Source organism: Limnohabitans sp. 2KL-27 (assembly GCF_001269345.1).
Classification (GTDB): Bacteria; Pseudomonadota; Gammaproteobacteria; order Burkholderiales; family Burkholderiaceae_C; genus Limnohabitans_A.
In genome coordinates, this window is record NZ_CXOP01000002.1 from 456680 (window position 1) to 511859 (window position 55180).

At 62.0% G+C, this 55180-nt stretch carries 53 protein-coding genes, 1 tRNA gene and 1 riboswitch (2 of these 55 cut by a window edge); of the genes, 36 read left to right on the top strand and 18 right to left on the bottom strand.

The features are described from left to right. Positions 1 to 355 carry the 3' portion of a homocysteine S-methyltransferase family protein gene (locus tag LHAB_RS04785; RefSeq protein ID WP_090044216.1) on the top strand. The gene continues 692 nt to the left of window position 1, outside the view, so the window shows 355 of its 1047 coding nt (coding positions 693-1047); its start codon lies beyond the left edge, outside the window; the stop codon is at positions 353 to 355. Between the two features lie 42 nt (positions 356 to 397). On the opposite strand, the gene LHAB_RS04790 is transcribed toward LHAB_RS04785, so the two are convergent. Then, a complete protein-coding gene (locus tag LHAB_RS04790; RefSeq protein ID WP_090044217.1) occupies positions 398 to 1144 on the bottom strand; it encodes a tyrosine-protein phosphatase in 747 nt (248 codons plus the stop codon). A 113-nt stretch (positions 1145 to 1257) separates the two neighbouring features. Further along, positions 1258 to 1358, top strand: a riboswitch (S-adenosyl-L-homocysteine riboswitch). A 55-nt stretch (positions 1359 to 1413) separates the two neighbouring features. Here LHAB_RS04790 and metH point away from each other — a divergent pair. From metH to LHAB_RS04835, 9 genes are all read left to right on the top strand, one after another. Beyond that, positions 1414 to 4125, top strand: coding sequence for a methionine synthase (gene metH, locus LHAB_RS04795; RefSeq protein ID WP_090044218.1), 2712 nt, complete (start codon positions 1414 to 1416; stop codon positions 4123 to 4125). Positions 4126 to 4130: 5 nt separating this feature from the next. Next, entirely contained in the window at positions 4131 to 5201 is a 1071-nt protein-coding gene (locus tag LHAB_RS04800; RefSeq protein WP_090044219.1) for a DUF6352 family protein, read from the top strand. 45 nt (positions 5202 to 5246) lie between these two features. Continuing rightward, positions 5247 to 5693 carry an FKBP-type peptidyl-prolyl cis-trans isomerase gene (locus LHAB_RS04805; RefSeq protein WP_090047683.1) on the top strand — a complete coding sequence of 149 codons (447 nt, stop codon included), beginning with the start codon at positions 5247 to 5249 and terminating at the stop codon, positions 5691 to 5693. Positions 5694 to 5749: 56 nt separating this feature from the next. Beyond that, complete coding sequence (locus tag LHAB_RS04810; RefSeq protein ID WP_090044220.1) at positions 5750 to 7012, top strand: ABC transporter substrate-binding protein; 1263 nt, start codon at positions 5750 to 5752, stop codon at positions 7010 to 7012. After that, on the top strand, positions 7009 to 8640 hold the full coding sequence (locus tag LHAB_RS04815) for an ABC transporter permease (RefSeq protein WP_369814101.1): 1632 nt from the start codon (positions 7009 to 7011) through the stop codon (positions 8638 to 8640). The genes LHAB_RS04810 and LHAB_RS04815 overlap by 4 nt, the downstream gene beginning before the upstream one ends. After that, positions 8637 to 9314: an ATP-binding cassette domain-containing protein gene (locus LHAB_RS04820; RefSeq protein ID WP_090044221.1), complete on the top strand. Its 678-nt coding sequence runs from the start codon at positions 8637 to 8639 to the stop codon at positions 9312 to 9314. The genes LHAB_RS04815 and LHAB_RS04820 overlap by 4 nt, the downstream gene beginning before the upstream one ends. Beyond that, on the top strand, positions 9307 to 9912 hold the full coding sequence (locus LHAB_RS04825; protein WP_090044222.1) for a CDP-alcohol phosphatidyltransferase family protein: 606 nt from the start codon (positions 9307 to 9309) through the stop codon (positions 9910 to 9912). Before LHAB_RS04820 ends, LHAB_RS04825 begins: the two co-directional genes overlap by 8 nt. A 116-nt stretch (positions 9913 to 10028) precedes the next feature. Then, a complete protein-coding gene (locus LHAB_RS04830; RefSeq protein WP_090044223.1) occupies positions 10029 to 12257 on the top strand; it encodes an FAD-dependent oxidoreductase in 2229 nt (742 codons plus the stop codon). Next, positions 12254 to 13009 (top strand): DUF3047 domain-containing protein, encoded by a 756-nt coding sequence (locus LHAB_RS04835; RefSeq protein WP_090044224.1) that lies wholly within the window; start codon positions 12254 to 12256, stop codon positions 13007 to 13009. Before LHAB_RS04830 ends, LHAB_RS04835 begins: the two co-directional genes overlap by 4 nt. 25 nt (positions 13010 to 13034) lie before the next feature. Here LHAB_RS04835 and LHAB_RS04840 read toward each other — a convergent pair. The 5 genes from LHAB_RS04840 to senB all read right to left on the bottom strand — a co-directional run bounded on the left by LHAB_RS04840 (position 13035) and on the right by senB (position 18379). Then, positions 13035 to 13108, bottom strand: a tRNA-Pro gene (locus LHAB_RS04840). A gap of 18 nt (positions 13109 to 13126) precedes the next feature. Continuing rightward, entirely contained in the window at positions 13127 to 14323 is a 1197-nt protein-coding gene (locus LHAB_RS04845; protein WP_090044225.1) for a CaiB/BaiF CoA transferase family protein, read from the bottom strand. 29 nt (positions 14324 to 14352) lie between these two features. Next, complete coding sequence (locus LHAB_RS04850) at positions 14353 to 15033, bottom strand: cupin domain-containing protein (RefSeq protein ID WP_228763350.1); 681 nt, start codon at positions 15031 to 15033, stop codon at positions 14353 to 14355. A gap of 6 nt (positions 15034 to 15039) precedes the next feature. After that, positions 15040 to 17406, bottom strand: coding sequence for a selenide, water dikinase SelD (gene selD, locus LHAB_RS04855; RefSeq protein WP_090044226.1), 2367 nt, complete (start codon positions 17404 to 17406; stop codon positions 15040 to 15042). Further along, entirely contained in the window at positions 17393 to 18379 is a 987-nt protein-coding gene (senB, locus tag LHAB_RS04860) for a selenoneine biosynthesis selenosugar synthase SenB (RefSeq protein WP_090044227.1), read from the bottom strand. The genes selD and senB overlap by 14 nt, the downstream gene beginning before the upstream one ends. Positions 18380 to 18392: 13 nt before the next feature. Between senB and senA the strand changes: the two genes are divergently transcribed. Beyond that, positions 18393 to 19667, top strand: coding sequence for a selenoneine synthase SenA (gene senA, locus LHAB_RS04865; RefSeq protein ID WP_090044228.1), 1275 nt, complete (start codon positions 18393 to 18395; stop codon positions 19665 to 19667). A gap of 5 nt (positions 19668 to 19672) precedes the next feature. On the opposite strand, the gene LHAB_RS04870 is transcribed toward senA, so the two are convergent. Next, positions 19673 to 20686: a Gfo/Idh/MocA family protein gene (locus LHAB_RS04870; protein WP_090044229.1), complete on the bottom strand. Its 1014-nt coding sequence runs from the start codon at positions 20684 to 20686 to the stop codon at positions 19673 to 19675. Continuing rightward, positions 20683 to 21582: an NAD(P)-dependent oxidoreductase gene (locus LHAB_RS04875; RefSeq protein WP_090044230.1), complete on the bottom strand. Its 900-nt coding sequence runs from the start codon at positions 21580 to 21582 to the stop codon at positions 20683 to 20685. Before LHAB_RS04875 ends, LHAB_RS04870 begins: the two co-directional genes overlap by 4 nt. Before the next feature lie 264 nt (positions 21583 to 21846). Between LHAB_RS04875 and LHAB_RS04880 the strand changes: the two genes are divergently transcribed. The 4 genes from LHAB_RS04880 to LHAB_RS04895 all read left to right on the top strand — a co-directional run bounded on the left by LHAB_RS04880 (position 21847) and on the right by LHAB_RS04895 (position 25568). Next, positions 21847 to 22836 (top strand): TRAP transporter substrate-binding protein, encoded by a 990-nt coding sequence (locus LHAB_RS04880; RefSeq protein ID WP_090044231.1) that lies wholly within the window; start codon positions 21847 to 21849, stop codon positions 22834 to 22836. 61 nt (positions 22837 to 22897) lie between these two features. Further along, the gene (locus LHAB_RS04885; RefSeq protein ID WP_090047688.1) at positions 22898 to 23389 is read left to right on the top strand and encodes a TRAP transporter small permease; all 492 of its coding nucleotides are present in this window, start codon (positions 22898 to 22900) and stop codon (positions 23387 to 23389) included. Between the two features lie 23 nt (positions 23390 to 23412). Further along, a complete protein-coding gene (locus LHAB_RS04890; protein WP_228763351.1) occupies positions 23413 to 24705 on the top strand; it encodes a TRAP transporter large permease in 1293 nt (430 codons plus the stop codon). A gap of 14 nt (positions 24706 to 24719) precedes the next feature. Beyond that, on the top strand, positions 24720 to 25568 hold the full coding sequence (locus LHAB_RS04895) for a TauD/TfdA dioxygenase family protein (RefSeq protein WP_090044233.1): 849 nt from the start codon (positions 24720 to 24722) through the stop codon (positions 25566 to 25568). Positions 25569 to 25571: 3 nt separating this feature from the next. On the opposite strand, the gene LHAB_RS04900 is transcribed toward LHAB_RS04895, so the two are convergent. Beyond that, entirely contained in the window at positions 25572 to 26336 is a 765-nt protein-coding gene (locus LHAB_RS04900) for an SDR family NAD(P)-dependent oxidoreductase (protein ID WP_090047691.1), read from the bottom strand. Positions 26337 to 26438: 102 nt separating this feature from the next. After that, a complete protein-coding gene (egtD, locus tag LHAB_RS04905) occupies positions 26439 to 27407 on the bottom strand; it encodes an L-histidine N(alpha)-methyltransferase (RefSeq protein WP_090044234.1) in 969 nt (322 codons plus the stop codon). A gap of 116 nt (positions 27408 to 27523) precedes the next feature. Between egtD and LHAB_RS04910 the strand changes: the two genes are divergently transcribed. Genes LHAB_RS04910 through LHAB_RS04935 form a run of 6 tightly spaced genes read left to right on the top strand, consistent with a single transcriptional unit; the run spans position 27524 to position 32420 of the window. Then, entirely contained in the window at positions 27524 to 28393 is an 870-nt protein-coding gene (locus tag LHAB_RS04910; RefSeq protein ID WP_194943101.1) for a putative selenate ABC transporter substrate-binding protein, read from the top strand. Between the two features lie 18 nt (positions 28394 to 28411). After that, entirely contained in the window at positions 28412 to 29251 is an 840-nt protein-coding gene (locus LHAB_RS04915; RefSeq protein WP_090044235.1) for a phosphonate ABC transporter ATP-binding protein, read from the top strand. 34 nt (positions 29252 to 29285) lie between these two features. Continuing rightward, positions 29286 to 30146 (top strand): PhnE/PtxC family ABC transporter permease, encoded by an 861-nt coding sequence (locus LHAB_RS04920; protein ID WP_090044236.1) that lies wholly within the window; start codon positions 29286 to 29288, stop codon positions 30144 to 30146. Then, the gene (gene phnE / locus LHAB_RS04925) at positions 30143 to 30976 is read left to right on the top strand and encodes a phosphonate ABC transporter, permease protein PhnE (protein WP_090044237.1); all 834 of its coding nucleotides are present in this window, start codon (positions 30143 to 30145) and stop codon (positions 30974 to 30976) included. Before LHAB_RS04920 ends, phnE begins: the two co-directional genes overlap by 4 nt. Before the next feature lie 32 nt (positions 30977 to 31008). Continuing rightward, complete coding sequence (locus tag LHAB_RS04930; RefSeq protein ID WP_090044238.1) at positions 31009 to 31707, top strand: glutathione S-transferase N-terminal domain-containing protein; 699 nt, start codon at positions 31009 to 31011, stop codon at positions 31705 to 31707. Positions 31708 to 31730: 23 nt separating this feature from the next. After that, a complete protein-coding gene (locus LHAB_RS04935) occupies positions 31731 to 32420 on the top strand; it encodes a haloacid dehalogenase type II (protein ID WP_090044239.1) in 690 nt (229 codons plus the stop codon). A gap of 84 nt (positions 32421 to 32504) precedes the next feature. Here LHAB_RS04935 and LHAB_RS14630 read toward each other — a convergent pair whose 3' ends face one another. The 4 genes from LHAB_RS14630 to LHAB_RS04950 form a co-directional block, all read right to left on the bottom strand. Next, positions 32505 to 32672, bottom strand: a complete 168-nt coding sequence (locus LHAB_RS14630; protein WP_194943102.1) for a hypothetical protein — start codon at positions 32670 to 32672, stop codon at positions 32505 to 32507. A 10-nt stretch (positions 32673 to 32682) separates the two neighbouring features. Continuing rightward, the gene (locus LHAB_RS04940; RefSeq protein ID WP_090044240.1) at positions 32683 to 33756 is read right to left on the bottom strand and encodes a YeeE/YedE thiosulfate transporter family protein; all 1074 of its coding nucleotides are present in this window, start codon (positions 33754 to 33756) and stop codon (positions 32683 to 32685) included. A 9-nt stretch (positions 33757 to 33765) separates the two neighbouring features. Beyond that, positions 33766 to 34716 (bottom strand): sulfurtransferase, encoded by a 951-nt coding sequence (locus tag LHAB_RS04945; RefSeq protein ID WP_090044241.1) that lies wholly within the window; start codon positions 34714 to 34716, stop codon positions 33766 to 33768. 125 nt (positions 34717 to 34841) lie between these two features. After that, positions 34842 to 36104 (bottom strand): MFS transporter, encoded by a 1263-nt coding sequence (locus tag LHAB_RS04950; RefSeq protein WP_228763352.1) that lies wholly within the window; start codon positions 36102 to 36104, stop codon positions 34842 to 34844. 127 nt (positions 36105 to 36231) lie between these two features. On the opposite strand from LHAB_RS04950, the gene LHAB_RS04955 reads away from it, so the two are divergent. The 3 genes from LHAB_RS04955 to LHAB_RS04965 are packed head-to-tail and all read left to right on the top strand — an operon-like array spanning position 36232 to position 39302. Next, positions 36232 to 37539, top strand: a complete 1308-nt coding sequence (locus LHAB_RS04955) for an MmgE/PrpD family protein (protein WP_090044243.1) — start codon at positions 36232 to 36234, stop codon at positions 37537 to 37539. A gap of 11 nt (positions 37540 to 37550) precedes the next feature. Beyond that, positions 37551 to 38528, top strand: a complete 978-nt coding sequence (locus LHAB_RS04960; protein ID WP_090044244.1) for a Bug family tripartite tricarboxylate transporter substrate binding protein — start codon at positions 37551 to 37553, stop codon at positions 38526 to 38528. Between the two features lie 3 nt (positions 38529 to 38531). Continuing rightward, positions 38532 to 39302, top strand: a complete 771-nt coding sequence (locus tag LHAB_RS04965) for an SDR family NAD(P)-dependent oxidoreductase (protein WP_090044245.1) — start codon at positions 38532 to 38534, stop codon at positions 39300 to 39302. A 47-nt stretch (positions 39303 to 39349) separates the two neighbouring features. Here LHAB_RS04965 and LHAB_RS04970 read toward each other — a convergent pair whose 3' ends face one another. Beyond that, positions 39350 to 40882 carry a YifB family Mg chelatase-like AAA ATPase gene (locus LHAB_RS04970; RefSeq protein ID WP_090044246.1) on the bottom strand — a complete coding sequence of 511 codons (1533 nt, stop codon included), beginning with the start codon at positions 40880 to 40882 and terminating at the stop codon, positions 39350 to 39352. A 198-nt stretch (positions 40883 to 41080) separates the two neighbouring features. On the opposite strand from LHAB_RS04970, the gene LHAB_RS04975 reads away from it, so the two are divergent. The 7 genes from LHAB_RS04975 (at position 41081) to LHAB_RS05005 (ending at position 47917) form a co-directional block, all read left to right on the top strand. Then, positions 41081 to 41830, top strand: a complete 750-nt coding sequence (locus tag LHAB_RS04975) for a TorF family putative porin (RefSeq protein ID WP_090044247.1) — start codon at positions 41081 to 41083, stop codon at positions 41828 to 41830. A gap of 28 nt (positions 41831 to 41858) precedes the next feature. Beyond that, a complete protein-coding gene (glnK, locus tag LHAB_RS04980) occupies positions 41859 to 42197 on the top strand; it encodes a P-II family nitrogen regulator (protein ID WP_062406859.1) in 339 nt (112 codons plus the stop codon). A 22-nt stretch (positions 42198 to 42219) separates the two neighbouring features. Continuing rightward, positions 42220 to 43755 (top strand): ammonium transporter, encoded by a 1536-nt coding sequence (locus LHAB_RS04985; RefSeq protein WP_090044248.1) that lies wholly within the window; start codon positions 42220 to 42222, stop codon positions 43753 to 43755. A gap of 189 nt (positions 43756 to 43944) precedes the next feature. Beyond that, the gene (locus LHAB_RS04990; RefSeq protein ID WP_090044249.1) at positions 43945 to 44919 is read left to right on the top strand and encodes an SMP-30/gluconolactonase/LRE family protein; all 975 of its coding nucleotides are present in this window, start codon (positions 43945 to 43947) and stop codon (positions 44917 to 44919) included. Between the two features lie 77 nt (positions 44920 to 44996). Continuing rightward, the gene (gene glcE / locus LHAB_RS04995; protein ID WP_090044250.1) at positions 44997 to 46142 is read left to right on the top strand and encodes a glycolate oxidase subunit GlcE; all 1146 of its coding nucleotides are present in this window, start codon (positions 44997 to 44999) and stop codon (positions 46140 to 46142) included. Between the two features lie 15 nt (positions 46143 to 46157). Next, entirely contained in the window at positions 46158 to 47402 is a 1245-nt protein-coding gene (gene glcF / locus LHAB_RS05000; RefSeq protein WP_090044251.1) for a glycolate oxidase subunit GlcF, read from the top strand. A 128-nt stretch (positions 47403 to 47530) separates the two neighbouring features. After that, on the top strand, positions 47531 to 47917 hold the full coding sequence (locus LHAB_RS05005) for a hypothetical protein (protein WP_228763353.1): 387 nt from the start codon (positions 47531 to 47533) through the stop codon (positions 47915 to 47917). Between the two features lie 45 nt (positions 47918 to 47962). Here the strand turns inward: LHAB_RS05005 and LHAB_RS05010 are convergent, their stop codons facing one another. The 3 genes from LHAB_RS05010 to LHAB_RS05020 are packed head-to-tail and all read right to left on the bottom strand — an operon-like array spanning position 47963 to position 50045. After that, complete coding sequence (locus LHAB_RS05010) at positions 47963 to 48445, bottom strand: glutathione peroxidase (protein WP_090047694.1); 483 nt, start codon at positions 48443 to 48445, stop codon at positions 47963 to 47965. Between the two features lie 56 nt (positions 48446 to 48501). Further along, the gene (locus tag LHAB_RS05015) at positions 48502 to 49398 is read right to left on the bottom strand and encodes a DMT family transporter (protein WP_090044253.1); all 897 of its coding nucleotides are present in this window, start codon (positions 49396 to 49398) and stop codon (positions 48502 to 48504) included. 11 nt (positions 49399 to 49409) lie between these two features. Beyond that, a complete protein-coding gene (locus LHAB_RS05020; RefSeq protein ID WP_090044254.1) occupies positions 49410 to 50045 on the bottom strand; it encodes a DedA family protein in 636 nt (211 codons plus the stop codon). Positions 50046 to 50234: 189 nt separating this feature from the next. Between LHAB_RS05020 and alr the strand changes: the two genes are divergently transcribed. The 5 genes from alr to LHAB_RS05045 all read left to right on the top strand — a co-directional run. Next, positions 50235 to 51329 (top strand): alanine racemase, encoded by a 1095-nt coding sequence (gene alr / locus LHAB_RS05025; RefSeq protein ID WP_090047696.1) that lies wholly within the window; start codon positions 50235 to 50237, stop codon positions 51327 to 51329. A 173-nt stretch (positions 51330 to 51502) separates the two neighbouring features. After that, a complete protein-coding gene (locus tag LHAB_RS05030; RefSeq protein ID WP_194943205.1) occupies positions 51503 to 52474 on the top strand; it encodes a thiamine pyrophosphate-dependent dehydrogenase E1 component subunit alpha in 972 nt (323 codons plus the stop codon). Beyond that, positions 52465 to 53439, top strand: a complete 975-nt coding sequence (locus LHAB_RS05035) for an alpha-ketoacid dehydrogenase subunit beta (protein WP_090044255.1) — start codon at positions 52465 to 52467, stop codon at positions 53437 to 53439. Before LHAB_RS05030 ends, LHAB_RS05035 begins: the two co-directional genes overlap by 10 nt. Before the next feature lie 79 nt (positions 53440 to 53518). Next, positions 53519 to 54037 carry a TRAP transporter small permease gene (locus LHAB_RS05040; protein WP_090044256.1) on the top strand — a complete coding sequence of 173 codons (519 nt, stop codon included), beginning with the start codon at positions 53519 to 53521 and terminating at the stop codon, positions 54035 to 54037. Continuing rightward, positions 54034 to 55180 carry the 5' portion of a TRAP transporter large permease gene (locus LHAB_RS05045; protein ID WP_090044257.1) on the top strand. It continues 152 nt past the right edge of the window, so the window shows 1147 of its 1299 coding nt (coding positions 1-1147); its start codon is at positions 54034 to 54036; its stop codon lies off the right edge, out of view. The genes LHAB_RS05040 and LHAB_RS05045 overlap by 4 nt, the downstream gene beginning before the upstream one ends.

A 55180-nucleotide genomic window follows, 5' to 3' on the forward strand; every position in this document is an offset into this window, starting at 1 on the left:
CGCTTTTTGGCACAGCGTGCGCCACGCCCAGCCCCTGGCCATTGGCCTGAACTGCGCCTTGGGCGCGACGCTGATGCGCCCTTACATCCAGGAGCTGAACAAGGTGGCGGGTGATACGTTCATCAGCTGCTACCCCAACGCGGGCTTGCCCAACCCGATGAGCGACACCGGCTTTGACGAAACGCCCGAGGTGACCAGCCGCCTGCTGCACGAATTTGCCGCCGAGGGCTTGGTCAACATTGTGGGCGGCTGCTGCGGCACCACACCCGAGCACATCGGCGCGATTGGCAAAGCCGTTGCACCCTTGGCCCCGCGCAATGTGCACGGTGGGTTTTTCTACAAAGAAGCGGCCTGAGTTTTCAGGCCATGTCGGGGCTTGCGCCCCGACATGTCGGGTTCAAGGCTCTAACAGCATCCGCTTCAACTCGCCCAGATCTTGGGGGCTGAGGCCAATCGCGCCGTGCAAATAGTCCTGCATGCCGCCGTGTTGGGTGTCTACCGCGTCAAAAGCCGCCTGCAAAAACTCTGGCTGCACTTGCCACAGCACCTTCATCACATGGGGGTGGCCTTGGCCCTCCAGTCGGGCATCGCGCTTGTAGAGTTGGTTGGTCAGCAAATAGTCGTGCTCGATGGTGGCGCGGTTCACGCCCAACGCTGAGAGCAGCAGCGCCGCCGCAAAACCGGTGCGGTCTTTGCCAGCGGTGCAGTGGAACACCTGGGGTGTGGGCTGCTCCAGCAAATGCTTCAGGAACCGCCCATATGTGTCCGCGTTGCGGTTCACAAAATCGCGGTAGGTCTCGCGCATCAAATCCACTGTCTCTTCGGTGGTGGGCACGATGCCCTGCGCCACCAGCGCCTGCATGCGCGCGATCACGGTAGGCTCAATCGTCAGTGCCACGCGCTCAACGCCGGCAATCGCATAAGGCGTTGCGGTGTATTCGACCACGCCGCGAAAGTCCAGGCTGTGCCGCACACCCAGCGACTGCAAACGCGCCACATCTGCATCGGTCAGCCCCGCCAGATGGTCCGAGCGAAACACATGGCCACGCTTGACGCGCTGGCCCCCAGCCGTGGGGTAGCCGCCCACATCGCGGAAGTTGGACGCGCCTTGCAGGGATGTGAGAGGGTTGGATTCGAGGGTCATGTGCGTCTCAAAGGTGATGGCCCCATTGTGCGGCGTTCAAACCGTCAAACCTGTCATCTTGGTGCAAAGTGGGTGTCAGTTTCTCAGGTCAGGCCTGCGGTTAAAATCACCCCTTCCCCAAGGAGCGTTGCAGCCCGCCGCCGTCAAGGCGCATCCGGTCAGGCTTGGGGCCGTTCAATGTCTGAATGATCTTGCACAACGACGCTCACCTGTTGCCCCAAGGTGAGCCCGTGTCTGTTGTCGCGTCTGAAATTCTGTCTGTTTCCCCCATGAAGTTGTCCGGTCTGGAGCCTGTCTCCATCGGCACGGGGTCGCTGTTTGTCAACGTGGGTGAGCGCACCAACGTGACCGGCTCCAAGGCCTTTGCCCGCATGATTTTGAACGGCGAATACGAGCAAGCGCTGGCCGTGGCGCGCCAGCAGGTTGAAAACGGTGCGCAGATCATCGACGTGAACATGGACGAAGCCATGCTCGACAGCCAGGCGGCCATGGTGCGGTTTTTGAACCTGATGGCCGGCGAGCCCGACATCGCCCGCGTGCCGGTGATGGTGGATTCGTCCAAATGGACCGTGATCGAAGCCGGTTTGCGCTGCATCCAGGGTAAGGGCATCGTGAACTCGATCAGCATGAAAGAAGGCGTGGAAGAGTTCAAGCGCCAGGCCAAGCTGGTCAAACGTTACGGCGCGGCTGCCGTGGTCATGGCGTTTGATGAAAAAGGCCAGGCCGACACTTACGAACGCAAGATCGAGATTTGCGAGCGCGCTTACCGCGTGCTGGTCGACGAGGTGAACTTTCCGCCGGAAGACATCATTTTTGACCCCAACATTTTTGCCATCGCCACCGGCATCGAAGAGCACAACAACTACGCGGTGGACTTCATCAACGCCACGCGTTGGATCAAGCAACACCTGCCGGGCGCCAAGGTCTCGGGCGGTGTGTCCAACGTGTCCTTCAGCTTCCGGGGCAACGACCCGGTGCGCGAGGCCATCCACACCGTGTTCCTGTACCACGCCATCCAGGCGGGCATGGACATGGGCATCGTCAACGCGGGCATGGTCGGCGTCTACGACGACCTGGAGCCCACGCTGCGCGAGCGGGTGGAAGACGTGGTGCTGAACCGCCGCCCTGATGCGGGCGAGCGTTTGGTGGAAGTGGCCGACAGCGCCAAGGGCGCAGCCAAAGACGAGACCACCAAGCTGGCCTGGCGCGGCACGCCCGATGCACCGGTGCGTGTGGCGCAGCGCTTGAGTCACTCGCTGGTGCATGGCATCACCGACTTCATCAGCGACGACACCGAAGAGGCTTACCAAGAAATTCTGGCCAAGGGCGGTCGTCCGCTGCATGTGATCGAAGGCCCGCTGATGGACGGCATGAACGTGGTCGGCGACCTGTTCGGCCAGGGCAAGATGTTCTTGCCGCAGGTGGTGAAAAGCGCCCGCGTGATGAAACAGGCTGTGGCGCATTTGCTGCCTTACATCGAAGCCGAAAAGCTCGCGCAAGAAGCCGCTGGCGAAGACGTGAAAGCCAAGGGCAAGATCGTGATCGCCACCGTCAAGGGCGATGTGCACGACATTGGCAAGAACATCGTCACCGTGGTTTTGCAGTGCAACAACTTTGAAGTGGTCAACATGGGCGTGATGGTGCCCTGTCACGAAATTTTGGCCAAGGCCAAAGCAGAAAACGCCGACATCATTGGCCTTTCGGGCCTGATCACGCCCAGCCTCGAAGAGATGCAGTACGTGGCGGCCGAGATGGAAAAAGACCCGTATTTCCGCGAACGCCAGATGCCGCTGCTCATTGGCGGGGCCACTTGCAGCCGCGTGCACACCGCCGTGAAGATCGCGCCCAACTACAGTGGCCCCGTGGTTTATGTGCCCGATGCTTCGCGCAGCGTGGGTGTGGCGCAGGGCTTGTTGTCCGAGCAAGCGGCCAAATTCATCGCCGACCTGAACACCGATTACGCCAAAGTGCGCGAGCAACACGCGGGCAAAAAGCAAACTCCGATGTGGACGCTGGCCCAAGCCCGCGCCAACAAGACACCGATCGACTGGTCGCAAGGCGTGCCCGCCGCGCCCAAGTTCATTGGCCGGCGCGTGTTCAAGAACTACGACCTGGCCGAGATCGCGCAGTACATCGATTGGGGTCCGTTCTTCCAGACTTGGGATTTGGCGGGGCCTTTCCCCGCGATCCTCGATGACGAGGTGGTGGGCGAGCAGGCGCGCAAGGTGTATGCCGACGCGCAAGCCATGCTGCAAAAAATCATCGATGGCCGCTGGGTCACCGCCAACGCGGTGCTGGGCCTGTACCCCGCGAACAGCGTGAATGACGACGACATCGCGCTCTACACCGATGCGTCTCGCCAGCAGGTCGCCATGACCTGGCGCGGCTTGCGACAGCAAACCGAAAAACAGCGCATCGATGGCGTCATGCGCCCCAGCCGCTGCTTGGCCGACTTCGTCGCGCCGCAGGGCACAGCGCCAGACCATGTGGGCCTGTTCGCGGTCACCGCCGGCATCGGTGCCGACAAACGAGCTGCCGCTTTTGAAGCCGCACACGACGACTACAGCGCCATCATGCTCAAGTCATTGGCTGACCGCTTGGCCGAAGCTTTGGCCGAATGTCTGCACAAAAAAGTGCGTACCGACCTGTGGGGTTATGCCGTGGGCGAGGCGCTGAGCAACGAAGCGTTGATTGCCGAAAAGTACCAAGGCATTCGCCCCGCACCCGGCTACCCGGCCTGCCCCGACCACAGTGCCAAGCAAGCGATGTTCGACTTGCTGCAATGCGAAGACATCGGCATGGGCCTGACCGAGAGCCTGGCCATGACGCCTGCAGCCAGCGTGAGTGGTTTCTACATCGCCCACCCCGAGGCCCAGTACTTCAACGTGGGCAAAGTGGGTGACGACCAGGTGAGCGATCTGGCACAGCGCAGCGGTGTCGAGGTCAAAGACCTGCAACGCTTGCTGGCCCCCAACCTGTAAACGCCATGCACACCTTCTGGACCGCCTGCGGCCACCAACACCTGACACCCAACGAGCGCGGTTGGTTGGTGCCCAGTCCAGACTACTGGCGAATGTGGCTGCAACGCCCCGAAATGGCGCTGGTGCCCGAATCGTGCAAGGCCGAAAAGCGCTTGCATGCCGCGCTGACCGAGGCGCCCAACAGGCTGGTCACCCCTGCAGACTACAAACATTTCAAGGACGACGATGTCCGTGAAAATTACAAACTGTTTTTGCGTTTTCGCGATGAAGTGAACAGCGCGGGTTCTCTGGAAGCGGCCTACATGGGCTGGATCCAGAGTGGCAACATCCAGCTCCCGCCCCTGTTCATCGACCTGGTGGTGCAGGCCATCGTGTGCAATGTGTTGACCGGTGAGAACGATGCTTGGGTCTGGCGTGCGGCAGAACTGCTGTTCAGACGCCAACGCATCACCGTGCGCGATGGCCGCGTGCTGTCGGGCGACAGCGACACGCTGGACACTTTGCAAGCCACCGGTGGCCTCGGTGAGATGGGCCGCTTGTTGATGGAGGGCGGTGCGGCGCTCAAAGCAGTCGATGTGAAAGTGCTGCACAAGGACAACGAAGAGCGTTACCTGGCGCAGCGCGAAGGCTTGGGCCGCTACGCTTTTTTGCTGGACATGACGCACGAGATCCAGAACGAGTTGCCGCACGGCTTGATCCTCAAAATGGTCAATGCCCGCTCGGGCCTCAAAGCCTTGTCGGTGGTGCTGGCGCGTTGGGTTCAACACTTCTTGGGGGTCTCGGTGCAAATCGAGCCGGTGCAAAAAGTGGACGACCCCGCTTGGCGTTGGCATGTGGGCCTGGACGTCACGTCCACCGCTTTGCTCAATGACTTGTACCAAGGCATGGAGCTGGAAGCTGCGCGGCAACAACAACTCATCAGCCTGTTCAAGCTGCGCTTTGACCACCCGCAAGACATGCGCGCCGATGTGCAAGGCAAGCCGGTTTATTTGGGCTTGGCCATGAACGAGCAGGGACTGCTCAAACTCAAACCGCAAAATCTGCTGCTCAATTTGCCCTTGACCCTTTCTGCCTGAAATTTTTCGCTCAGGTTTTGTTATCTTTAACTACCCCCGTAAATGATGAAAACCATACTCCGCTTCTCGTGTCTCGCCCTCACCCTCGCCCTGTTGGCCCCATCGGCCATGGCGCAAAACGCGGTGATCACAGCTGCCGCCAAAGAAGATGGCGCTGTGGTGACCCCCAGTGGACTGGTCTACAGAAGCCTGAAAGACGGCAGCGGTGCCAGCCCCACGGCCAGCGACAAAGTGACGGTGCACTACAAAGGGACCTTCCCGGACGGACGCGAATTTGACAGTTCTTACAAACGCGGCCAGCCCATCGACTTTCCCCTCAACCGCGTGATTGCGTGTTGGACCGAAGGCGTGCAGCGCATGAAGGTGGGTGGCAAAGCCAAGTTGACCTGCCCGCCTGAAATCGCTTACGGTGCGCGAGGCGCGGGCAACGCGGTGCCGCCCAACGCCACACTGTTGTTTGAGGTGGAGTTGCTGGGCATCCAAGGCAAGTGATGCCTTTGGCGCCATTCACTGGACCACCGCACCCAGGCTCACGCGATAGGCTTGACATGACACACGCTACTTCTTGCCCCACCGAAACCCCGCAGCGCTGGTGGAACCGCCGGCAAACCTTGGCTGCATTGGGGGCGGTTTCGGTGTTGCCCGCCGTTTTGGCTGTGCGCCCGGCGGCAGCGCAAGGGGTCAACACCGCTTGGCCCGACACCCTGCGCGCCGCACGCGGCCAAACGGTGTATTTCAACGCTTGGGCAGGCAGTGAGCGCATCAACGCCTACATTCAATGGGCCGCAGGTGAGTTGCAGCGCGACTTTGGTGTGAAGTTACAGCACGTCAAGATCAGCGATGCGGCCGATGTGGTCAAACGCGTGCGCGCCGAAAAGCAAGCGGGGCGTCAAGCCACCGAAGGCACGGTGGACCTGATCTGGATCAATGGCGAAAACTTTGCCGCCATGAAACGCGATGGTTTGTTGTCCGCGCCGTTCGCCCTAGCGCTGCCCAACTTTCAGTGGGTGGACACAGCAGGCAAGCCCACCACGTTGGTGGATTTTTCAGTCCCCACCGACGGGCTGGAATCGCCTTGGGGCATGGCGCAGCTCACGTTTTTTGCCGACGCCCAACGCCTGCTCAAGCCGCCACAAAGCATGGCCGAACTGCTGACCTTGGCGCGCAGCCAGCCCGGGCGCATCACCTACCCGCGCCCGCCCGAGTTCCATGGCACCACCTTCATCAAGCAGGCCCTGATCGAGCACGCGCCGGACGTGAAAGCGCTGGCCCGCCCTGTGACCCCCGAGGCCTTGCAAACGCAAGCGGCACCCCTGTGGCGCTTTTTGGATGCGCTGCACCCGCAGCTGTGGCGCGGTGGCAAACAGTTTCCGCAAAACTCGGCGGCCGTGCGACAGATGATGGCCGATGGTGAGTTGGTGATGGCCTTGACCTTCAACCCCAACGAAGCGGCCAACGAAATCGCCGCCAAGCGCCTGCCCGCCTCGGTGCAGAGCTGGCAATTTTCCAAGGGCACGATCGGCAACACCCACTTTGTGGCCATCCCGTACAACGCGCCCAGCAAAGCGGGCGCGCAGGTAGTGGCCAACTTTTTGCTGTCGCCCATTGCGCAAGCGCGCAAAGCCGACATCGAGGTGTGGGGCGACCCCACGGTGCTCGATGTGGCGCGCCTGCCTGCGGCTGAGCGTGTGCGGTTTCAATCGGCAGCGCGTCCCGGGCAAGTGACCGTGACCGCTTCCGTGTTGCCCGAACCGCACGCCTCTTGGGTCGATGCGCTGGAAAAAGAGTGGACACGCCGCTACGGTGTGTGAGCTGCTTGCCTGCCATTTTGCTGGCCCTGATCGCTGCTGTACCCATGGGCTGGGCGCTGTGCTTGGCCGCATCGCAAGCCTGGGATGCCAGCGCTTGGCAGGCTTTGTGGGCCGATCCGCAAACGCTGCGTGCTTGGGGCATGACGCTGTGGACCGGGCTGGCCTCCACGGTGCTGGTGTGGTTGACGGTGGCGCGCTTGTTGGCCCATGGTTTCATTCGGCAGCAATTGGCCCGCTGGCTCACCCATGTGCCTGCCTTGCTGGCCACGCCGCACGCGGCCATGGCCATTGGGCTGGTGCTGTGGCTCTCGCCCAGCGGCTGGGCTTTGCGCTTGGTGTCGCCGGGCCTCACCGGCTTTGACGCGCCGCCGCCTTGGTTGACCACACAAGACCCGTGGGGCTTGGGTTTGATTGTGGCGCTGTGGCTCAAAGAAGTGCCGTTTTTGCTCTGGGTGGCGGCCACGCAATTGCAACGCGAAGACCTGCGCCGACGATGGCAGGCCGAATTTGCACTGGCCCAAACATTGGGCCACACGCCCGCCACCGCTTTTGCCCGAGTGGTCTGGCCGCAGCTGGCACCTCGCTTGCGCTGGCCGCTGCTGGCGGTGTTGGCCTATGGCCTCACGGTGGTGGACATGGCGCTCATCATCGGCCCTGCGACGCCACCCACTTTGGCGGTGCTGGCCTGGCAATGGCTGGGTGATGCCGATGCGGCCATGCAGGCGCAAGGTGCGGCAGCGGCGGGTTGTCTCACGGTCAGTGTGGCGATGTTGGCGGGGATGACCGTCATGGTGCTGCGCGCACGGGCGCGTTTGCGCAAAGGCGCGAGCAGCCCCCAGTTGCAGCAGGGTGAGTCATCTTGGGTGGGCTTGGCCATCGGTGGGGCTTATCTGGCCGTTTGGTGGGCCTTGGCGGTGGGCAGTGTGTCGGGCGTCTGGCCTTTTCCGCAGCTTTGGCCCTCGCTGTGGACGGGTGATGCCTGGGCGCAAGTGATCGCCAGTGCCCCCACGGTGTGGACCACCTTGGGTTTGGCGGCGGCCTCTGCCAGTGTGTGCCTCGTTTGGTCGCTGGCCTGGCTGGAGCTGACACCGCGCCGCTGGCAACAGGCTTGGCGACCTTGGTGGTTGCTGCCGCTGGTCTTGCCCTCGGTGCTGTGGGTGGTGGGCCTCTACAGCGTGGCGCTGCAGTGGCGACTGGAGGGGCAGTGGCTGGGCCTGCTTTTGTCGCATGTGGTCATGGTGTTGCCGTATGTCCTGCTGGCCTTGGAGCCCGCCTATTTGGCGGTCGATCCGCGCCAATCGGCTGTGGTGGCCAGCTTGGGCCAGGGCCGATGGACTGACTTGCTGCGCATCAAATGGCCGCTGCTCCAACGCGCCATTGCCTCGGCCTGGGCGGTGGGTTTTGCGGTCAGTGTGGCGCAGTATTTGCCCACCTTGTATGTAGGGGCGGGGCGCTTTGCCACGGTGACCACCGAGGCCGTGACGCTGGCGTCTGGCGCGCAGCGCTCGCTCATGAGCGCTTATGCGGCTTTGCAGATGCTTTTGCCCGTGTTGGCCTTTGCTTTGGCCGCTTACTTGGGCAGGCCACGCCAATTTGAGAAGATCGGGCCGATGAAAGACAACACATGAACGCGGGACTCCAGATCGACATCGAACGCTTGGGCACGGTGGCGCAGACCTTGGTGCAAGACCTGCACCTGCATGTGCCCGCAGGCGAGATCCTCACGCTCATGGGGCCGAGTGGTTGCGGCAAAAGCGCGGTGCTGGCGGCCACTGCGGGCACGCTGGCCGGCGTGGCCGAAGGTTTGCAGCCTTTGCAGTTTGACGGCCGTGTGCAGTTGAATGGCCGTGACCTCACCGCCTTGCCCACGCACCTGCGCGGTGTCGGCTTGGTGTTTCAGGATGCTTTGCTGTTTGCCCACATGACGGTGGCCGAAAACCTGATGTTTGCCGTGCCCCGCGCCTTGCCGTTGGCACAGCGCCAGGCGCGTGTGCAGCAAGCACTGCAAGAAGCCGAGCTGAACGGCATGGGCGATCGCGACCCGTCCACGCTCTCGGGGGGGCAGCGTGCGCGGGTGGCGCTCATGCGCGCGCTGCTGGCCGAGCCGCAAGCACTGCTTTTGGATGAGCCGTTCTCCAAACTCGACGCCGCCTTGCGCGCCCAGCTGCGCCCATGGGTGTTTGCGCATGTGCGCGAGCGGCGCATTCCGGTGGTGCTGGTCACGCACGACGAACAAGACGTGGCCGACCCGCAGCGCGTGGCGCACTTGCGCGCCGCCGGAGAAAGCGCTAACCATGTTTGACCGCCATGCCCAAATCCTCTTGCGCCCCGCGTTGAACGCCGCCGCACGCCGCTTGGTGCGCGCAGGCATCAGCGCCGACGCGCTGACCTGGCTGGGCTTTGCCATCGGCATGGCCGCCGCCGTGGCGATTGCGCTGCAAGCCTGGTGGTGGGGCTTGGCGCTGCTGCTCGCCTCGCGCCTGCTCGACGGCCTGGACGGCAGCGTGGCCCGCCTGACCCAGCCCACCGACGCGGGTGGTTTCTTGGACATCGCGCTCGACTTCGTGTTTTATGCCGCCATCCCCCTGGCCTTTGCGGTGGCCAACCCCAGCACCAACGCACTGCCTGCCGCAGCCCTGCTGGCCAGCTTCATCGGCACCGGCAGCAGCTTTTTGGCATTTGCCGCGCTCGCCGAAAAACGCGGCCTGACGGACACCGCCTTGCCGGGCAAAAGCTTTTACTTTTTAGGGGGCCTCACCGAAGCCACCGAGACCATCACCGTGTTTGCCGCCATGTGCATCTGGCCTGAACACTTTGCGGTGTTGGCTTATGGGTTTGCGGGGTTGTGTGCAATCACCACGGGGATGCGGGTGAGGTGGGGTTATGGACGGCTGAGTTAAAAGTTTCGCCGCTGTTTGTCAACAATTGAACGTCCTGTGTGGACAAGTTGTCATCTGCGGTTATGGTTCAGATCGTTTGGTGCGCATAGCGCAGCACCGATCATTTTGGAGTTTTCATGCGCCTTCGTCAAACCGTCTTATTGCTTTTGCTGGCGCTGGCCATCGGCGCGTTTGTCGCGCTGGACTTGGGGCGCTTCTTGAGCTTTGAGCAGCTCAAAGCCAGCCAGGCCGGTTTTGAGCAGCTGCACGCCGAGCAGCCGCTTGCGGTGGTGGTGGTGTATTTCTTGGTCTATGTGCTCGCGACAGCGCTGTCCATTCCGGGGGCTGTGATCATCACCTTGGCCGGTGGCGCCATTTTTGGCCTGTGGCAAGGTTTGTTGATCGTGTCATTTGCGTCCACCTTGGGTGCGACCTTGGCCTTTTTGGCGTCGCGCTTTTTGTTGCGCGATTGGGTCGAGGCGCGCTTTGGTCAGCGCTTGGCCGACATCCACTTGGGCGTGGACCGCGAGGGCGGTTTTTACCTCTTCACTTTGCGCCTGATCCCGGTCGTACCGTTTTTCCTGATCAACCTGCTCATGGGCCTCACGCGCATGAACACTTGGACGTATTACTGGGTCAGCCAAGTCGGCATGTTGGCGGGCACGGCGGTGTATGTGAATGCGGGCACGCAGCTGGCGCAGCTCGAATCGCCGCAAGGCATTTTGAGCCCAGCGCTCTTGGGCAGTTTTGTACTGCTGGGCATCTTCCCGCTGATCGCGCGCCGCATCGTGGCCTCGGTGCAAAAGCGCAAGGTCTACGCCCGCTGGGCCAACCAGCGCCCCAAAACTTTTGATCGCAACCTGATCGTCATCGGCGGCGGCGCGGGTGGTTTGGTCAGCGCCTACATCGCCGCAGCCGTCAAGGCCAAGGTCACGCTGATCGAGGCGCACAAGATGGGCGGCGACTGCTTGAACTACGGTTGCGTGCCGAGCAAAGCGCTGATCAAAAGCGCCAAGCTGGCCCAGCAAATGCGCCACGCGTCCCAATACGGCCTGAGCGATGCGTCCCCGAATTTCAGCTTCAAGCCGGTGATGCAGCGCGTGCACGACGTGATCAAAGCCATTGAGCCGCACGACAGCATCGCGCGTTACACCGGCCTGGGTGTGGAGGTGCTGCAGGGGTACGGCAAGCTGGTCAACCCGTGGACGGTGGAGGTGGCTTTGAACGACGGCACAGTTCAGCGCTTGACCGCCCGCAGCATCGTGATCGCCGCCGGTGCCCGCCCCTTCGTGCCGCCACTGCCCGGTTTGGATGATGTGGGTTATGTGACCAGTGACACGCTGTGGGATGAATTCGCCCAACTCGACGAAGTGCCCAAGCGTCTGGTGGTGCTGGGCGGCGGGCCGATTGGCTGCGAGCTGGCACAAAGCTTTGCGCGACTGGGCGCAAACGTCACCCAAGTGGAAATGGGCGCACGCATCATGAGCCGCGAAGACGTGGAGGTGAGCGAGCTCGCCAAAGCCTCATTAGAGGCCGATGGCGTGCAGGTGCTCACCGGCCACAAGGCGCTGCGCTGCGAGCTGCGCCCATCCACCGTCACTGCGAGCGGAGCGAAGCAGCCCATGGATCGCCCGCTCGCGATGACGAGCAAGGATGTTGAAAAATGCCTGATCGTCGAGCACAACGGTCAAGAGCAGGTCATACCGTTTGACCAACTGATCTGCGCCGTGGGACGGGTGGCGCGTTTGCAGGGTTATGGACTGGAAGAATTGGGCATCCCCACGCAGCGCACCGTGGATACCAACGAGTACCTGCAAACCATTTACCCCAACATCTACGCTGCAGGCGATGTGGCGGGGCCCTTCCAGTTCACCCACACCGCCGCGCACCAAGCGTGGTACGCCACCGTCAATGCGCTGTTTGGCGAGTGGAAGCTGTTCAAGGCCGACTACTCGGTGATTCCGTGGGCCACCTTCATCGACCCCGAGGTGGCGCGTGTGGGCTTGAACGAGCAAGAAGCGAAAGAAAAAAACATCGCCTACGAAGTCACGAAGTACGGCATTGATGACTTGGACCGCGCCATCGCAGACAGCGAAGCGCGCGGTTTTGTGAAAGTGCTTACCGTCCCGGGCAAAGACCGCATTTTGGGTGTGACCATCGTGGGTGCACACGCAGCAGATTTGCTGGCCGAGTACGTGCTGGCCATGAAACACGGCCTGGGCCTGAACAAAATTTTGGGCACCATCCACACCTACCCCACGATGTCTGAAGCCAACAAATACGCCGCAGGCGAATGGAAGCGTGCGCACGCGCCGCAACGCTTATTGGCTTGGGTGAAGAAGTACCACGATTGGCGGCGCGGATGAACCCGTTTTTGCAGCCTCTGCCCGCGCTGCTGGCGCTGGGCCTGACTTGTGCCTCAGCATCTGCTTGCGCGCAAAGCCTCTCCCCTTTGGTGCCTGCGGATGGCACAGCCGCCAACACATGGCGCTATGTCGGTTTTCCAAAATCCAAGGCCGACATTCCGGCCACGCGTTTTGAACTGGCCGATGTGCAGGGCGAGCGGGCACTCAAGGTCAGCACGCGCGCTTCTTATGGCACTTGGCTGCACGACCTGCCCAAAGTTGATCCAGGCCGATTGCAATGGCGATGGCGCCTGGACCAACCGCTCACGGGCGGCAAAAACGAGGTTGACATCTTGACCAAAGAAGGTGACGACGCGGCGCTCAAGGTGTGTGTGATGTTCGATCACCCGCTGGGTCGTGTGCCGTTCGCCCAGCGCACCTTGCTGCGCATCGCCCGCAGCATCAGCGGCGAAGACTTGCCAGCTGCAACGATTTGTTATGTGTGGGACAGCGTGCATCCTGCTGGCCTGCAAGGGGCCAATCCCTACACCCAGCGCGTTCGCTTCATGACGCTGCAAGGCAAAGGTGCACCCCTGGCCCAATGGCAAACCGAGACCCGCGATGTGGCCGTCGATTTTGCCAAGTTGTTTGCCGATGAATTGCCCACGGGTGCATCGGCGCCCACCGTGCGTGCAGTGCTGATTGGCGCTGACAGCGACAACACAGGCAGTCAGAGTGTGGCTTGGGTCAAAGGCATCAACTGGTTGCGCTGAAAGCGAGCCGGCCTTGTGGGTCTGATCGGATTGAGAGGATTCGAACCCCTGGTCTCTACGTCCCGAACGTAGCGCTCACCCAGACCAATCTACATCCAGAAATTTCGGGTGCAAATTTTAGAGTTGCAAGCCCAGCTCATGAAGGATCGACTCGGTGTGCTCACCCACTTGGGGGATCGGGTCCATGCGGTAATCGAAGGCACTTTGCCTGCCCGGCGGCAGCAGGGCGGGCAAAGTGCCAGCAGGAGAAGCGACTTGCGCCCAGCGTTCGCGGGCCTGCAGTTGTGGGTGTGCCCACAAATCGGCCATGGTGTTCATGCGGGCGTTCGCAATGGTTGCCCGATCCAGCCGCTCGGTGACCTGTGCCAAGGTCAGTGGTGCAAAGGTGTCAAGGATGATCGCCTGCAAGGCCAATCGGTTGTCGTTGCGAAGGGCATTGTTTTCAAACCGCAGATCGCTCGCCAGCGTTGGTTGCAGCAAGACATGCTCGCAAAAAAGCACCCATTCGCGCTCGTTTTGCAGGCCCAGCATCACGGTGCCGATGTGCTCGCCTTGGGTGCCCAGCTGAGCGCCCACCTGAAAAGGACCGTAAGGGTAAATCGTGGCATGGGCTGCAGCATTGCGTGGCGGGGGCGTGGCGCCGTCCATTGCGTAATACATTGGAAAGCCCATCCATTCGGTCAGTGCTTCCAGCATGGACACGTCGATGTGTGAGCCTTGCCCGGTTTTGTCGCGCTGCAACAGGGCCGACAAAATGTTGCTGTAGGCGTACATGCCGGCGGCAATGTCGGCAATCGAGTTGCCGCTCTTGCTCGGTTGCTCGGCTGTCCCGGTCACGCTCAAATAACCGGCTTCGCTCTGGATCAGCAAGTCATAGGCTTTTTTATCGCGGTAAGGCCCATCGTTGCCATAGCCAGAGATGTCGCACACGATCAGCCGAGGGTGCAGCGCACGCAGCGTTGTGGCGTCCAACCCCATGCGGGCAGTAGCACCAGGCGCCAGGTTTTGCACCAGCACATCCGCTTTGCCCAGCAGGGCCTTGAGGGCAGCCAAGTGTGTGGGTTCTTTGAGGTCCAGCGCCAGACTCTCTTTGGAGCGATTGACCCACACAAAATGGGACGACAAGCCCCGCGCGCGCTGGTCGTAGGCGCGGGCAAAGTCGCCCGAACCTGGCCGCTCGACCTTGATGACGCGGGCCCCCAGATCGGCCAGTTGGCGTGTGCAAAAAGGGGCGGCAATCGCATGTTCCAGCGAGACCACGGTGATGTGGTCGAGTGGACGGGTTCCGGACTTGGATGCGTCAACGTGGGGCATGGTGTGGTGCGTGTGAGTTCGTCAGGCTGTCACACGAGGTGCCCGGTTTTCACCAAAATCAAGCAGCCTTCGTGGCTGAAAGGTTGGTGCTGGCTCATGTGCGGGCTGCGCAACCAGCTGCCCTCGGGGTAGTCGCCATGCTCGTCCGAGAACACGCCTTCGACCACCAAGATCTCTTCGCCGCCCCAATGCCGGTGCGGGTTGAAAAACGTCTGCGGGGCCCAGCGCACCAGCGCGGTGTTTTGGGTCTCGAAGGTGTTCAGTGGCAAGACCTTCAGGCCCTCGACCATGCCTTGCCGCCATGCACTGCGGCGTGTGTCGATGACCACACGCTCGTCGTCGCGGGCATCCAGGTGGCGCAGCTTCACAAACAGCGTGCAGCCCTCGGGGGAGGATGGCGCGTGCTCGCTGCCTACCGGGTTCTTGATGTAAGTGCCGGGGCCGTACACGCCGTGTTCGTCGTGCAGCGTGCCGTCCAGCACCAAAATTTCTTCACCTCCGCCATGGGTGTGGCTGGCAAAGGCCGAACCTGGCGCGTAGCGCACGATGGACGTGGCGCGCGCCACTTCGCCGCCGTCGCGCTCGAGCATGCGGCGCGACACGCCTGCCGCTGGAGAAGCCACCCATTCGAGCGAGGGGCTGTGGATGATGCAGCGCTGGGTCAGGTCGGCATTCAGCGCGATGGGGTGCGTGAGGTGTTCGGAGCTCATGAGCGTTCAGGTTTTCAGCAGCACCGGCTCGATGGCATCGCCTTGCGCGGTGATGCGGCCGATGATGGCGGTGTGCGCGTAGCCGGCGGCCTGGAGTGCTTGCACGCAGCTGGCCGCTTGGGCCGCGGGCACGCTGGCCAGCAGGCCACCCGCGGTTTGTGGGTCGAACAGCAGGGGGTAGCGGGGGTCATGGATGAATTCATCGGCATTGCGCAGGGCGCGGCGCAGGCGCACATTGGCCGGTTGCAAGGAGCTGACGATGCCTGCTTGCACGCAGTCCACTGCACCGTCCAGCAGCGGCAGGGTGCTCAGGGTCAACTCGGCGTCCACACCGGACGGCCGGGTCATTTCCACCAGGTGACCCAGCAGGCCAAATCCGGTCAGGTCGGTGCAGGCGGTGGCCCCGTGGGTGCGCAAAATTTCTGCGCCCGATTGGTTGGACAGCACCATCGACTGCAGCGCCGCATCGATCCAGCGGCCGCGGGCCGCATGACGGGCATGTGCGGCAAACAAGGTGCCGGTGCCGATGGGTTTGGTCAAGAGCAGCACATCGCCCGGCTGCATGCCGCCCTTGCGCATCAAGCTGTCCATTTTTTCGTCGATCAGGCCGTTGATGGCAAAGCCCAGGGCCAACTCTGCGCCTTCACCCGTGTGCCCGCCTACCAGGGCGCAGCCTGCGGCATTGAGCACCTCGATGGCCCCGCCCATCATGTGGGTCAGCAGGTCTTCGACTTTGCTTTCCAGGCCAGGCGGGACGGTGACGATGGCGGTGGCGGTTTGTGGCGTGCCCCCCATGGCAAAAATATCGCCCAGTGCGTGGTTGGCCGCCACCTTGCCAAAGAGGTAAGGGTCGTCGATGAAGGCCCGGAAAAAGTCCACCGTCTGCACCACCGCCATGCCCGGCGGCACGCGCACCACGGCGGCGTCGTCCGGCGAATGCAGGCCGATCAGCACATCGGGCCGCTCCACCGGTTTCAGCTGCCCCAAGGCACGGGACAAAATGTTGGCGCCGACTTTGGCGCCGCAGCCTCCGCAGCGCATGGCGATGGCCGAGATGGCTTGCAGCGATTCTTCGGATGTCAAATTCAGCCGCGTGGTCGGGGCCTTGCCTTGGGCCTGGATGTCCTTGAGCAACTGGCCCATGGCCTGCAAGGCTTCGCGCACCTGGGCCCCGGGCTGGGCGGGCACGCCGGCCTCCGGCATGGCCGGCAACTCGTTGAAGCGGCGCATGAATGCCCGGTCGATGCGGTCCTTCCAGCGCCAAACCCATACCCCGGCCAAGTCCAATGAACCGCGCGAAGCCACAGCAAAGCGGTTGCCCGTCGAGATCAGGGCCAGCCAATGGCGTTGCGGCTTGTAGTTGACCAGTTTTTGGCCGCGCAAACTGCGACGCAAATTCTCGGCCAAGGGCTTGGCCATGCGCACGGCAAACACACCGGCTTTTTCCAGTGGGCGGTCCACCCATGAAGCGATGTCGCCCGCTGCGAACACCAGCGGGTCGTTCAGGCTTTGCAGCTGGGGGTTCACCAGAATGAAGCCTTGTTTGTCGAGCGCCAGACCCGTGCTTTGCAGCCAAGCGGGGCCGCCTGCTTGGGTGACCCACATGGTTTCGTCCGCGTCGAAGGTGCGGCCGTCGCGCGTGTGCAGGCAGCCGGGCGAGACTTGGACCACCTCGGCTTGGGTGTGCACCTCGACGTTGCGCTCTTGCAGGACCTTGGCAAACCGCGCCCGAACGCCTGTGTTGTGCGTAGGCAAGATCGTCTCGCCAGAGCTCAGTAAAACAAATTTCAGGTCTTCGGGGCTGCGCCCCAAAGCCTTGAGCTCGTGGCGCAAACGGTATTGCATGGACAGTAAAAGTTCCACGCCTCCTGCGCCAGCGCCCACCACCGCGATCGTCATGCGGCCTCGGTGAGCAGGCCACTGCCGCGCTTTGTCCAACAGGGTCAGCCAACGCTGGTTGAACTGTGCAATCGGTTTGACGGGTATAGCCAGCGTTTGCGCCCCCTCCACGTGCTGCACCTGGGGGGTAGAGCCAATGTTGATGGACAGCAGATCGTAGGCCACCGGTGGCCGGTTCTTGCAAATGACGGTTCGGGTTTTGCGGTCGATGCTCACCACGGCATCGCGGTACAACCGTGCGCCGGCAAAGGCGCACAGGCGACCCAGGTCGATGTGCACCTCGTCAAAGCTGTAGTGGCCCGAAATGTAGCCCGGCAGCATGCCCGAGTAAGGCGTGTCAATGTCGGTGCAGATCACGGTGATGCGCACGCCGGGCTCGGGCTTCATGGCGAACATGCGCAGCACGCCCACGTGGCTGTGGCCGCCGCCAACCAGCACCAGGTCGCGCATCACGGGTTGATCAGATGGTTTCATCAAGGGTCCAGAGGTCTTGCACCCAGCGGTGCAAAGCGGCACGTTCGGCCTGAGGTTCAAACAAGGGTGCACGCAAGGCGCACTGATGCCTCAAGTGTGCCACCAGGCTGTGGCCATCTTGCGGCGTCCTGCAAGCCTGTAAAAAATGGGCCAGCGCCTGCGCATCACCTGGCTCGAAAAAGCCTGCGTAATCTTCGCCCAAAAGCCCCACATTGCCGTCGATGCGCGAGGCCAGCACGGGCGTGCCGCTGCAAAGGGCCTCCATGAGCACATGCGCGCCGCCCTCCATGCGGCTGCAGTGCACCAGCAGGTGCGCGCGTTGGATGCGTTGCAGGGTTTGGGCATGGGGCAAAGCCCCCAGCCAGCGGTAATGCGGACACTGCGCTTGCGTGGCCTCTGCGGCCTGGCCCAACGCCGGGTCGAGCGCTGCGCCAATGTGGTCAATGAGCACGCCTGCGTCTGGGGGCAAGAGGCGCGCGGCAGCCATCAGGGTCAGCGGGTCTTTTTCTTCTCGCAAATGGCCCACCATGACCACGCGCAAGTGGCGAGTGGTTTTGGGCAGGGTCTGGCGCGTGCCGGTCGACTGAAAGATCACACGGGCCTTGGCTTGGTGGGCGCTGGGCAGGCTTCGGACGCCCAGACCTTGCAAGACCACCAACGAATGCGCCAGCGCCAGCGAGCGCTGCGCTTGCGGGTCGTGTGCGATGTCTCGGTAAAGGTCGGTGCCGGTCAGCACCAGGCCTAAGCCCCGCTGGCCATGCCGGGCGTGCCAAGCCTGCACCGCGTCGGCCGAGCGGCGGGCATGCAGGGCCAGCATGACATGGTCATCGCCAGCTTGCGCGTCCGGCCACTGGCGCACGATGCGGGCAGAATGTGCCGACAACAGCTGTTGCCAGCGGCGCGCGGTTTGCCAATTGCCGTTGTTGGCGTCGGCCAAGGCAGGACTGACAATCACCACTCGAAGTTTTTGCATGGGCGGGTTATACATGAATGGCAGTAACACGGCGGTGGCAGGGCAGACCACTGCAAGCGCATGCGCAGGCGGGCTCTATGACGGGTCTTTCTCGGGCTGCCTGGGGCTGGTGCACAGCGCCGTGCGCACGGCCAGTGCGGCGGATTTGGCCCTGGCCTTGCAACGCACCCGCAAGCGCACGCTGGGCCTGATGCAGGCCTGGCAAAACGCCATGCCCGATCTGTCGGTGCCGCCCTTGCCGGGCATGAACCCGCCTCTGTGGGAGTGGGGGCACATCGCTTGGTTTCAGGAGTGGTGGACGGTGCGCAACCGCCAGCGCCACATGGGCAGCCGCAGTGCCAGCGCTGGCGCGGGGTTTGACGCCTCACTGCTGAGTGATGCCGACCTGCTCTACAACTCGAGTGAAGTCGCACACGACAGCCGCTGGGCTTTGGCTTTGCCGGGTCTGGCCGGGACGCAGGACTATTTGGCGCAGGTGCTGCAGCGCAGCCTGGACCACCTGCAAGCGGCCCAGGCCACCAGCCCAAGTGTGGGCGATGAAGACCGGTATTTTTGGCGCTTGGTGTTGCAGCACGAGGACATGCACAACGAAGCCTCGGTCTACATGGCGCAAGACCTGGGGCTGCCTTTGCCGCCTGCCTTGTGTTGGCGTGAACCCGCATCCTGTGATGCGGGTGTCTATGAAACGCCCTTGGATCGGTCTGGGGTGATCCGGGTGCCCGCGCAGCTTTACACGCTGGGCCATGCGGGGCCAGGCTTCGCTTTCGACAACGAGCGGCGCGCCCATCCGGTCCCCGTGGCGGCTTTTGAGATGGATGCCGCAGCCGTGACCTGGGCGCGCTACTTGCCTTTTGTGCAGGCGACTGGCCACGCCTTGCCCCCTCATGTGCGCCTGGCGCAAGGGGTGTGGCAAGCGCAGCGCTTTGGCCAGTGGCATGCGTTGGACCTGCAGGCCCCAGCGGTGCATGTCAACGCGAACGATGCCCAAGCCTGGTGCGGGTGGGCCGGCAGGCGCTTGCCCACCGAGGCCGAATGGGAATGCGCGGCTCAGCAGCCCGACTTTGAATGGGGCCAAGTCTGGGAATGGACCGCCAGCGACTTTGCGCCTTATCCGGGTTTTGAAGTGCACCCCTACCGCGACTACTCAGCGCCCTGGTGGGACAAGCACCGCGTGCTGCGAGGGGCATGTGCTGCGACCTCGGCGCATGTGGTGGATGTGCGATACCGCAACTTCTTTGCGCCCGAGCGGCGTGACATCTTTGCCGGATTTCGCTCGGTGAGTATTTGATTATTTCAGTCCGAAGCCATCTGCCCCTTGCGCAGCAGTTCGTCGATCAGCATGTGGGTTTTCAGCGCATCCTCACCGGTGACCCGCGGCGCTCGCTTGTGGGCGATCGCATTGATGAAATCTGTGATCAGATCACGGTGCGGCTCGTGTGAAAAATCCATCATGTTGGCGCCACTGCCGGTGCCCTCTTCACTGCGCACGGTCAAGGACTCACCCTGGAGAAAGTTCACCTGCAGATCAGCCCCTGTGAGACGAGCACTGCCCAGCGTGCCAATGATTTCGATGGTTTCCGGGAATCCGGGGACCATGGCGGTGGTGGCCATGAGGTCGCCGGGTGCACCATTGCCCAAAACCAACAACGCACTGACATGGTCTTCGGTTTCCATCTGGTGCAAACGGGTTTGCCGCACCACCGAGGCCGTGACCGACTTCACCCCAACCAGCGCCTGAAACAGGTTCAGGGTATGGATGGCCTGGGTCAGCAGCACACCACCACCATCCCGTGCCAAGGTGCCTCTGCCCAGTTCGTTGTAATAGGCTTGCGATCGCCACCAAGGCACGCGCACCGATGCAGCCTGGATTTCACCCAGGCGCCCTGTATCCAGCACATCCTGCAAAACCAACGATGCTTCACGGAACCGGTGCTGCAAGACCACACCCAAATGCAGACCGCTTTGCCGGGCCAGGGCCACCAGCTGCTGTGACCGCTCAAGATTCAACTCGAGCGGTTTTTCGAGCAAGACATGTTTGTCCGCAGCAAAGCAACGCTGGCAAATGTCCAGGTGGGTGGACGGTGGCGTGGCCACAATGACCGCTTGGACCTGGGGGTCGCTCAGGACCACGTCCAACTCGCTGACCAAGCGCACAGGGCCGGTGTAAGGCCGAACGCGATCAGGGTGAGGGTGGCGCGTGACGGCATAACGCAGGTCAATGCGCTCGCTCAGGTCTTGTAGGCTGCGCAGATGCGGTTGGGTGGCCGCACCCAAGCCCACCAGGGCCATGCCCAGGCGGGGCGTCATCCGCGACCTTGCTCGATTTTGACCTGGTTGATTTGCGCTTGCGCCTTGACCAGAGAGGGCACCAATTCCTGGCCGTAACCCATAGCGCAGGCGGTCACCAGGCTCTGGTGCACGCTGGTGCCTACCAGAGAGGGCGCTTTCACGCTTTCGGTCAGGTGCACGTAGTAGCGCAGGTCTTTCGAGGCGTTGTTCAACTCGAACTTCAGACCGGTGTAATCGCCCTCTAGCGTTTTGGCCATGGCCTGAAACAAGCCCGAATTGACGGCACCGGCCGACACCACGCGCACCAGTTGCCCCACATCGATGCCCGCTTTGGCGCCGACGGCAAATGCTTCTGCTGCTGCTGTCGTGATGGCTTGACCCAAAAAGTTGTTGAGCAATTTGATGACGTGTGCTGCGCCCATTTCGCCGACATGAAAGATGTTCTCGCAGTAGGCCTTGAACACCGGCTCCAGGCGTGCGAAGACCTCGGGCGATGCGCCCACCATGGTGTTGAGCTTGCCGGCTTCGGCTTCGACCGGCGTGCGGGCCAAGGGCGCATCGACCAAGGTCATGCCCAAAGCCGCACAGCGTGCCGCCAGGCGGCGGGTGGAATCGGGTTCGCTGGTGGACGCGTCGACCACCACCAGGCCAGGACGGGCTTGACTGAACAGGCCGCTGGGCCCTTCGAGTGCAGCTTCGACCTGGGGCGAACCGGTCACGCAAATGATGACTGCATCACAGGCCGCCAGATCGGCATGGCGCTCCACCAGTTTGGCACCCGCGGTGAGCAGGTCCTGCAAAGGCTCGCGCCGTGAATGCGCCGTCAGGGAAACCTGGAAACCTTTGGCCAGCAAATTTTTGGCGATGCCGTGGCCCATCAGGCCCGAGGCGCCGATAAATCCAATGTGTTTCATGAACTTCTTTCGTATGATGAATGAAAAAGTACCCACGCCAAGTTCATTCCAAATGGCGCACCCGAAGGCCGCTTGGCCTGTGCACAGGTTCATGGTCAAGTTATCACTTTCGGTCAGGCACGTGCCAGTGCACGGGGACACGTTGGAGACAGTTGTGGTGATGACTCATGGTTTTCCCCAGCACTGTCGTAGGGGCTTTGGCCTACAGTGAAAAAACAGCAACGCCAACAAGTTGTTGTTCCGATCAATACAGGAGACATAGACATGAAAATTCTGAAACCTTTGCTGGGCGTGGTCCTCTCTTCGGTCATGGCCTTGAGCGCGCATGCACAACAAGCAGCCATCACGCTGCACGGCGCGTCACAGTTTGGTGACGACCATGCTTTCACCAAAACCATGGTCAAGTTCGAAGAGCTGGTCAAAAAATACTATGGCAAGCCCGTGAATTTTGTTTTGCACAAAAACAGTGAACTGGGCTTGGAGAAAGATTACTTTGCCTACATGAACCAGGGCAAGGCGGTGGACTTTGCGATTGTGTCGCCAGCCCACATGTCCACCTTCTCCAAAGCGGCGCCATTCATTGATGCGCCGTTTTTGTTCAGTGACCTGAACCACTGGAACAAGGTGCTGGACCAAGACATCCTCAAGCCGATTGCAGACGAAGTGGAGCAAAAAGCCGAAGTCAAATTGATCGGTTACGCCGGCGGCGGTGTGCGCAACATCTTCTCGAACAAATCGGCTGGCAATTTGGCCGACTTGAAGAACCTCAAGGTGCGCGTGCAAGGTGCGCCCATCTGGAGCCGCACCTTTGGCGCGGTGGGCATGACCCCCACGGTCATCGCCTACAACGAGGTGTACAACGCGATTCAAAATGGGGTCATTCAAGCCGGTGAAAACGAAGCCGCGGGCGTGGAAGCCATGAAGTTTTTTGAAGTGGCGCCCAACATCCTGATGACACGTCACGCCATCACCATCCGCCCCCTGTGCTTCTCAGTGAAAACGCTGAAAAAACTGCCTGCAGACCTGCAAGCCGCGATTGTGAAAGCAGGCAAGGAAGCGGGGGCATTTGGCCGTCAGATCGAGTCGTCTGAAGACCAAGCCAAGCTTGACAAGTACGCCAAGGAAGGCAAGCTCAAGCAGGTGCCTTTCGCACAACGTGCCGAAATGCAAAAGCTGGTGGATCCTGTGATGGCGGCTTATGCCAAAGAGGTGGGTGCGGACGCCATTTACACCAAGATCAATGCATTGAAGTGATGCACATTTGGGGCGGTGACCCATGGGTCACCGCCTTGTCGGCCGACCCAAGAAGTTGTTCATGAAAAAGCTGTTGTTCCTTGTCGATGCCTTGCTGTCTTATCTTCTGATTTTCACGGTCTTGCTTTTGCTGGTGCCCGTGAGCTTGCAGATTTTTTCCAGATACACCGATGTCATTCCCCGGTACATGTGGACCGAGGAAATGAGCCGCTTTTTCTTTGTTTGGCTGATCATGTTGGGTGCCACCTTGGGCGTGCGAGAAAAAATGCACTTTGATGTGGATTTTTTACCGAAATTGTCAGTCAAGGCCGATCGGGCCTTGCTCTTCATGAGTCAGCTTTTCATGCTGATTTTCTCCGGCGTGATTTTTTACTGGGGCATCGAATTCACCCAGTTTGGATGGAACCAGACCTCGGAGCTGGCCGACATGCCCATGTGGTGGATATTCATTGCCTGGCCGATTTCTGGCTTCTTATGGATGGTTTTCTTGTTGAACCACATGTTCAGCAAGTCTGTAGGTGATGAAAGTGTGAACCAGGAGTCAGTCGTTTGACCTCAGCATTGTTTTCGCCAGGAATGGCCGCCATTGTTCTCTTCGGAGCCTTCTTTTTTCTTTTGGCAATCCGGGTACCGGTGGCCTTTGCGTTGGGCTTGGCTTCCTTGCCAGTCCTTTTGTTGGAGCCTCGACTCTCACCGATGGTCTTGTTCAATGAGACCTTCAAAACCTACAACTCCTTCATTTTGTTGGCGGTGCCATTTTTCCTCTTGACCGCCAATTTGATGAACGGCGGCGGCATCACTGTGCGCATGATGCGGTTGTCCAGGGCACTGGTGGGGCACTTCCCGGGAGGTTTGGCACAGATCAATGTGCTGCTGTCGGTGTTTTTTGCAGGCATCTCGGGTTCGGCCAGCGCTGATGCGGCCGGGCAAGGCAAATTGTTCATCGAGGCACAGGTCAAGGAGGGTTATGACCTGTCGTTCTCGATCGCCGTCACAGCGGTATCGTCTGTGCTGGCGGTCATCATTCCTCCCTCCATTCTCATGGTGGTCTGGGGGGGCGTGATCTCCACTTCGATTGGTGCCATGTATTTGGCGGGCATTGTGCCGGGCGTGCTGTTGTGCCTGGCTCAAATGGCGACCGTGCACGCCTATTCGGTCAAGCGCAATTACCCGGTCTACCCGCGCGCCAACTTCACTGAAATTGTCAAATCAGCGCTTGTCGCCATTCCGGCCTTGCTCACCCCGGTGATCATCGTGGGGGGTATTTTGCTGGGCTGGTTCACGGCGACCGAGTCGGCCGCAGCGGCGGTGTTGTATGCCGCAGTGCTGTCCTTGTTGTTTTACCGTGAAATGGGTTTCAAACAGTTCATTGCTGCCGTGTTGGACACCGGAAAATTGTCGGCCGTGGCCTTGTTTTGTGTGGGCACAGCCTCGGTTTTTGGCTGGCTGTTGGCCTATTACCAAATTCCCAAAGCCTTGCTCACCAATGTCCAAGCATGGGGCATGGACGTGATTGGCGTTGGCATTTTCATTGCGGTGTCCTTCCTGATTGTGGGCTGTTTCCTGGATGCGATTCCCGCCATCATCATCGTGGGCACCACCTTGCAACCTTTGGCCCAATCGGTGGACATGCACCCTGTGCACTTTGCCATCATCGGCATTTTGTCTTTGGCCTTCGGCTTGGTCACACCACCTTATGGCATGTGTCTCATGATTTGTTGTGCGGTGGCCAAGGTGCCGCTCAGGTATGCCTTGAAGGACACCATGATCATGGTGGTGCCCATGCTGGTGGTGTTGTTTGCGGTGATCGTCTTTCCTGAAATTGCTTTGTTTCTTCCTCGGATCTTTTCGCCCGAAATGATCAACTGACAAAAGCCAATACCATGCCGTTGTTGACACCTTTGAGTGATGTTCTGGGCGCCCGCATCGACGGGCTGGATGTGTCCAAGCCTCTGGACGCCAGCCAACAGCAGTGGGTGGCGGATGCCTTGCATCGGCACGGTTTCATCGTGCTGAAAAACCAGTCGCTCACGCCCGCTCAAATGGTGGCATTTGCCAAACAGTGGGGCAGGCCATCGCCCCATGTCATTGACACTTTCCACCACCCGGAAGATGCCAACATCCTGATCCTCTCCAACGTGTTCAAGGACGGCAAGCCCACGGGGCTGGTGGATGCAGGCACGTATTTCCACACCGACTATTCGTATTTGGACGATGTGGCGCGTTGCACTATCTTGCACGCCCAGGACGTGCCGCCCGCACCCAACGGCACCACCTTTGCCAACCAGGCCAAGGCCTATGCCGATCTGCCGTCTGGCATGAAATCCAGAATCAAGGACCTCGTGGTCAAGCACCACTATGGCAACCGCGACGACCTGGACAAGCAGTCCCGAAGCGTGGCGTCTGTGCTCAATGCCGAGCAAGCCCAGCGGGTCAATTGGGTGCGTCACCCGCTGGTCAAACCCCACCCCTTCACTGGGCAGCCGGCCCTGTATGCCGTCAGCGGCAGCTCATTTGGGATTGAGGGCATGCCCGATGGCGAGGCCCTGGATTTGTTGCGCGAACTGGCGGCGCACGCCACGCAGGACAAATACTGCTACACCAACAACTACGAAAACGGCGATGTGATCGTCTGGGACAACGCCTTGCTGCTGCACAGCGCACCCTTGATCGACCTGACCCGGCCACGCACCCTGTGGCGCGTGACCGTGCTCAACCCATCAGGGCATTGACCCTCAGGGCATGTACTGCCCACCGTTGACGTCGATGATCTGCCCAGTCACATAACCCGACATTTGCTCGGACGCCAGGTACAGGAATGCACCGGCGCATTCATCGGCGGTGCCCAGTCGGTTCATGGGAATCGTGGCTTTGAAGCCTTCGAGCATTTGGGGCGTGGAAAACCGCTCATGGAACGGGGTGGTGATCACGCCGGGGGCAATCGCGTTGACGCGGATCTTGTCTTTGACCAGTTCCTTGGCCAAGCCTTTGGTCATGGTGGACACAAAGCCTTTGGAGCCGGCATACAGCGAAGCACCTGCTGCACCGCCATGTCTGGCTGCGACCGAGGTGACGTTGATGATGACGCCGCCTTGACCTTGCTTGCGCATGGCGCCTACCGCGGCAGCCGTGCACATCATGGCCGAGCGCACGTTCAGGTGCACCACGTTGTCAAACAGTTCATCCGTGATCTCTTCAATGGGCACCCGCTGGACCAAGGCACCAGCGTTGTTGATCAGGATGTCGATGCGACCAAAAGCCTTGACGGTTTCTTCGACCAGGCGATGGCATTGGGCGGTTTCGAGCACATTGCCTTGCAGCAAGACGGCCTGTGCGCCCGTGGCCTTGACGGCTTGGAGTACTTCTTCGCCAGGACCTTTGCTGCTGTTGTAATGCACGGCCACACGGGCACCCAGCTTGCCAAAGGCCACGGCAGCAGCGGCTCCGATGCCGGTGCTGGAGCCGGTGATCAACACCACTTTGTCTTTCAAATCGTTCAACATGCAAGTCTCCTGGTCATGGAATAAGTACACAGCAAGAGCGCCGTGGCCGATTCATTATGGGCACGCGTCCCATGCCGACCAATCAAATGGGTGACAAGCTCAGGCCGAGGCCCAAAACACCGCAAAGCGCTCGGCCGGATCGGTCCAGACGCGGGTTTGGGCAAACCCTGCCGAGCGCAACAAGGCTGCAAAGTTCGGCACCGTCCATTTGCAGGCGTTTTCTGTGTGGATGGTTTCGCCGCTGGCAAACAGGCGTTCGCCGCCCGGCCACCGCACCTGCACCGCTTGGCGTGCCTGCAGGTGCATTTCCACACGCGAGGCTTCGGCGTTGAAGCGCGACAGGTGCCGCCAGTCGCGCACTGCAAAGTTGCTGCCCACCAAGCGGTTGATGTGCAGCAGCAGGTTCAAGTCAAAGGCTGCCGTCACGCCCAAGGCGTCGTCGTAGGCCGCCTCCAACTCGGCCGCGTCCTTGAGCAAATCCACGCCAATCAGCAAGCCACTGCCCATGGCAGCGCCGCAAGCAAGGTGCAGACTTTGCAAAAAGCCCAAGGCCTGATCGGGCGTGAAGTTGCCGATGCTCGAGCCCGGGTAAAACAACACGCGTGGCTGCGCCGGGTCCAGGCCCAAGCCGGCTGGCAAATCCAGGCCGCCTGAAAAGTCGGTCCCCAAGCCGGTCATGACCAGGCCCGGGTGTTGGCGTTGCAGGCTGTCCAGGGCCTGACGCACAAAGTCCACCGAAATGTCCACCGCCACATAGCGCCCGGCTTGCAGCGGCCCCAGCAGTCGTCCGGCTTTTTCGCAGTTGCCCGCGCCCAGATCGATCCAGCAAGCCCCCGCGGGCAAATGCCGGGCCATGTCGGCACGGTGCAGGTGCATGAGCTGCGCCTCGGTGCGCGTCAGGTCGTACTCGGGCAGTTCGGTGATGGCTTCGAACAAGCGCGAGCCGAGGGCGTCGTACAGGTATTTGGGCGAGGTGAAGGCCTGCGGGGCGCTCAGGCCCTGCAAGAGTTCCAGTGCCACAGCGGCGGCGTTGTGCTGGTACAGCTGGATGAATTGGGGCGTGGTCATGCGTCATATTAAGTCACTGCGCGTGTCGCAGTCCTGCGCAGGTTTGGCCACTGCCTGGCGGGGTGCAAGGATTTCAGTGTGTAATCTGGGCTGTTTGTTTTTTTTGAAAAGCCACCATGACCCACGCCTTCTTCTCCAAACTCCTGTCCTCGGCCTGTGCGGGCTTTTTGGCTCTGTCGGCCATCAGCGCGGCCCAAGCCCAGACCACCTTGCGCGTGACGACCATCCCCGAGGAAGCAGCCACCGAGCAGGTGCGCAAGTTCACGCCCTTGGCCAATTACCTGGAAAAGCAGCTGGGCATGAAGGTGCAATTCACCCCCGTGACCGATTACCCCGCTGCGGTGGAATCGCTGGTGAACAAGAAGGTCGATGTGGTCTGGTTTGGCGGCTTCACCTTTGTGCAGGCCAGCATCCGCTCTGGCGGCAAAATCGTGCCCATTGCCCAACGCGAAGAAGACACGCGTTTTCAGTCGGTGTTCATCGCCAAGACCGACTCGGGCATCAAGACGCTGGCCGACATGAAGGGCAAACAAGTGTCTTTCGGCTCGCAAAGCAGCACCTCGGGCCACCTCATGCCGCGCAGCTTCTTGCTGCAGGCCAAGATCGAACCTGAAAAAGACTTCAAGCGCATCGCCTACAGTGGTGCACACGACGCCACCATCGCCTCGGTGGTCAGCGGCAAGGTCGATGCCGCTGCGCTCGACATCACGGTCTGGAAAAAGTTCGTGGCCGAGAACAAGGTCGACACCCAAGCTGTGAACGTGTTCTACACCACACCGCCTTACTTCAACTACAACTGGTCGGTCCACGCCGACATGCCCGCCGACTTGCGCGAAAAAATCAAGGCGGCCTTGTTGGCCCTGAACCCCGCCAACCCCGAGCACGCCGAAATCCTGAAGCTCAACCGCTCGACCCGCTATATCTCCACCACGCCCGACAACTACAAGGGTCTGGAGTCGGCCGCACGCAGCGCGGGCTTGCTCTAAAGCCTGAGCAGCGGCGCGGTGAACATCGAGCTATTGGGCCTGGAGGCCCGACATCCGGCAGCCTTGCCCGGGGTGCCAGCGGCTTTGCGTGGGCTGAACCTGCGCTTGGCTGCAGGCGAGCAGGTGGCCATCATCGGCCCCTCGGGTGCGGGCAAGACGACCTTGTTGCAGGTGTTGGCCTGCGCTCAGCCGCCCACGCAGGGCCAACTGCAACTGGCCGGCGTGAACCCTTGGACGCTGCCTGCACGGGCCTTGCGCCGTTGGCGCGGGCAGTTGTTTCTGGCCCCCCAGGTGCCACCGTTGCCGCCGCGCCAACGGGTGGTGACCTCGGTGCTGGCCGGGCGTTTGCCCACCATGGGCTTGTGGGCCAGTTTGCGTTCGCTGTTTTACCCGGCCGACATCCCGTCTGCTTACGAAGCTTTGGTGCACTTTGATTTGGGCGACAAATTGTTCGACCGCGTGGACCGCCTGTCGGGCGGTGAGCGTCAGCGGGTGGGCTTGGCCCGCGCCCTGCTGGCCCCGGCCAGCTTGTGGCTGATCGACGAGCCGCTGTCGGCGCTCGACCCGATGCGCGCCCGCATGGCCATGGCCGCGTTGGTGAACCTGGCCGCCGAGCGCCAGGTCACGCTGGTGGCCACGCTGCACCAGGTGGACATGGCGTTGGCCCACTTTCCGCGCATCATCGGCCTGCGCGATGGGCAACTGGTGTTTGACCTGCCCTCTGCACAAGTGAGCTCCGAGCGCTTGGCGCATTTGTACGACCAATACGAGCACGAGTTGCGTGGCGAGGCCCTGTCTGTGGTGCTGCCAGATGCGCCTCCTGCAGCACCCGCGCCCGTGGTGATGCATTGCCGTTGACGCGGCCAGGTCTTTCACGCCACGCGCACCGCACATGTCCGCCTCTGTGTCCTCCTTGCCTGCAGCCCGCCCGCGCCTGACTGCTCCGGCGCGTGACCCGGCTTTTGTCGCACGTGTGTTCTGGCTGAGTCTTGCGCTGGTCCTGTTGTGGCCGCTGGGGGTGGCCACCGAATTCCGTTTGTGGGTGTTGTGGGCACCCGAGAACCGCAAGGTCACTGCCGACTTCGTGGGCAGTTTTTGGCCGCTGGTGCACAACGCTGAATTCATGCAGATGGTGGTGCGCGAAACCTGGCGCACCGTGGCCATGGCCACCGCCGGCGTCACGCTGGCGCTGGTGCTGGCGGTGCCCTTGAGCTTGCTGGCCACACGGGTCTTGTCGCTGTCTGCCTTGTCTGGCCGCATGGACCGCGGGCCAGCCGTGCTGCGCTGGTGCGTGCGTGCCGCACTGATTGTGCTGCGCAGCATTCCCGAACTGATCTGGGCGCTGGTGTTTGTGCGTGTGGTGGGTTTGGGGCCGACTGCGGGCGTGCTGGCCATTGCGCTGACCTATGGCGGCATGCTGGGCAAGGTGTACGCCGAGATTTTGGAAAGCAGCGAGAGCCACGCCACCCAGACCCTGATGCGCAACGGCAGCGGCCGTCTGCAAGCCTTTGTCTATGCCTTGCTGCCCAGCCATGCGGCCGAACTGGCCTCTTACACGGTGTACCGCTGGGAATGCGCCATCCGCTCCTCGGTCGTGCTGGGCTTTGTGGGCGCGGGGGGCTTGGGCCAGCAACTGGATAACTCGATGAAGATGTTCAACGGCGGTGAAGTGGCCACCTTGCTGCTGGTGTTCATTGCGCTGGTGGCGATCGCCGACCGCGTGAGCGCTTGGCTCCGAAAGGCGCTGGCATGAAGTCGTTCTCACGCGAAGCGGCCAACCCGCCTTACAAATTACCACCACCGATTTTTGATGCACGCTGCCGCGCCTGCTGGTTCACCGCCGCTTTGCTGGTGTTGGTGGTGGCCAGCTTTGTTTCGCTCGACTTAGATTGGGCGGCTTTTGCGTCGATGGAAGCGGCGCGCAGCATGGGCCGCTTTGTGGCCGAGTTTTTCCCGCCTGACTTGTCATCCGTATTCGTGAACAAAGTGGCCTGGGCTGCTTGGGAAACGCTGGCCATGTCGGCGCTGGGCACCGCCATCGCCGCGGTGCTGGGCCTGGCGCTGGCCGTGCCCGCCAGCCGCATGTCCGCCCAAGACCCGGCTTGGCTGCGCAGCCCCACGCGCTGGTTGCTCAATGCGCTGCGCGCCATCCCTGAGTTGGTGTGGGCGGCGTTGCTGCTGATCTCGGCAGGCCTGGGGCCCATGGCGGGTACCTTGGCGCTGGCCCTGCACACCAGCGGCGTGCTGGGCCGTCTGTTTGCCGAGGCCATGGAAAACGTGCCCACCGGCCCTGGCGACGCCTTGCGCACCCAGGGCGTGGGCCCGCTGCGCGTGTTCTTTTACGCCACCTTGCCCCAAGTGTTGCCGCAGCTCATGAGCTACACGCTGTACCGCTGGGAGAACAACATCCGCGCCGCCGCCGTGCTGGGCGTGGTGGGTGCAGGCGGGCTGGGTCAGATGCTGTCCTTCCACATGGGCCTGTTCCACATGAACAAGACGGCGACCATTTTGGCGGCCATGCTGCTGATGGTGGCTTGCGTGGATGCGCTGAGTTTTGCGGCGCGGCGTTGGTTGACGCGCTGAATCGAGCAGTAGCTGTGTAAAGGAGCAAGTACATGATTGATTTTTATTACTGGACCACGCCAAACGGTCACAAGGTCACCTTGTTTCTGGAAGAGTCAGGAATTCCTTACAACATCAAGCCCATCAACATCAGCACGGGGGCGCAATTTGCGCCTGATTTTTTGCGCATTGCCCCGAACAATCGAATCCCCGCCATCGTTGACACATTGCCCGAAGACGGCGGTGAACCGATCAGCATTTTTGAGTCGGGCGCGATTCTTTTGTATTTGGCTGACAAAACAAAAAAATTCATTCCTCACGACCTGCGTGGACGAAATGAGTGTCTGAAATGGTTGTTCTGGCAAATGGGGGGCTTGGGCCCTATGGCCGGTCAAAATCACCATTTTGTGCAGTACGCCCCCGAAAAGCTTCCCTACGCCATCGACCGCTACGTCAAGGAGACATCTCGCTTGTATGGCGTTTTGAACAAGCACTTATCCGATGGACGCGATTACATCTGTGGCGACTATTCCATCGCAGACATGGCAGCGTATCCCTGGGTGGTACCGCATGAGCGTCAACGCCAGGACTTGAATCAGTTTCCAGCACTCGGGCAATGGTTAGAGAGGATTCAGAATCGTCCGGCGACCCAAAAGGCGTATGAGATGGCCAAGACCATCAACGTCGCGCCTACCGTAGATGAAAAAGCGAAATCCATTCTGTTTGGACAGGATGCGAAAACGGTTTCTTGAAGATCGACAAGGAGTAAACGGTGATGATCAAAGCGGTAGTTTTTGATGCCTACGGAACGCTGTTTGATGTTTACTCGATTCAGGCATTGGCTGAATCGCTCTATCCGGACAAGGGTGCAGACATTGCCGTGAAATGGCGCGACAAACAAATTGAATACACCCGACTGATCACCCAATCTGATCCACACAACCCATCGGGCAGTCGATACTTTCGGCCATTTTGGGAATTGACGCGCTTGTCTTTGGAATACACGCTGGACCGCTTGAAACTGGACCGTGCGTCTGGGCAAACAGATCAGCTGATGCAGCAATATGCGCACCTCACGGCGTTCCCAGAGAACTTAAAGGTGCTCCAAGAGATCAAAGCCATGGGCCTGACCACGGCCATCCTGTCCAATGGCAGCATGGACATGCTCCGTTCGGCGGTGAACAGTGCTGGCATGGGCGATGTGTTGGACCACATCATCTCGGTGGACGCTGTGCGCTTGTTCAAAACCTCGCCGGAAAGCTACGCCTTGGTGCAACAGTCGATCCCTGTCCGACAAGAAGAAGTGCTTTTTGTGTCCAGCAACGCATGGGATGCGTTGGGCGCAACTTGGTTTGGTTTCAAAACGCATTGGGTCAATCGGCAAGGTTTGCCGTTCGAAGCACTGTCGTCTCAGCCGCATTATTCAGGCCCTGACCTTCGTTCAGTCTTGGTGTCACTTCGCTAATTTGAAGCGAAATTTTCTGAAATCAATTGCGAACGAACGTCTCCCGTGGGTCGAAAGCCAAGACTCCTTCATAGAAAAACCGCTTCACTTGGCCATCGAGCAATGCCCGCCGCTCGTGGCCTGCCCCGATCCAGCCGCGATCAGCGGGGGTTCGTTGCGCAGGTCCACCGGGGCCGAGACCATGAAGTCCCAACTCAAAAAGGCAGCCAGGCCGAGCCAGAAAACCGCTTGCAGTTTGTGTGTGTTGCTCATGCGGTCTCCCTCAGAACTGGTAATGGCGGCGTACACGCACACCGATCAGCGTGCCCGCAAAGGCCAGGGGCACCCACAACCAGCCATGCAGGCTGCCGGTCGAGATGCCGCTGAGCATGGCGCCGATGTTGCAACCAAAAGCCAAGCGCGAGCTGTAGCCCATGACGAATCCGGCCACCAGGCCAATGACCCATTGCTGCGTGGTCAAAGGCTTACTGCCCGCAGGGGCCTTGGCCGAGACCCACAGCGCGCCGCCCAGAATGCCGACGTTGGTGATGGTGGTCACGTCCATGAACACGGTTTGCGTCAGCCGTTGCGCGTTGCCGGCCTGAGCCCAAAAGGCGTTGGCTGCAGGGTCAAACGCACCCAGTGCCACCGAGATCTTGGCGGCCCACAGGCCAAAGCCATAGACCACGCCCCAGGGCTGGCCCGCCAGCAGCAAGTTGAGTGTGGCCAGCAGCGCCAGCGCCACCGCACCCCAGATCCAGCGTTTGTCCAGCCAGATTTGGCCCGCGCCCACCCACAGCCGCACCGCGACCAGCACGGCGGCCAGCAAAGCCAAGGTCAGGGCCAGTGCGCCGCCTGTGCCGTATTCGGCAGAAAAGCTGACCGGGGCCACTTGACCCAGTGACAACCAGCTGTCCAGGTGCACCGAACCCAAAAAACTGCCCAAGGCGAACAGCGGCAAGATGCCCATGTTGAGCGGCACGCCCAGACCTGCTTTGTACAAACTGCCCGAGCCGCAGCCGTCGGCAATCTGCATGGTCAGCCCGAACACAAAAGCCCCCACCAGAAGGCTCACGCTGGGGGGCCCCAGGGCGGCGTGCAGTTCAGAAAATTGTCCCAGCAGCGGCAACGCCGCCAGGCTGGCCAGGGCCAGCAGCAGCACCTGGCCGGTCACGCCTTGCGGGTTGCGCTGCTCAATGAGCTGCCGCCAGCCGGTGGTGAAACCAAATCGGGCCCCGGCCAAAGCCGCGCCCATGCCCACGCCCACCGCCATCAGCACGGATTGGCGGATGGAGACGGACAGAGCCAAAAAGATGAAAAAGGCGGCCAGCAAGGCCGCCAAAGGAAGGCGCTTCATGACCTGAACTTATTTGAAGGTTTTTTCGGCCCAGAACTTGGCGTCGATCATGAGCTGCTTGGGGCGGCTGGGCACATTGGCCATGGGCAGGCCGCTGGCGTCTTTGGACCACTCCACCATGGAGCCCGCATAGAGCTTCACGTTTTTCTGGCCCAGCACTTCAGACATGGCAAACCAGTTGGTCGCCGCCCAGTGGCCGGTGTTGCAAAAGGACACGGTCTCTTTGGCCGGGTCGATGGGGCTGGCGGCGGCCACTTTTTGGGCCTGCTCGGTGTTCACAAAGGTGGAGGTGCCGGGGGCAAACCATTTGTCGTGTTCCACGTTCACTGCGCCCTGCAAGGTGCCGGGCACGCTCGCGGCCACATGGCGGGTGTCGCCCTTGAAGAATTCGGCGGGGCGGGCGTCGATCAAAGCGGCGTCACCGGCTTTCACGCGCGCCACCAGCTCTTCCTTGGTGGCGACCAGGCTCTTGTCGATTTGCGGCTGGAAGCTGCTGGCCGCCACTTTCACGGCCTGGTTGTTTTGCGGCAGCCCGGCGGTGGTCCAGGCCTTCACGCCGCCATTGAGCACCGACAGGTCTTTGAGGCCGAGCACTTTGAGGGTCCAGTAAACGCGGGCCGAGGCCCCAAAGTCGGTGGCGTCTGCACCGCTGGACACAATGACCGCGTGGGTGCTGGGGGTCAGGCCCAGGCTTTGCACCAGGGTGGTCAGCTTGGGTAGGCCGGGCAACTCGCCCGGGTTGCTGGCTGGACCGCGCCAGGTGCCATAAGGCGCATTGATGGCGCCCGGAATGTGATTGGCCGCATAGGACTTGGGGTCGCGGATGTCGATCACGCGCACGTTGGCGTCTGACAGTTTGGCCTGCAACTCGGCGGGGCTGAGCAAGGGCTGGGCGGCGAAAGCGGAGGCAGAGAAGGCGGTGGCCGACAAGGCCAAAACCAGGGCAGAGAAGTGTTTCATGGGGGTCGTTCCTGACGGGGGTGAGCAAAAGATGGTGCGATTGTGGCCACCCGCCAAAGACATGGGAACGATTTTTTAGTTGGTTATATATGCCAAAGTAGATATAAGAGCGCGTGCAACCCGGTTCAGCGCTTGGGCTGGAGGACGCAGCGTTGCGCCGCCCACAGCGCCCCGGTGCCCAGCACACTGGCGGTCAGAAGCCACCACAGCGCCAAGGTGTAACCGTGCTGAGGCGACCACAACAGACCCAGAATCAGCGGCGCCGCGGCCCGCGCCAGTGCAATCGGCAAACCCAGTAGGCCATTGAGCTGCCCCACATGCGCGCGACTGACGTACTGCGCCATGGCCGTGCCCTTGACGATGGTGTTCATGCCATTGCCCAAGCCGTAAAGCAGCACAAACACCAGTGCAGCCACCGGGTGCAGGCCGCCGATCATCAGCACCAGCACGCCAGCCGGGATGAGCGTTGGAATCCAGCGGTTGGCGGCGTGCACATCCCAATGGCGCTCAAACACGAACAGCACCCACCGCCCCAGCACCTGAATCACCCCAATGGCCGCCGGAATGGCCAGCACCCAGGCCGGGGACAGCCCAGACTCTTGCAGCAAGGCGATCATGTGCGCGGGCAGGGCCGAAGTCACCGACATGGTCAGCACCATGAACAAGGCCAGCAGCCAAAACGGCGCGTGGCGCAGGTGCTCGCGCACGGGCACGGGCACGGGCAAAGAGGGGTTGGGCGTGTCGGCGCGTGTGCCGTGCTCGGTCTGTGTGCGGTCGGTGTCGCTGACCTGTGGGCGCGGTGCCTCGTGCAGCAGCCAGCCGTGCAAAGGTGCACACACCAGCAGCTGCAGTGCAGCCAGCGCCCACAACGCTTGCCGCCAGCCCCATAACTCCATCCACCAGGCAAACAGCGGAATGAACACCGTGCTGGCCAGGCCACCCAAAAACGTGAGCGTGATGATGGCGCGGCGAAAGTCCTGGCCAAAACGGCGCGTGACCACGGCAAACGCCGGGTTGTAGAGCGTGGCCGCCATGCCCAGACCGAGCCAGATCCAGGCGGCGTAAAAGCCCGCCACCGACGTCACCGCACTGTGGCCCACCAGCCCCAGGCCCAACCACACCGAGCCCAGCGTCATCACCCGCCTCTCGTGCCCCGCATCGATCCAGCGCCCCACCCGGTAAGCCATCAGTCCCTCGGCCAGCAGCGCCAGGCTGAACGCCAGAGATGACTCTGCCCGCCCCATGCCCAGCTCCGCCTCCAGGGGCGTCATGAGCAAGGAGAAGGTGTAAAAAACGCTGCCCCAAGTGATCAACTGGGGCAGGGACAGCCAGACGCTGAAGGGCCCCAAGCCTAAAGTCTTCATGTGTTGGCGATGGAAATAAGGCATGGATTCATTATCCTGATCTGTCCGCACGGTGTTGCCCTCAACTTCGCGAAACAGGGCCTCAACACTGTCGCATGGGTGCTGTGATCATCTTCGAACCCCTTTAAAGTGGGCACAAAGTGGACAAAGTATGGATGCTCAATGGCTTGGTGTTTTGAGGGGCTTGCACACGCTGGATTTGAATGCCGAACCTGCGTTGCAAACCCGTGCCCGTTGGCTGGTGCTGGACACCATGGGTTGCATCATGGCGGGCTTGCGCGCAGAGCCGGTGGCCTGCTTGGCGCAATGCGCTGCAGCCGCTGACCCGGGCAGCTTTCGCTTCACCCCGGATGCCGGAGTTGGCCTGTCGGCGGCGAATGCCGCCATGGTGCTGGCCATGGCGGCCTGCTGGGATGAGGCTTGCGAAGGCCATGCCGGCGCCCACGGACGTCCGGGTGTGGCGGTTTTGGCGGCGCTGTTGCCGATGGCTTCGCGTCTGACCTATGGGCAGTTCCTGCATGCCTTGGTGCTGGGTTACGAAATCGGGGCCCGCATGGGGGCGAGTTTGCGCATCAACAAAGGCATGCATGTCGATGGCAACTGGCCCGCCTTGGGTGCGGCGGCGGCAGTGGCGCATGCGCTGGGCCTGAACCCTGATCAAATCGCGCAAGCGGTCCAGGTGGCCGCTTGTCAATTGCCCATGAGCTTGTACTTGCCCGTGCGTTCGGGTGCCACCGCGCGCAACACCTATTTGGGCCACGCTGCGCAGCTCGGGCAAAGCGCCGCGCTGGCCGTGGCCAGTGGCATCACGGCCCCGGCTGGGGCGGTGGCCGAATACGCCCAGATCGGACTGGGCAAACCGCCATTGCCTTTTGACGCATCACCAGGGTTTGAGTTGCTGCAAGGCTATTTCAAACCCTATGCGGCGGTTCGCCATGTGCATTACGGCGCTTTGGCTGCGCACGCGCTGCGGCTGTCGCTGGAGGTGACCAAGATCGATCGCGTGGTGCTGCAGGTCTACGAAGAGGCCACCATTTACTGCGGTAACCGTGCACCCCAAACGCCTTTGCAGGCGCAGTTTTCCCTCAGCTTTGGCTTGGCCGCCATGCTGCGTTGGGGGCGGCTGGACCCTTGGGTCTACCGCGAGCCACAGTTTCAGGACCCTGTGCTGCGCGACCTGGAGGCCAAGGTGCAGGTGCAAATCGATGCCCCGTGGACACAGCAACAACAGCGCGGTGCGCGGGTGTTGATCGACTGCAGCGATGGCACCCGGCATGAACATGTCATCACAGCCGTGCCTGGCGATGCGCAAATGCCCTTCGCCGAGCGTGAATTGACGAACAAATTTTTGACTTACTGCGAGGGCAGTTTGTCAGCCGCGCAGGCCGCAGACTGGGCCACGCAGTTGCTGCACGCCCCGCTGGACGCACGCCCTTTCCCGTTTTGGCATTCACCCTAGGAGAAAACACCATGTTGAAGACAACCCTTGTGACGACCGCTTTGCTGGCTGCTGCCTGGCTCGGTAGCCCTGTCGCGGCACAAACCACCGACTTTCCGAACAAGCCGGTGCGCATCGTGGTGCCTTTCCCACCGGGTGGGGCCACGGACATCACGGCCCGTGTGGTGGCCGAAAAGCTCAGCACCAAATGGGGCCAGCCCGTGGTCATCGACAACAAGGCGGGCGCTGGCGGCAACGTGGGCTCGGACCTGGTGGCCAAGTCGGCACCAGATGGCCACAACATCGTGCTGGGCGTGACCGGCTCGCATTCGATCAACATCTCTTTGTACAAGAAGATGCCCTACCACCCGCTCAATGATTTCGAGCCGCTGACGCAGGCCACGATCTACCCGAACGCGATCGTGGTGAACCCGCAGGTGCCCGCCAACAACCTGGCCGAGTTGATCGCCCTGCTGAAAAAAGAGCCGGGCAAACTCTCTTATGGCTCGGACGGCAATGGCACCGCCTCGCACCTGGGCATGGAGATTTTGAAATCCAAGGCCAATGTGCAGCTGACCCATATTCCTTACCGGGGCAGCACGCCCATGATCACCGACTTGCTGGGGGGCACCTTGATGGTGGGTGTGACGGGATTGCCAGCGGTGCAGCAGCACCTGAAGGCCGGCAAGCTCAAGATGATCGCGATCACCACCCCCCAGCGCGCCCCCGGTGCGCCTGAATACAAAACGGTGGCCGAGCAAGGCTTTGCCAATTTCAATGCTGCGCCTTGGGCAGGCTTTTTTGCGCCCAAGGGCACGCCCAAGCCGGTGCTGGACAAACTGGCCCAGGACCTGTCCGATGCGCTCAAGCAGCCCGATGTGGTACAAAAGATGAACGAGTTGGGCAGCACCGTGGTGGGCAACAAACCCGATGAGTTCCGACAGTTTGTGGGTCGCCAGATCGAGTTGTGGGCCGAGGGTGTGAAGATCTCTGGCGCCACCGTGGACTGAGTCATGGCGGCTTTGGGCAACTTTGCGCCTTCGGGTGATTACGCGTTTCCCTACCGCGATCTGGTGGGCACGCAGGTGCTGGTGACCGGTGGACGCGGCACCTTGGGCGCGGCCATCAGCCGGGGGTTTGCCTCTTTGGGAGCGCAGGTCTGGTGCGTGGACCGGTCCCCGATAGCGGCGGATGAACACGATCCGCGCATCACTCACCGCGTGGCCGATGTGCGTGACCGCGCTTCATTGCAGGCGGTGCAAGCCGAATTGGCGCAGACGGCGGGCCTGGATGTGCTGGTGAATGCGCACGGCCTGCAGATTCGCTCGGACTTTGCGGGCTGTGACGAAGAGACCTGGATGACCCTGACCGATGTGAATCTGAATGGGGTTTACCGCAGCTGCCAGGTCTTTGGCGAGCCCATGCGCAGCCGGGGGGGTGCGATCGTGAACATCGGCAGCGTCAACGGGGTGGTGGTATCGGGCAAGGGCACGCCCTACGGCATTCAGAAAGCGGCCGTCTCGCACATGACCAAGGTGCTGGCGGTGGAGTGGGCTCCATGGGTGCGTGTGAATGCGGTGGCCCCCACAGCGATTCCCTCGGGCATGACGCAGGACTTGTTTGCGAACCCGGATTACGTGCGCACCAAGACGCAAAGCATTCCGCTCAAGCGCACCGGCACCGAAGAAGACATCGTGCACGCGGTGATGTTTTTGGCTTCGTCCGCCTCGGGTCTGGTCACGGGCCACACCCTGATGATGGACGGGGGCTTGTCCTTGGTTTGAGGCGGTTGTCGGGTGGCGCCCTCAGGCGCCTTCAGCGCAGGCCCCTCTCACTGCCCTTGCAGCACCCGCCGGTACTGCAGGCCCTCGGCCACATGCACCGAAGCGATGGTGTCGCTGCCTGCCAGATCGGCGATGGTGCGGGCCACTTTCAGGCTGCGGTGTACGCTGCGCCCGCTCCAGCCCAGCTTGGCGGCGGCTTTTTGCAGCAAGGTGGTGGCGCTGTCGCCCAGACGAGAATGGGTGTCGATGGCCTGACCTTGCAGCGCCGCGTTGGTGCAGCCCTGACGGGCCAAAGCCCGTTCACGGGCGACCAGACTTCTGGCAGCAATGGTCTCTGTGCTTTCTCCGGGCGGCGCGTTCAGCAGGTCTTGCGCGGCCAGGCTGGGCACTTCGATGTGCAAATCGATCCGGTCGAGCAGCGGGCCGCTGAGCTTGCCTTGGTAGCGGCTGACCTGGTCGGGAGAGCAGCGGCAGGTTCGTGTGGCGCTGCCCAGGTAGCCGCAGGGGCAGGGGTTCATGGCGGCGATCAGCTGAAAGCGTGCTGGAAACTCGGCTCGCCGAGCTGCCCGGGCGATGGTGATGGTGCCGGTTTCCAGTGGCTCGCGCAGGGCCTCCAAAGCGGCGCGGGGGAATTCGGGCAGTTCGTCCAGAAACAGCACCCCATGGTGCGCCAATGAAATTTCGCCTGGCCGGGGCGGCGAGCCGCCACCGACCAAAGCCACCGCACTGGCCGAGTGGTGGGGCTGGGCGGTAGGGCGTTGCGCCCAGCGGGCCAGGTCGAAGCGCCCAGCCAGACTGGCCACCGCCGCCGACTCCAGCGCATCCTCAATGGACATGGGCGGCAGCAAGCCCGCAAAACGCTGCGCCAGCATGGATTTGCCCGAGCCTGGCGGGCCGACCATGAGCAGCGAATGGCCGCCTGCGGCGGCGATCTCCAGCACGCGTTTGACGCCCGCTTGGCCTTTCACATCGGCCAGATTGGCATAGCTCGGCGGCAGGTGGGGGGTGGAAGCGGCCATGCGTGCCCAGCCCTCGCCTGGCTCTGGCGGAGGCTCGTTCGAGGGGGGCAGAAATTGTTGCACCACATCGAGCAAATGCCGGGCACGAAAGACTTCGGCGTCGGGCGCGAGGGCGGCTTCTTCGGCGCTGCCTGGCGGCAACACCAGCCGGGTGCGCACTTGCTGTTGGCGCAGCGCCAGGCTCATGGCCAGTGCGCCGCGAACCGCGCGCAACTCGCCCGACAGCGACAACTCGCCCGCGAATTCGTAGCCACCGAGCTGGCTGGCATCGATCTGCCCGCTGGCGGCCAAGATGCCCAGCGCGATCGGCAAGTCCAGTCGTCCGGAGTCTTTGGGCAGGTCCGCCGGGGCCAGGTTGACGGTGATGCGTTTGTTGTGCGGAAAGTCCAGTCCGCTGTTTTGCAAGGCCGATCGCACGCGCTCGCGGGCTTCCTTGACCTCGACATCGGCCAAGCCCACCAAGGTGAAGCTGGGCAAGCCATTGGCCAAATGCACCTCAACGGTGACTGCGGGCGCCTGCAGCCCGACCAAGGCACGGCTGTGCACCAAACTGAGACTCATACCCTCTCCCTGCCCCATGCTGGTGCATGGTGTGTGTCCGTGCACGCAGACCGAGCGCACCGAACTTGTTTGAATGCCATTCAATCATGCACAGAGTGAGAACGCACTGGTAATTGCCCTTGGTGAGGGGGTAAGAACAAGGTTGGCACGCTATCTGCATGTGGTGCTTGTCCTTTCTTCACTTTTTTGGAGTTCCCCATGAAAAAAATCCTCGTTCCTTCCCTGATCGCCCTGGCATTGGGCTCCGTGAGCGGCTTGGCCCAAGCCCAAGCAGCAGCCCCTGCGAGCAGCGTGTCGTTCAACGTCGGCGTGACCACCGATTACCGTTACCGCGGCATTTCTCAGTCGCGTCTGCAGCCCGCCTTGCAAGGTGGTGTGGATTACGCAGACAAGAGCGGTTTTTATGTGGGTGCTTGGGGTTCGACCATCAAGTGGATCAAGGATTCCGGCGCCAGCAAAGGGACGACCGAAGTGGACCTGTATGGTGGCTTCAAAGGCGCTGCAGGCGATGTGTCTTATGACGTGGGTGTTTTGCGTTACCAGTACTTTGGCAACACGCTGGGTGCGGTGGCGAATTATGCAAATGCCAACACCACAGAGGTGTATGGCGCAGTGACCTACAACGTGTTCACAGCCAAGTACTCGCACGCCTTGACCAACACATTTGGCAACGTCAACAGCAAAAACAGTTACTACCTCGATTTGAGCGCCACGTTCGATCTGGGCAACGGTTTTACGCTGACGCCACACGTGGGTCGTCAGATGATCAACAACACACCCTTGGCCACGTACAACGACTACTCACTCACTTTGGGTAAAGATTTGGGTAATGGTTTGAGCGCTTCTGCGATGGCCGTGAGCACCAATGCCGACACAGGACCTTACACGTTGGCTGGCAAATACAACGGCAAAGATGCGCTGGTCGTCGGCCTGAAATACGCCTTCTGATCCCCGAACACTCACACAAGGAGCCATCATGAAACTGGTGACCGCCATCATCAAACCCTTCAAGCTGGACGAGGTGCGTGAAGCACTTTCGGGCATCGGCGTGCAGGGCATCACCGTGACCGAAGTCAAAGGCTTCGGTCGTCAAAAAGGCCACACCGAGCTGTACCGCGGTGCGGAATACGTGGTCGACTTTTTGCCCAAAGTGAAGATCGAAGCCGCTGTGTCCGACGAACTCGTCGAGCGCGTGATCGAAGCCATCGAAGCCGGTGCCCGCACCGGCAAGATTGGCGACGGCAAGATCTTTGTGTACGACCTCGAACAAGTGGTTCGCATCCGCACCGGTGAAACCGGCGCTGAAGCCCTTTGATGGACCAGAAAGAGAGCCAAAAATGAAAAAATTACTCGCTACCTTGGCCTTGGGCCTGAGTCTGGGTTTGGGTGTGTTCGCTGCGGCGTCCGTTGCCCAAGCTCAAACCGCCCCCGCTGCCGTGACGGCCCCTGCCGCAGAGGCCAAACCGGTCGATGCAGCACCGGCACCTGCAGCCCCTGCTGCTGCAACGCCCGCTGCGGCCGAAGCCACGCCAGCGCCCGTGCCCAACAAGGGTGACATTGCCTGGATGATGGTCTCCACCATCTTGGTAATCCTGATGGTCATTCCGGGCCTGGCCCTGTTCTACGGCGGCTTGGTGCGCAGCAAAAACATGCTGTCTGTGCTGATGCAAGTCGTGGTCACCTTCTCCATGATCACGGTGTTGTGGTTCATCTATGGCTACAGCCTGGCGTTCACCGAAGGCAATGCTTTCATCGGTGGTTTTGACCGCCTGTTCATGAAAGGCATCTGGGACAACGCCGCGGGCACTTTTGCCAACGCGGCCACCTTCAGCAAGGGCGTGGTCATTCCTGAAATCACCTTTGCAGCCTTCCAGGCCACGTTCGCAGGCATCACCTGTGCCCTGATCGTGGGTGCATTCGCTGAGCGCATCAAGTTCTCTGCTGTGCTTGCCTTCATGGTGCTGTGGTTCACTTTCAGCTACCTGCCAGTCGCGCACATGGTCTGGTTCTGGATGGGCCCTGACGCCTACACCGCCAAGGAAGTGGCCGACGAAATGACCAGCAAAGCCGGTCTGATCTGGCAGTGGGGTGCATTGGACTTCGCAGGCGGTACTGTGGTGCACATCAACGCTGCTGTGGCCGGTCTGGTGGGTGCCTTCATGGTGGGCAAGCGCGTGGGTTATGGCCGTGAAGCCATGGCCCCCCACAGCCTGACTTTGACCATGGTGGGTGCGTCCTTGCTGTGGGTGGGTTGGTTCGGTTTCAACGCCGGCTCGGCTCTGGAAGCCAACGGTTTTGCAGCCCTGGCCTTCATCAACACCCTGGTCGCGACAGCTGGTGCGGTGCTGGCCTGGTGCGTGGGTGAAGCCCTGATGCGCGGCAAAGCCTCCATGCTGGGCGCCGCTTCGGGTGCGGTGGCCGGCCTGGTCGCCATCACGCCAGCCGCAGGCAACGTGGGCATCGGTGGTGGTCTGGTGATCGGCATCGTGGCAGGCTTTGCTTGCCTGTGGGGTGTGAACGGTCTGAAGAAGATGCTGGGTGCAGACGACTCTTTGGACGTGTTCGGTGTGCACGGTGTGGGCGGTATCGTCGGCGCCTTGTTGACCGGTGTGTTCAACTCCCCCGCCCTGGGTGGCCCCAGCGCTGTGGGTGACTGGGTCACCGTGGCCATGGTGGCACCCGACGCTTACTCCATCGCTTCGCAAGTGTGGATCCAAACCAAAGCCGTGCTGCTGACCATTGTCTGGTCGGGTGTGGTCTCTCTCGTCGCCTTCAAGATCGTGGACCTGACCATTGGTCTGCGCGTCACGGAAGAAGAAGAGCGCGAAGGTCTGGACATTTCCTCACACGGCGAGTCGGCCTACCACGGCTAAAAGCCGGACACCGCAAGCCCAATGGCAAGCGGTGGCGCAAGCCACCCCTTGTTCAACTTGACTCCAGCCCGCAGCGCTTCGGTTCTGCGGGCTGTTTCATTGGGGGGTTCGCAATTGGAGGGGATTGATCGAGGTACGTTCCTGGTTGGATCCCACCGGGGCGCTGGGTGCTCGGGCACAATGGTTTTCATGAATCCACCTGCTTTGTCGACACCCCACTGGACCGCCCTCACCAAAGAGCCTGACGGTCTGGGCGAGTCGCCTTTTTGGCATCCGCAGGAGCGGCGCCTGTATTGGGTCGACATTCCCGGGCGGCGCATCGCCCGGGTGGCCGTGGATGGCTTGCAAGCCCAAGGCCCGGTCGAGTACTGGCCGTTGACGCAAGAGCCTGGCTGCATTGCGCCTGTGCAAGGGGATGAGCAAGGCGGCGGTCTGGTCATGGCCTTGCGCGATGGCATCTATCTGGCCCGCGAGTGGGGCGGTCCCTTGCAGTTGCTGGCGGCAGCGCCCTACGACACCGCCAAACAACGCTTCAACGACGGCAAGTGCGACGCCCAAGGCCGCTTTTGGGCGGGCAGCCTGTGCGAGCCCAAAGACCATGCACTGGGCGCGCTGTACATGCTGGACGGCCAAGGCTTGCACGCCATGGTGGGCGGCACGAAAGACGGGGCCCATGATGGCGTGGTGACCGCCAATGGCCTGGCCTGGTCACCCGACGGCCGCACCGCCTACTGGGCCGACACCGCCGCACACCAGGTGCGCGCTTTTGACTTTGACGCCGCCAGCGGCCAACTCACCCACGCTCGCGTGTTCTACCAAGCCAACCCCAAACCCGCAGGCTGGGCCTGGGGCAGTGCCGCGCCCTACGGCGGCCGGCCCGACGGCGCAGCGGTGGACGCCGAGGGCTGCTACTGGTCCGCCCAATACGAAGGCGGGCGCCTGCTGCGCATTTCACCCAAAGGGCAGGTGCTGGCCGAAGTGCCCACTCCGGCGCTGTGCCCCACCATGCCCTGCTTTGGCGGCGCGGACTTGAAAACTTTATTCATCACTACCGCCCGGCATGGCCGCAGTGAGCAAGAGCTGGCGCAGTACCCCGGTTCGGGGGGCGTGTGGGCGATGCGGGTGGAAGTGGCGGGGGTGGGGGTGAATGCCTATCGGGGCTGAGCCGCGCAATTTCCCACAACCTGCCCGTTCAAAAAATTCACGCACGCGTCAAAGCGTGGGCGTTACCATCCTTGCCCATGGAAGCTCAACTCAATTCCCTCACCGATGCCGTGCGCCAGGCGGGTGCGGATGGCCGTATGCTGCGTTTGCGCGGCGGCGGCAGCAAAGATTTTTGGGGCCAAAGCCTCACGGGTGAGGTGCTGGACACCCGGGCCTACCGGGGCATCGTCAGTTACGAGCCCAGCGAGTTGGTGGTGACGGTGCGCTGCGGCACGCCGCTGGCCGAGCTGGAAGCGGTCTTGGCCGAAAAAGGCCAGTGCCTGGCGTTTGAGCCGCCGCATTTCGGACCCGATGCGACGGTGGGCGGCATGGTGGCCGCAGGTTTGAGTGGCCCGGCCCGCGCCACGGTGGGCGCTGTGCGCGATTACGTGTTGGGCGCCCGCTTCATCAATGGTTTGGGCGAGCACCTGACCTTTGGCGGTCAGGTCATGAAAAACGTGGCCGGCTACGACGTGAGCCGCCTCATGGCCGGCAGCTGGGGCACGCTGGGCCTGATCACCGAGGTCAGCCTCAAGGTCTTGCCCGTGGCCCCTGCCGAAGCGACGCTGATGATTGCCGGCTTGGCACAAGGCCCGGCGCTCGATCTGTTGCACCGCTGGGGTGGCCAGCCGCTGCCCTTGAATGCCAGCGCCTGGGTGCGCGACCCGACCGCACAGCCGGTGGCCGACTATTTGTTTGTGCGTCTGCGCGGCGCGGTGGCGGCGGTGCAGTCGGCGATCGGCAAGATGAGCGCCGATGCACAGGCTGCAGGCGCGCTAGTGCAGGCCATGGACAATGCCGAAGCCGCTGACGACTGGCGTGCCAGCGGCGAGCAGGCCTTGCAGTTCTTCGATGCGCCCGCCCCGGATCTGTGCCTGTGGCGCTTGTCGGTGCCGCAAACGGCCCCGCTGTTGGACTTGCCCTATGCCCAATACATCGAATGGCAAGGCGCCCAGCGCTGGTTGTGGGCGCCGGCATCGGCCGCGGTGGCCTTGCGTGACTTGGCGCAGTCGGTCGGCGGCCATGCCACGTTGTTCCGGGCCAGTGCCAAGCATGCCGAGGTCGACAAAGTGGTGGGCGTGAGTACCCCGCTCGAAGCGGTGCAGCAACGCATCCAGCAGCAATTGCAAAAGCAGTTCGACCCGAAGGGCGTGTTCGCCACCGGTCGGATTCACCCTCTCTGATCCGGGACGACCGCCATGCAAACCAACCTCGCGCCCGAATACCAAAACACCCCCGAAGGCCTGGAGGCCGAAGCCATTTTGCGCAAGTGCGTGCACTGCGGCTTTTGCACCGCCACGTGCCCCACCTACCAACTGCTGGGCGACGAGTTGGACGGCCCGCGTGGCCGCATCTATTTGATGAAGCAGGTGCTGGAAGGCGAAACGCCCACCCGCAAAACCCAGATGCACCTGGACCGGTGCCTCACCTGCCGCAACTGTGAAAGCACTTGCCCGAGCGGCGTGCAATACGGCCACTTGGTCGACATTGGCCGCAAGCTGGTGGACGCCAAAGTTGAGCGCCCCGTGGGTGAAAAAATGGTGCGCTGGGCGCTCAAAGAAGGCCTGCCTTCGCCGCTGTTTGCCCCGGCCATGAAAATGGGCCAGATGGTGCGCGGCCTGCTGCCCGACAGCCTCAAAGCCAAAGTTCCTGCGCCGCAAGACGCTGGTGCTTGGCCCACCCGCCAGCATGCGCGCAAGGTGCTGATGCTGGCCGGTTGCGTGCAGCCAAGCATGAGCCCCAACATCAACACCGCCACCGCCCGCGTGCTCGACGCCGCGGGCATCCAGACCGTGACGGCCTCAAAAGCCGGTTGCTGCGGCGCGCTCAAGTTCCACCTGAACGACCACGACGGCGGCAAAGACCACATGCGCGCCAACATCGACGCCTGGTGGCCGCTGGTGGAAAGTGGCGAAGTCGAAGCCATCGTGATGAACGCCTCTGGCTGTGGCGTGATGGTCAAGGACTACGGCCATGTGCTCCAAGGCGATGCGGCCTATGCCGACAAAGCTGCCTGCATCGGCGCCTTGACCAAAGACCTCAGCGAGTTGCTGCCCGAGTTGGTGCCGCTGCTCAAAGACAAGCTCAAACCCGAAGCGCTGAAAGCGGCTGGCCTGCAGGCCTACCACCCCCCTTGCACGCTGCAGCACGGCCAGCAACTCAAAGGCGGCGTGGAAAAGCATCTGGGCGATCTGGGCTTCCAGATCAAGGTCACGGCCAACGAGTCGCACCTTTGCTGCGGCTCGGCGGGCACTTACAGCGTGCTCAACCCGGACCTGTCCAAGCAGCTGCGTGACCGCAAGCTGGGCCACTTGAATGCGCTGGAGCCGCAAGGCGTCATCAGCGCCAACATCGGCTGCATCACCCATTTGCAAAGCGGCAGCGGTCTGCCGGTGCGGCATTGGGTGGAGTTGTTGGACGAGGCGCTTGGCAGCGCGCACTGATCGGTTCATCAAAGTCCTTTTGGCCACACGGCAAGCCGAGCACTGGGCGGCGCCATCACAACCACCCGGGTAGTATTCATTGCTGGATGGCTGACCGCGCTTGCACAGCGCAAACAAAGGACAAGACGATGGCGATACCTTGGTTGATGGCGCTCAAAGTGATTCCCTGGGGCGATGTGATCGAACACGCGCCTTCGGTGCTCAAAGCCGCGCGCAAGCTGATGGACCGCCAACCGCCCCAGTCCTCTGGGCAAGCGGGCACCCCGGCCACGACCACCCCTGTGAGTGCGGTGCCGAGTTTGGGCGAACTGAAAAACGCCTTGATTGCCGCACAAGGTCAGATCGACCGCCAGGCCCAGACCCAGCGTGAACTCACCGAAACCTTGGCCGAGTTGGCCGAACAACATGCGCGCTTGGTCAGCGCTGTGGAAGTGCTGCGCCTGCGCACGCGGGTCTTGGTGTGGGGTGGTGCCGCTGTGTTGCTGTGGTTGGCCGTGCTGACTTGGCGGGCCTGAACGGGCTCAGGCCCAAATGGACACTGGCCCGATAGGACCCGTCGGTCAAGCTGCCAGCGCCGCCTCAATGTCTTTGGCGATTTTTTCGGGCGCATCCTGCGGGGCGTAACGCTTGATGACCCGGCCATCGCGCCCCACCAAAAACTTGGTGAAGTTCCACTTGATGCCTTTGCTGCCCAAGATGCCAGGGGCTTCGGCGGTGAGCCACTGGTACAGCGGATGGGCCCCGTCGCCATTGACTTTGATCTTGCCCATCATCTGAAAGCTTACGCCGTAATTTTTTTGGCAGAAGTTGGCAATTTGCGCATCGTCGCCCGGGTCCTGGCTGGCGAATTGGTTGCAGGGAAAGCCCAGCACGGCCAAACCCTGACTGGCGTATTTCTGGTGCAGCTTTTCCAGCCCGGTGAATTGGGGTGTGAAGCCGCAGGCGCTGGCGGTGTTGACGATCAGCATCACCTGGCCTTGGTAGCGCGACAGGGGCACGGTTTGGTGGTCGATGCTTTGGGCTTCGAAGTCGTACAGGCTCATGGGGTGCTTTCCGGGGTGTGGTTGTCTGGCTTGCATCATGCCATTTCCGGGCAGATTCAGTCGGTCTTGTGACCCAGCCCGACGATGGACAGCAAAGCCGCCAGCAAGATCAAGGCGCCGCCGATCAGGGTGCGGCTGTCCCAGCTGGAGGCGCCCAGCAACACCGAGGACACGCTGGCAAACAGCACCTCGGACAGCATGACCAACGCCGTGGTGTGGGCGGCCAGCCGGGCAGCGCCGTATTGCAGCGCCAGGTTGCCCAATAAAAACGAGATGCCCAGCAGGGCCACCAGGGGCAACCAGCTCCAGGCAGGGGCTGTGCCGATGGCCACCACCCCTGTGGCCAAACCCGCGATGGCCGCCAGTGTGGCCATGACCGCACCCCCGCCAAACATGGCCAGGGTGCGCGACGAGCTGGGCGTGTCCTTGAGCTTGAGCAGCAAGGCGTTGGTGATGGCAAAAGTCAGCCCGCCCATCAGGGCCAGCCCATCGGCCAGGCTTTCGGGCAAGGGCCAGGGCGTTTCGGGGGTTTTGAGCACGATGAACAAACCGACCAGCGCCAGCAACAAGCGCAGCAAGGCCATGGGGGTGGGCTTTTCACCCAGCAGCCACCAGGCCACCAGCACCGACCAGGCGGGCATCAGATAAAACAGCAGGACCACGCGCACCACGTCGCCCACCGTGACGGCCCAGTTGAAGCCCACATTGGTCAGGCCCGAGGCCAGCAGCAACAGCCACAGCCCGGGGTGGCTGCGCCAGCTCAGCAGTTGCCCGCTGCGCCACAGCCACAAGGCGATGGACACAAAAACAAAGCCGTAGACCAGCGCCGTGGCCCACAGCGGGTGCAGGCCCAGGGCTTCGAGTTGTTTGAAGGGCCACCAGCACACGCCCCAGACAAAGGCATTGAACAGGAGCCCCGCGACGGACAGGGTTTTGGGGGAGATCGCGCCCATGCGTGGGCAGCTTATGAAGCGTCGCCAGAGGCTTTGGCTGCCGCCGTGGCTTGGCGTTTGCGCCACCAGCGCCAGCCCAGCCAGACAATGCCGATGCCCAGCAGGGCAAAGATGCCATGCTGGAACTGACGCAACACACCAAACATCCAGTCCCAGTTTTGTGCGCCAAAGTAACCCAGGTAGACCCAGATTGGCACGCTGATCAAGGCGGCAAAGCCGTCCATCAAAAACCAGGTGGCAAAGCTCACGCGCTGACTCATGCCCGCCGAGAAAAACACCGGGGTGCGCAGGCCGGGCAAAAAGCGGGCCACGAACATGACCCATTTGCCGTATTTCTGGAAAGCGTCCTGAGCGCTGGCAAAGCGCTCGGGCGTGAGGATTTTGCGGAAACCCGGCAATTTGGAAATGCGCACGCCATACAGGCGCCCCAGCGTGAACATCAGGCCGTCACCGACCATGACGCCCGCCATGCCCACTGCAAACATGGTGTGCACATCGGCATGGCCCAGACCTGCGATGACGCCGCCAGTGACCAAGGTCACGTCTTCGGGCACAGGCACGCCAAAGCCGCAGATCAGCAGCATCACAAACACGGCCAAATAGCCGTATTCGGTGAAGATGGGCATCAAGAACTCAAAAACTTCCATGGATGACAAGGTTCAGCCAGCGCCTGAACAACTCAGGCGGAATGCGCGGGTTTAACAAGCAGCGGATCAGTGTAAAGCATTTGTAAGCCCCTTCCGGGCAGGGTAAAGGCTGTGCGGAACCGGTGAACTGGCCCCGCTTCAGGCCCCATGAAGCTGGCATACTTGATTGGCACTTCCACCTTGCGCCTCATGCCCCGCCCCATTCAAGCCACCATCCACACCGCTGCTCTGCGCCACAACCTGAGCCAGACCCGCCAGGCCGCGCCCGATGCCCAAGCCTGGGCCGTGGTCAAGGCCAATGCCTATGGGCATGGTATCGAGCGGGTGTTTGAGGGCCTGCGCGCAGCCGATGGCTTTGCCCTTTTGGACCTGAGTGAGGCCGAGCGCGTCAGAGGGCTGGGTTGGCGCGGCCCGATCTTGCTGCTCGAAGGCGCTTTTGAGGCGCGGGACCTGGAGCTGTGCTCGCGCCTGCACCTGTGGCACACGGTGCATTGCGACGAGCAAATCGACATGCTGGCGCTGCACAAGACGCACGAGCCGCACCGGGTCTTCCTCAAGATGAACTCGGGCATGAACCGGCTGGGCTTTGCGCCGCAGAGCTTTCGCTCGGCCTGGACACGGCTGAACGCCTTGCCGCAAGTCGACGAAATCTCGCTCATGACCCATTTCAGCGATGCCGACGGTCCCAAAGGGATCGCTGAGCAGCTGGCCCGCTTTGAAGAAGCCACCCGTGACCTGCCCGGTGAGCGCAGCCTGAGCAACAGCGCGGCCACCTTGCGCCATGCGCAAAATGCCGCCGTCAAAGCCGACTGGATTCGCCCCGGCATCGCGGTGTACGGCAGCTCGCCGGACTTTCCCGAGCACAGCCCCGCGCACTGGGGTTTGCAGCCTGCGATGAGCCTGAACGCCCGCATCATCGCCGTGCAGCATTTGCAGGCGGGCGACAGCGTGGGCTATGGCTCGAGCTTTGTGGCCGATGGCCCGCTGCGCATTGGCGTGGTGGCTTGCGGCTATGCCGATGGTTACCCGCGCAGCTGCCCCACGGGCACGCCTGTGCTGGTGGACGGCCAGCGAGGGCGCACCGTAGGCCGTGTGAGCATGGACATGCTGGCGGTGGACTTGGGGCCCTTCCCCGATGCGGGCGTGGGCAGCATGGTCACGCTTTGGGGGCAGTCGGTCCAGGGTGCGGTGCTCGGCATCGACGAAGTGGCGCAAGCGGCGGGCACGGTGGGCTATGAGCTCATGTGCGCGCTGGCCGCGCGCGTGCCCGTGGTGGTGGTCTGAGCGCCGATCAAAAAGTCCAACGGCCCCTGTCACCTGCGCGCAGGCCTTCCCGTCAAATGCCATTAGAGTGGGCATGGCCTTGAGAAAGTGGTTTTTCGGGGCGAATTCATCACTGGAGACATCGATTGCCCCCCATCGCTCAAAAAGACGCATTGGCCGCTTTGTATCTGTGCATGGCCCGCATCCGGGCGTTTGAAAATGCCGCCGAGATCCTGAGCCAGGGCGGTGTCAGTGCTTACAACAAAACCGCCGACGGCAGCGCCAAAGTGCGCGGCCCCTTGCACTTGTCCACCGGTCAAGAAGGCGTGGCCGCTGGCGTGTGCGCCCACCTCACGCCCACCGATTACCTGACGTCCACCCACCGTGGTCACGGCCACACCCTGGCCAAAGGCGCAGACCTGGGTCGCATGATGTGCGAGCTGTATGGCAAAGCCACAGGGTTCAATGGCGGCAAGGGCGGCTCCATGCACATTGCCGATTTTTCGGTCGGCATGCTGGGGGCCAATGGCGTGGTCGCGGCGGGTTTGCCCATTGCCGTGGGCGCGGCCCACGCCCAAAAATTGCAGGGGCGCAGCGACATCACCGTCTGCTTTTTTGGCGATGGCGCCACCAACCGGGGGCCTTTTTTGGAAGCCCTCAACTGGGCGAAGGTGCACCAGTTGCCGGTGCTTTTTGTGTGCGAAGACAACCTGTGGAGCGCCACCACCGCCAGTGGCCCCATGATCGCCGGGCCCGGTGCATCGGCGCGCAGCGAAAGCCTGGGCATCGCGGCGACCCAGGTCGATGGCAACGATGTCTGGGCCGTTCATGAAAAAGCCGCCGAGCTGGTGCAGGCCATTCGCGCAGGCCAGGGACCGCGTCTGTTGCACGCCCGCACCTACCGCGTCAAAGGCCATGTGTCGGTGGACCTGGCCGCGTACCGCGACCCCCGGGAGGTCGAGGAAGCACTGAAAAACGACCCGATTCAGAACGCCCGCCGCGCCCTGCTGGCGCTGGGCAGCAGCGATGCCGCGTGCGACCTGCTGGACCAGCAAGCGCAGGCCGAAGTGCAGTCCGCCATGGTGCTGGCGGACAAGGCGCCCTGGCCCGAGGTGTCAGCGGCATACACCGACATCCAGACCACAGGAGCAGGTCAATGGTTTTGAACACGATGAGTTACAGCCAAGCCGCCGTGCTGGCCGTGCAGCGCGAAATGGAAGCCGACGAACGCGTGGTGGTGATGGGCGAAGACGTGGGCCGGGGCGGCATCTTTGGCCAATACAAAGGTTTGCAGCAGACCTTTGGCACGCACCGCATCATCGACACGCCGATCAGTGAGGCGGTCATCATGGGTGGCGGCGTGGGCATGGCGCTGGCGGGCATGCGCCCGGTGGTGGAGATGCGCGTGGTCGACTTTGCCCTGTGCGGCATGGATGAAATCATCAACCAGGCCGCCAAAAACCGCTACATGTTTGGCGGCCAGGGCCGTGTGCCCCTGGTGGCGCGCATGCCCATTGGCATCTGGGATGCCTCGGCGGCGCAGCACTCGCAGTCACTTGAAGCCTGGTTTGCCCACATGCCCGGCCTGGTGGTGGTGTGCCCGGGCTCGGTGCAAGACAACTATTCCTTGCTGCGCTCGGCCATGCAATGCGGTGACCCGGTGGTCTATATGGAACACAAGACCCTCTGGGGTCTGGAGGGGCCGCTGGACGAAAGCGTGCAAGTGCCCTTGGGCCAAGCCGCCGTTTTGCGACCCGGTGATCATTTGACGATGGTCAGCTGGAGCCGTCAGGTGCAGGTGTGCCAAACGGGTTGCGCGCAATTGGCGGCTTTGGGCATTCAGGTCGAGTTGATCGATTTGCGCACCCTGTGGCCCTGGGACCGGGAAACGGTGCTGAAATCAGCCGCCAAGACAGGCCATCTGTTGGTGGTGCACGAAGCGATTCAGGCGGCAGGCTTTGGCGCTGAAATCGCCGCCACTGTGGCCGAAAGCCTGGGCGTGCGTGTCAAGCGCTTGGGCGCGCCGCGCATCCCGGTGGGTTACGCGCCCGTGCTGGAAGCGGTGGCCCGCGTGTCGGCCGAGCAGATCGTGGCCGCAGCGCAGGATTGCCTCAAGCCCGTCACACGATGAGGCGCTTGACCGTCTGTTCGCGAGGCTTGTGGCCCGTAAACGACATGGTAAAGTGAATTTTAAATTTAGTTTGAGACTTATGACCCATTTGCACGAGCAAGCGCCCGCCGAAGTGGCCGCTGCTGAATCCGATGAAGACACCGTCGTTCCTCTGAAAATCGAAGATTGGCTCACGGTCATCGTGATGGCGTTGCTGTCGCTCATCACCTTTGCCAATGTGCTGGTGCGCTATTTCACCGACCAGTCCTTTGCCTGGACGGAGGAGTTTTCGGTGTTTTTGATGATCGTGCTCGCGCTGGTGGCGGGCTCGGCCTCGGTGGCCCGCAACCGACAAATCCGGATTGAATACTTTGCCGACAGCGGCCCTGAAAAACGCCAGCGGGCGTTGGCCCGTTTTGGCGCGCTGATGGTGTTTTTCCTCTTTGCGCTGATCGCGGTGCTCAGCGTTCGCGTGGTTTGGGACGATTTCCGTTTTGGTGAAACCTCGCCGGGCATTGGCGTGCCGCAGTGGTGGTACACCATCTGGCTGCCGGTGTTGTCGGTGGCCATTGCCGGACGTGCGCTGGGTCTGTTCATCCGCCGAGGGCGTCAGCCATGATCCCTACCCTTTTGTTTGTGGCCTTTGTGGTCATGATGCTCATGGGCGTGCCGATTGGTGCGGCCTTGGGCTTGGCTGGCGCGGCTTGCATTGCCTTGGCCAACTTTGATGCGCAGTGGTTTGGTCTGTTGGCCGTGCCGCAAAACTTCTATGCCGGCCTGGGCAAGTACCCGCTGCTGGCCATTCCCATGTTTGTGCTGGTGGGCTCCATTTTTGACCGCTCGGGCGTGGCGCTGCGGCTGGTCAACTTTGCCGTCGCCATCGTGGGCCGCGGCCCCGGCATGTTGCCCTTGGTGGCGATTGTGGTGGCCATGTTTTTGGGCGGGATTTCCGGCTCGGGCCCGGCCAACGCGGCGGCGGTGGGTGCGGTGATGATCGCGGCCATGTCGCGGGCTGGTTACCCGGCGCCGTTTTCGGCCAGCGTGGTTGGCGCAGCAGCGGCCACGGACATCTTGATCCCGCCTTCGGTGGCCTTCATTGTCTATTCGGTGCTGGTGCCCGGCGCCTCGGTGCCTGCGCTGTTTGCGGCCGGCATGATTCCAGGCATTTTGGCCGGTATTGCCCTGATCGTGCCCACCGTCTGGATGGCCCGCAAACACAAGATGGGCGCGCTCGAGGCAAGCCTGCCCCGCCCCGAGTTGTGGAAAAGTTTTGTCGAAGCCACCTGGGGCCTGGCGGCGCCCGTCTTGATCTTGGGCGGCATGCGCGCAGGCTGGTTCACCCCCACCGAAGCGGCGGTGGTAGCCGTGTTTTACGGCCTGTTTGTGGGCATGGTGATTTACCGCACGATCAAGGTGCGCGACCTGTTTGTGATCTTGCGCGAGTCGGGCGAGTTGTCGGCCGTGATCTTGCTGGTGGTCTCGCTGGCGGGCATTTTTGCCTTTTCGCTGTCCACGCTGGGCGTGATCGACCCCGTGACGAAAGCCATCGTCAACTCGGGCTTGGGCGAGTATGGCGTGCTGGCCCTGCTCATCCTGATGCTGATCACCGTGGGCATGTTCCTCGATGGCGTGTCCATTTTCCTGATCTTTGTGCCGCTTCTGTGGCCCATCGTTCAGTACTACCAATGGGACCCGGTCTGGTTTGGCGTGATCCTCACGCTCAAAGTGGCCTTGGGCCAGTTCACGCCGCCCTTGGCTGTGA

What these genes read in the sequence shown, in the direction of transcription:
- LHAB_RS04790 (WP_090044217.1), bottom strand. Translation starts at nt 1,144, where the DNA reads ATGACCCTCGAATCCAACCCTCTCACATCCCTGCAAGGCGCGTCCAAC.
- metH (WP_090044218.1), top strand. Translation starts at nt 1,414, where the DNA reads ATGAAGTTGTCCGGTCTGGAGCCTGTCTCCATCGGCACGGGGTCGCTG.
- LHAB_RS04800 (WP_090044219.1), top strand. Translation starts at nt 4,131, where the DNA reads ATGCACACCTTCTGGACCGCCTGCGGCCACCAACACCTGACACCCAAC.
- LHAB_RS04805 (WP_090047683.1), top strand. Translation starts at nt 5,247, where the DNA reads ATGAAAACCATACTCCGCTTCTCGTGTCTCGCCCTCACCCTCGCCCTG.
- LHAB_RS04810 (WP_090044220.1), top strand. Translation starts at nt 5,750, where the DNA reads ATGACACACGCTACTTCTTGCCCCACCGAAACCCCGCAGCGCTGGTGG.
- LHAB_RS04820 (WP_090044221.1), top strand. Translation starts at nt 8,637, where the DNA reads ATGAACGCGGGACTCCAGATCGACATCGAACGCTTGGGCACGGTGGCG.
- LHAB_RS04825 (WP_090044222.1), top strand. Translation starts at nt 9,307, where the DNA reads ATGTTTGACCGCCATGCCCAAATCCTCTTGCGCCCCGCGTTGAACGCC.
- LHAB_RS04830 (WP_090044223.1), top strand. Translation starts at nt 10,029, where the DNA reads ATGCGCCTTCGTCAAACCGTCTTATTGCTTTTGCTGGCGCTGGCCATC.
- LHAB_RS04835 (WP_090044224.1), top strand. Translation starts at nt 12,254, where the DNA reads ATGAACCCGTTTTTGCAGCCTCTGCCCGCGCTGCTGGCGCTGGGCCTG.
- LHAB_RS04845 (WP_090044225.1), bottom strand. Translation starts at nt 14,323, where the DNA reads ATGCCCCACGTTGACGCATCCAAGTCCGGAACCCGTCCACTCGACCAC.
- LHAB_RS04850 (WP_228763350.1), bottom strand. Translation starts at nt 15,033, where the DNA reads ATGAGCTCCGAACACCTCACGCACCCCATCGCGCTGAATGCCGACCTG.
- selD (WP_090044226.1), bottom strand. Translation starts at nt 17,406, where the DNA reads ATGAAACCATCTGATCAACCCGTGATGCGCGACCTGGTGCTGGTTGGC.
- senB (WP_090044227.1), bottom strand. Translation starts at nt 18,379, where the DNA reads ATGCAAAAACTTCGAGTGGTGATTGTCAGTCCTGCCTTGGCCGACGCC.
- senA (WP_090044228.1), top strand. Translation starts at nt 18,393, where the DNA reads ATGAATGGCAGTAACACGGCGGTGGCAGGGCAGACCACTGCAAGCGCA.
- LHAB_RS04870 (WP_090044229.1), bottom strand. Translation starts at nt 20,686, where the DNA reads ATGACGCCCCGCCTGGGCATGGCCCTGGTGGGCTTGGGTGCGGCCACC.
- LHAB_RS04875 (WP_090044230.1), bottom strand. Translation starts at nt 21,582, where the DNA reads ATGAAACACATTGGATTTATCGGCGCCTCGGGCCTGATGGGCCACGGC.
- LHAB_RS04880 (WP_090044231.1), top strand. Translation starts at nt 21,847, where the DNA reads ATGAAAATTCTGAAACCTTTGCTGGGCGTGGTCCTCTCTTCGGTCATG.
- LHAB_RS04885 (WP_090047688.1), top strand. Translation starts at nt 22,898, where the DNA reads ATGAAAAAGCTGTTGTTCCTTGTCGATGCCTTGCTGTCTTATCTTCTG.
- LHAB_RS04890 (WP_228763351.1), top strand. Translation starts at nt 23,413, where the DNA reads ATGGCCGCCATTGTTCTCTTCGGAGCCTTCTTTTTTCTTTTGGCAATC.
- LHAB_RS04895 (WP_090044233.1), top strand. Translation starts at nt 24,720, where the DNA reads ATGCCGTTGTTGACACCTTTGAGTGATGTTCTGGGCGCCCGCATCGAC.
- egtD (WP_090044234.1), bottom strand. Translation starts at nt 27,407, where the DNA reads ATGACCACGCCCCAATTCATCCAGCTGTACCAGCACAACGCCGCCGCT.
- LHAB_RS04910 (WP_194943101.1), top strand. Translation starts at nt 27,524, where the DNA reads ATGACCCACGCCTTCTTCTCCAAACTCCTGTCCTCGGCCTGTGCGGGC.
- LHAB_RS04920 (WP_090044236.1), top strand. Translation starts at nt 29,286, where the DNA reads ATGTCCGCCTCTGTGTCCTCCTTGCCTGCAGCCCGCCCGCGCCTGACT.
- phnE (WP_090044237.1), top strand. Translation starts at nt 30,143, where the DNA reads ATGAAGTCGTTCTCACGCGAAGCGGCCAACCCGCCTTACAAATTACCA.
- LHAB_RS04930 (WP_090044238.1), top strand. Translation starts at nt 31,009, where the DNA reads ATGATTGATTTTTATTACTGGACCACGCCAAACGGTCACAAGGTCACC.
- LHAB_RS04935 (WP_090044239.1), top strand. Translation starts at nt 31,731, where the DNA reads ATGATCAAAGCGGTAGTTTTTGATGCCTACGGAACGCTGTTTGATGTT.
- LHAB_RS14630 (WP_194943102.1), bottom strand. Translation starts at nt 32,672, where the DNA reads ATGAGCAACACACACAAACTGCAAGCGGTTTTCTGGCTCGGCCTGGCT.
- LHAB_RS04940 (WP_090044240.1), bottom strand. Translation starts at nt 33,756, where the DNA reads ATGAAGCGCCTTCCTTTGGCGGCCTTGCTGGCCGCCTTTTTCATCTTT.
- LHAB_RS04945 (WP_090044241.1), bottom strand. Translation starts at nt 34,716, where the DNA reads ATGAAACACTTCTCTGCCCTGGTTTTGGCCTTGTCGGCCACCGCCTTC.
- LHAB_RS04950 (WP_228763352.1), bottom strand. Translation starts at nt 36,104, where the DNA reads ATGCCTTATTTCCATCGCCAACACATGAAGACTTTAGGCTTGGGGCCC.
- LHAB_RS04955 (WP_090044243.1), top strand. Translation starts at nt 36,232, where the DNA reads ATGGATGCTCAATGGCTTGGTGTTTTGAGGGGCTTGCACACGCTGGAT.
- LHAB_RS04960 (WP_090044244.1), top strand. Translation starts at nt 37,551, where the DNA reads ATGTTGAAGACAACCCTTGTGACGACCGCTTTGCTGGCTGCTGCCTGG.
- LHAB_RS04965 (WP_090044245.1), top strand. Translation starts at nt 38,532, where the DNA reads ATGGCGGCTTTGGGCAACTTTGCGCCTTCGGGTGATTACGCGTTTCCC.
- LHAB_RS04970 (WP_090044246.1), bottom strand. Translation starts at nt 40,882, where the DNA reads ATGAGTCTCAGTTTGGTGCACAGCCGTGCCTTGGTCGGGCTGCAGGCG.
- LHAB_RS04975 (WP_090044247.1), top strand. Translation starts at nt 41,081, where the DNA reads ATGAAAAAAATCCTCGTTCCTTCCCTGATCGCCCTGGCATTGGGCTCC.
- glnK (WP_062406859.1), top strand. Translation starts at nt 41,859, where the DNA reads ATGAAACTGGTGACCGCCATCATCAAACCCTTCAAGCTGGACGAGGTG.
- LHAB_RS04985 (WP_090044248.1), top strand. Translation starts at nt 42,220, where the DNA reads ATGAAAAAATTACTCGCTACCTTGGCCTTGGGCCTGAGTCTGGGTTTG.
- LHAB_RS04990 (WP_090044249.1), top strand. Translation starts at nt 43,945, where the DNA reads ATGAATCCACCTGCTTTGTCGACACCCCACTGGACCGCCCTCACCAAA.
- glcE (WP_090044250.1), top strand. Translation starts at nt 44,997, where the DNA reads ATGGAAGCTCAACTCAATTCCCTCACCGATGCCGTGCGCCAGGCGGGT.
- glcF (WP_090044251.1), top strand. Translation starts at nt 46,158, where the DNA reads ATGCAAACCAACCTCGCGCCCGAATACCAAAACACCCCCGAAGGCCTG.
- LHAB_RS05005 (WP_228763353.1), top strand. Translation starts at nt 47,531, where the DNA reads ATGGCGATACCTTGGTTGATGGCGCTCAAAGTGATTCCCTGGGGCGAT.
- LHAB_RS05010 (WP_090047694.1), bottom strand. Translation starts at nt 48,445, where the DNA reads ATGAGCCTGTACGACTTCGAAGCCCAAAGCATCGACCACCAAACCGTG.
- LHAB_RS05015 (WP_090044253.1), bottom strand. Translation starts at nt 49,398, where the DNA reads ATGGGCGCGATCTCCCCCAAAACCCTGTCCGTCGCGGGGCTCCTGTTC.
- LHAB_RS05020 (WP_090044254.1), bottom strand. Translation starts at nt 50,045, where the DNA reads ATGGAAGTTTTTGAGTTCTTGATGCCCATCTTCACCGAATACGGCTAT.
- alr (WP_090047696.1), top strand. Translation starts at nt 50,235, where the DNA reads ATGCCCCGCCCCATTCAAGCCACCATCCACACCGCTGCTCTGCGCCAC.
- LHAB_RS05030 (WP_194943205.1), top strand. Translation starts at nt 51,503, where the DNA reads ATGGCCCGCATCCGGGCGTTTGAAAATGCCGCCGAGATCCTGAGCCAG.
- LHAB_RS05035 (WP_090044255.1), top strand. Translation starts at nt 52,465, where the DNA reads ATGGTTTTGAACACGATGAGTTACAGCCAAGCCGCCGTGCTGGCCGTG.
- LHAB_RS05040 (WP_090044256.1), top strand. Translation starts at nt 53,519, where the DNA reads ATGACCCATTTGCACGAGCAAGCGCCCGCCGAAGTGGCCGCTGCTGAA.